The organism is Yersinia intermedia, from assembly GCF_900635455.1.
Taxonomy (GTDB): domain Bacteria; phylum Pseudomonadota; class Gammaproteobacteria; order Enterobacterales; family Enterobacteriaceae; genus Yersinia; species Yersinia intermedia.
On sequence record NZ_LR134116.1, the window covers coordinates 3,575,502 to 3,633,172 of the forward strand.

The window sequence follows — 57,671 nt, forward strand, 5'->3', positions numbered from 1 at the left end:
ACCTCCGGTTTATCTAATCTGCCAGCAATAATACGAACGATGACAACACCGTCACGGATAGCTTGTGGTGGCAATATTGCCTGAGTGGCAACAAATCCTTGTTGTCGATAAAAGCGAGTTACCGCTAATGTCATGGCTTGTAAATCATTAAAGGTTAATTGCTGCCCCAACCAAGGCGTAATTACGGCACGTAGTGCTTTATTATTTCCGTTACTGTGCCGCAATAACTGGGTATCCCCCTCGAATCTAACCTCACGCAACATGATACTTCCCGCCGAGTTAGAACCGCCGAACGATGCAGGAGGGAGCAAAGGTGGAAGCTTGATTTCAGCTTCCTGTGGCGCACGCAATGGCACCGGTGTTGTTTGCCGTATTTCGTTACTAATTACACCTGCATTCGGTACATTTATGACCTGAGGAGCAGCAACGACCTGTGAGCAAAAAAAAAGGATAAACATTAGTGCGTTGGAACTCAATTTAGTCTGAAACCGTGATTTTTCTGGATAATAAAAATATCGCATAAAATACGCCTGCTTAGCATTATGATAACACCAGTTTAAATAATAAAACCCTCCGTTATTTAATACTGGCCCGCATGATTATTTTTTAATTATCAAGTTAATTATTTCATTAAACCCAATATAGGATAAAATTAGAATGGTGTGGAAATTGAATAAATACAAACACCAAAAAGAGTAATCTCTGTTGTTTCAGACTAATAGCCAGTTCATATTTATAACAAATAGTTATTTATGGTAGATATACCATTATTGACATGAAATAATAATAATCTGCCCTTACCTATACAACCTTAAATTGATTTTATTTTATATAGATAGGGTGGTAACAATACAACCAAATGAAAACACACTTTATAATTAACACTCATCAACCTAATTACACTAATTGCAACTAAATAAAGTAAAATAATAAGCCATAAAGAACGCCAATAATGACAACAAAAAAATCAATATTTTTTAATCTAGCCTAAACAGAAGCAACTTACTTAAATATGAATAATGCTATTCCACATATTTATAATCACAGCAAGTGATAGTGATTTAAATAATAAAAAAACCCCGTATTTCTTAACGGGGTTACTATATTTATCATCTCGCTGTAGCATAATGATTATTGCTATCCATTCTGGCGAATACGAGCAATCAAATCATTTATATTACTTATGGATGGTGCCGCCAATATCAAGGTTCGCCCTAAACTCAGAGCATGGCGCTGGCATGCTTGGCGCATCTCTTCATCAGCGATACTATCCAGATCAGCAACATGTGCCAGACCAATAGTGCGCCGAATTAACTCAGTGCCGCAATACCCTATCGCGTCCTGCCAAACCTGTTGCAGGAACTGCTGTACATATCCTTCGGTCGCTAAAGCCAAATCCTGCGCCTTTTGCTGGCTTAATGCCACGAAGCGGCTGGCAAATGTTTGCCAGAGAATATGCACATCTTTCAGCCGTTGTTCACGGCCGGCTGCGGCATCGCGCGGGCCTGCCAAACCGGGCAATCCACAGTAATTGAGCAGTAAATTTCCCAGCGCGGTACCCACATCAAAGCCGATTGGGCCATAAAAACCAAATTCGGCATCAATAGCTTTCAAACGCCCCTCAGCAACGAAAATTGAACCGCTATGAATATCCCCGTGCAACAATGCCTCGGCTTTACTCAAGAAGCGATGTTTGAGCGAGGCCACTGCCACCTTGAGCGTATTATCCTGGCGCAAGGCCAGCACATCAGCTAAGAGTGCCGGATCAAAATTATTACGTTCGTGGTCAATATAAGGGTCAGTAAAGAATAAATCCTCAGTAATCTGGCACAACTCTGGGTTGGTATAGCAGCTCACCGCTGCTTTTTTGGCTTGTGCCGACTGATAAAAATCTGAGGTATGGAATAAGGTTTGCGCCAAATACTCTGCCAGTTGTCCTGCCGCCTGCGGATAGTGTTTACCGGCCAGCAGTTCACTGCGCCAGATATGGTGATCAGATAAGTCCTCTTGCACCATAACCGCCAATTCAGCATCGTGATGCAGTACATTGACCGTGTGTTGCGGGCAAAATTGGCTGTGTGTCAGCAGGGTTTGCGCTTCAATTCTGGCGCGATCCAAGGTCAACGGCCAAGACTCCCCGACACAGCGCACATAAGGCAGTGCTTGTTTGACAATCACCCGGCTGATGCCGGCCGCATCACGGATTTTAAACACCAGATTGAGATTGCCATCCCCAATTTCATCGGCCGTCACTAAAGTCAGTGGATCAGCAACCTGACCAAATTGGCGAGCATATTCAACAGCATCCGCAGCAGTAAATGTATAGTAGCGCGACATCTTCAACCTCTTTGTTCTTTACCTGATTCTAATTCACTCACCGCCAACCATTTGCTTAGCCGTGAAATTATTCCCTGTAGAGCAAAAAAATCCGCATTTAGGCGTAAAACCATATAGACGTCTACACATCCGTAAGATATGTTGGCAGAATAAGAAACCAGATGCAATAACGCAACATGGATTTAACTCACTATGCAGACGCTTAACAGGCTCGATTTACAGACCACCAGCTTAAGAATTATCGATAACCAGCTCTGGATACTCGATCAGCAGGCATTACCACAGCGTCAGGAGTGGCTATTAGCTGATACGGTAGAGTTACTGATTGGTCATATCCAAACATTGCGAGTCCGTGGTGCACCGCTCATTGGACTGTCAGCAAGTTTATTATTGGCTTTACTGGCAGAACGTGGTTTGCCGCAAGCTCAACTTGAGCAGGCATTGATTGCGCTGCGTGAATCCCGCCCGACGGCGGTTAATTTGATGAACAATCTGGCACGGATGCAGCAAGCTTTACTACAAGCGAACTGGGTCGATACGTTGGTCCGCGAAGCGCTACACTTGGTGGATGAAGACCGCGAATTGTGCGAGCGCATTGCCCGGCATGGGGCGGCACTGGTTAAACCGGGTAGTAACTTGCTAACCCACTGCAATACCGGTGGCCTCGCTACGGCAGGCATTGGTACGGCTATCGGCGTATTATTGAAAGCCCATCAGCAAGGTAATATTCAGCAGGTGTGGGTCGATGAAACCCGTCCTTTACTGCAAGGCGGCCGCTTAACTGCCTGGGAGTTAGGTGAGTTAGGTATTCCATATCAATTGATTTGTGATTCGATGGCTGCCAGCCTGATGGCTCAGGGCAAAGTGGATGCTATCTGGGTTGGCGCAGATCGCATTGCCGCCAACGGCGATGTGGCAAATAAAATAGGCACCTACAGTTTGGCGGTGTTGGCCCACTATCACCATATTCCGTTCTATGTTGCCGCCCCACACACCACCCATGATCCAAACTGCCCGAATGGTGCAGCGATCCCAATCGAGCAGCGTGCCGCCAGTGAAGTGACCGGTGTCTCAGGCAGCTTTGGCAGTTGCCATTGGGCACCACAAGATGCCGCGGTGTATAATCCGGCATTTGATGTCACACCGGCGGCATTGATCAGTGGTTGGGTATTAGACAGCGGCGTCATTAGCCCAGAACAAGTGGCGGCAGGCTTCTTCCAACCAAAGAATTAGCAATGTTTGCAATTTTATCCCCAAAGTAATTGGAGTCGCAGATAAGCAAGCCTGGCTAACACCGCTGCGGCTTCAAGTGCGAAGGGGCTCAATCCAAACGTGGATAAGCATCGGCTATCTTATCGCCAGTAAAATGCGCCACCCACCCCTCAGGATTATCAAATACCCGAATAGCCGTGAAATTCGGTGCAGACCCCATATCAAACCAGTGGCGAGTATTGGCAGGCACAGAGAGTAAATCATTCTTTTCGCACAAAATTTGATAAATTTTACCGTTCAGATGCAAACAGAACAGCCCTGACCCTGCAACGAAAAAGCGCACTTCATCTTCACCGTGAGTATGTTCCGATAAAAACTTCTCGCGTAACACGTCTCGCTGGGCGTTATCGGGCCGCATGCTGATCACATCCCAGCTCTGATAACCCTTCTCTGCCACCAGCCGGTCAATCTCATGTTGATAAGCTGCAATCACCGCCTCTGGTTGTGGGTTTTCACCCAGTTCACGATCTGCCTGCCAGCGCTCAAAGCGCACACCAATGGCGGTCAGTTGCTGTTGAATTTCTTCAGCATCACGGCTTTGCCACAGCGCTTGTTCCGGCTGCTTATCACTAAAAATCGTTAATCCGCTCATGCTGTAAAATCCTCTAAAATGATTTGATCAAAACGACTCACCTGTGGGTGGTGGCTTTCGTTATCAGGTAAGTCGCGAATCAGTTGGCAAGTATGCCAGCCCGCCAGTTGAGCGGCGTCCAGCTCTTGACGGATATCAGATAAAAACAGCAGTGCTGGCGGTGCGATAGCTAATTGATGCGCAATATTCTGATAAGAACTCACCTCACGTTTCCCACCGACATGGGTATCAAAATAGCCGCTGAATAACGGGCGTAAATCCCCTGCATCGCTGTAACCAAACAGCAATTTCTGCGCAGCAACCGAGCCAGAAGAGTAGACATATAACCCCACCCCCTGTTGCTGCCAGTCAGCCAATTGCTGGGCCACTTCTGGGTAAAGATGGCCGAGAAAATCCCCTTGCAGATAACCGGTGCGCCAGATAATGCCCTGAATCGCTTTCAATGCTGTGGATTTACGATCTTCATCCATAAAACCATGTAACGCGGTAATCAAGGTTTCTATATCAGCATCCGGCAGTGCAAGTTCATGGCGCAAACTGGCTAGCGCAGTGGCAATCTCTTCATCCTGCTGGTGTGCGTGTAAATAAGGCGTCAGTCGCTCGCGGGCATAGGGGAACAGCACCTGATGGACAAAGCGAATGTCACTGGTGGTGCCTTCAATATCGGTAACAATAGCCTGGATCATTTAGCCCCCACATTAAAATTTACGTCAACTAATCGACGTTGCAGTTCACACTGGAACAAGAATTCCAGCCCTTCCAGATGACGACGGGCTTGTGCCACGCTATTTCCCCAGCAATACAGGCCATGACCGCGCACCAAAAATCCGTAGCGAAGCGGGTTATTATCTGCCAGTGCGGCAACCCGTTGGGCCAGCGCGGAAATATCCTGATCATTGTCAAAAATAGGGATGACAACCGCATCTAAATGGCTGTGCTGACCTGATAGCGATTTCTGCATTTCATAGCCTTGCAAGACTAATTCATGGCTACGCTCAACCCGCGATAACACAGTGGCATTCACTGAATGAGTATGTAACACCGCATTGATCTCTGGATACCGACGATAAAGCAAGGTATGCAAGCCGGTCTCCGCTGACGGTGTACGCCCACTGGGAACATGGTTGTTGGCAGTTTCTACCAGTAGAAAATCGTCAGCGGTGAGGCTGCCTTTATCTTTACCTGATTCGGTAACCAGACAGTGAGCCGAGTCCAGCCGCAGGGACATATTACCACCGGTCGCCGGGCACCAGCCCTTCTCTCCGATCCAATGGCAGGCGGCTAACAGTGCCTCCAGTTGTACATTTTCTGTCATTGCATATCCCTGTTGTGGTGTAGGTGTGTCATCACATTTGGCAACCGCTATCTGCCCGACGATTACCCTTAGTACATTTTTATCTATGCTTAGCAAATTACGTCATTTAGCCGTTTAAACATCTAAGCGTCTTGATTGCCAAATCTTAACATCGTGTTATATTGACGGCAACATACCGCGCCAGGAGTATTCATCTGCATGAGCACTTTATCCTTTATTCCAGACAGTAAATTGCCGGCACAAGGCACCACAATCTTTACGCAAATGAGTGCATTGGCGCAAAAATACCAAGCGATAAACTTATCGCAAGGGTTCCCCGATTTTGATGGCCCAGACTATTTGAAACAGCAATTGGCCTATCACGTCAGCCAAGGTGCGAACCAATATGCCCCAATGACCGGCGTGGCACCGCTGCGAAAGGCAATTGCGGAGAAAACGGCTAAAATCTACGGTTGGCAGCCCGATGCCGATGGCGAAGTCACTATCACTACCGGTGCCAGCGAAGCCTTGTTCGCCGCCATTACCGCTTTGGTACGCCCAGGCGACGAAGTTATTTGCTTTGACCCCAGCTACGACAGCTATGCACCGGTGGTTAAATTGGCGGGCGGTATACTCAAGCGCGTGGCACTAAAACCCCCAACATTCGCCACCGACTGGTCTGAATTCGCTGATCTGGTTTCTGAACGCACCCGTCTGGTTATCGTCAATACGCCGCATAACCCTTCAGCGACCGTTTGGCGGGCGGCAGACTTTGAACAACTGTGGCAAGTGATTGCTGAACGTAATATCTATGTGCTGAGCGATGAGGTGTACGAACACATCTGCTTTAGCGCCGCAGGCCATGCCAGTGTGCTGGCTCATCCGCAACTGCGCCAGCGCGCCATTGCCGTGTCCTCTTTCGGCAAAACCTTTCATATGACTGGCTGGAAAGTGGGCTATTGCATCGCCCCTGCCGCTATCAGTGCCGAAGTGCGAAAAATTCATCAATATCTGACCTTTTCGGTTTGCACGCCGGTTCAGCTCGCATTGGCGGATATGCTCAATGCTGAACCTGAGCACTGGCAGCAACTGTCAGAATTTTATCGTGCTCGTCGCGATCGCTTCGTCAATGCTCTGTCCACCAGCCGCCTGAAAATCCTACCGAGCGCAGGCACCTATTTCCTGTTGGCTGATTACAGTGCGGTTTCTGATCTTGATGATGTTGAATTTTGCCAATGGTTAACCGAACATATCGGCGTGGCCGCAATACCGTTATCGGTATTCTGTGAAGGCCCGTTCCCCCATAAACTGATCCGGTTGTGCTTCGCCAAGCAGGATGCCACGCTGGACGCCGCTGCGGAGCGATTGTGTCAACTTTAAAACTGACCCTGCTGCAACAGCCATTGGTATGGTTGGATGCACAGGCTAATCTGCGCCATTTTGACATGCTGTTGGAGCCACTCCGGCAGCGTGATGTAATTGTGTTGCCAGAGATGTTTACCACCGGCTTTGCCATGAATGCGGCTGAAAATGCCTTGCCAGAGCAAGAGGTCATTAACTGGTTGCGCCATTGGGCCACCGTTACTGACGCTCTGATTGGCGGCAGTGTGGCGCTGAAAACCGCGCAGGGTGCCGTGAACCGCTTCCTGCTGGTTGAACCGAGTGGGCGGGTTCATCACTACGATAAACGCCACTTATTCCGCATGGCCGGTGAGCACCATCACTATCAAGCGGGCAAAGAGCGCAAGGTGGTGGAATGGCGTGGCTGGCGAATCTTGATGCAAGTTTGCTATGACCTGCGTTTTCCGGTGTGGTCACGTAATTTGCAAGATTATGATTTGGCTCTGTATGTGGCTAACTGGCCTGCTCCCCGTGCCAAACACTGGCAAAGTTTACTGACAGCGCGCGCGATAGAAAATCAGGCTTACGTCGCCGGATGTAACCGGGTCGGCGATGATGATAACGGCCATCACTATCAGGGCGACAGTGTGATTCTGGATGCTCAAGGCGAGGTGTTGGCGCAAGCAGAACCGGGACTGGCTGCGCAACTGGATGCTGAGTTGTCTTTAGACGCATTGCAGCACTATCGCGCAGCGTTTCCGGCGTGGCGCGATGTTGATGATTTTTTATTATTGTAAAGGTAAAACGAGGGGGAGCATGGCGCAAAAGTGCCCCCCAAGGGTGTTAAACCCGCCGCCAAGCTAGCACTGTTTCCAGATAAGCCTGAATAGCCATCGCAATATCACGGCGCGTGACGGATTCATCAGGATGATGACTGACTCCCCCTTTGCAGCGCACAAACAACATCCCTACCGGCCAGCACTCGGCAACGGCAGTGGCATCATGCCCCGCACCGCTGGGTAGTGCTAACGAGCTACCCTGCACCCGATCAATACTGGCGTTGATTCGCTGGCGCAAAACCGCATCACATTCGGTAGCACTGATACGGTAAAACTCTTCCGATGAAAAAATCAGGCCGCGGCGTGCGGCAATGACTTGCGCCTGCGCCAACAAACTGACCAGTAACTGGTCCACGTGACTGTCCTGCGGGCCACGAATATCCAGCGTCAGAACCACCTCTCCGGCAATCACATTCACAGCACCTGGCGAACAACTGAGTGTTCCAACTGTCGCCACTAAATGTTCACCATAGCAAGTGGTCAACCGTTCAACGGCACCAATCCATTGTGCCGCGCCGGCTAATGCATCTTGCCGCTGCCCCATCGGCACCGTACCGGCATGGCCCGCAGAGCCGATGAATCGGCAATTCAGGCGGCGTGCACCATTAATTGCCGTCACCACGCCCAATGCCAAATCGGCCTTTTCTAAACACGGCCCCTGTTCAATATGCAGCTCCAGATAAGCGCAAAAATCACTCACCTCACGCCGCGCACTGGCTATCGCCGTGGGGTCAAAATCAAGGTTTTCCATTGCCTGCGCCACACTGATACCTTCAGTATCGGTTTTACTCAGCCAATCGGCTGACCAGCGCCCAGTGATCCCCTTACTCCCCAGCAGCGTAATACCAAAGCGCGTTCCCTCTTCATCGGCAAAACCAATCACCTCAATGGCCACCGGCAACCGCTGTTGCTGACGGTGCAAATACCCCACCACTTCTAATGCACTTAATACGCCTAACATGCCATCGTAACGGCCTGCGTTACGCACCGTATCAAGATGAGAGCCTAACAATATGGCTGGCGCATCGGATTGCAGCCCTTCATAACGGCCACAAATATTACCAACTGCATCTTGCCAGACGCGCATCCCGACCGCCTGCATCCATTCGCCCACCTGCTGATTTGCCCGCAAATGTTCAGGAGATAGATACACCCGCGTCAACGCATCCGCTGATTCACTGATGGTCGCCAGCACATCACAACGGGCCAATACCCGTAATGCAGCTTGCTCTGCCTCGGCATCCGGCAGGGTAACGGCCATTATTTCGCTCCGTTTACTGTATCAATAGCCTGTTTGTCACTCTCAGCCTGATAAACATTCCACGCGCTTTGCAAGCCGTTGCCCTGAACCGTGGCAAAACCTAAACGGTTTAATACCGCCTCCAATGCCACCAGTGTTTGCAGCACACAATCTTTGCGCGCGTTGTAGCCCATGGTGCCGATACGCCAAATCTTGCCATTTAACGGCCCGAATGAGGTACCAATCTCGATACCAAAATCATTTAACATCAGTTGCCGTACTTGTTCACCGTGAATACCTGCCGGGATAACCACCCCCAACACATTGTTCATCCGGTGCCCTATATCACCAAAGACTGCCAGCCCCATACCTTGAATACCAGCCAACAACGCCGAACCATGCAAAGCATGACGGGCAATCCCGTTGTCCAATCCCTCTTCCAGCATTACTCGTGCGCATTCTCGGGCCGCAAACAACATACTGGTGGCTTCGGTATGATGATTCAGGCGCTCCGGCCCCCAATAATCCATGATCATGCCCAAATCAAAGTAATTGGAATAGATCATCTCTTCGTCACCATCAGCATGATCCTGAGTACGGATCCCCTGCTCAATACACTTGCGCCGCCGTACTTGCTCAGCGAATTGTGGGCTAAGGGTTACCGGAGCACTGCCTGATGGCCCGCCAAGGCACTTTTGCAACCCGGCCGATACCGCGTCCAGCCCCCAGGCATCGGTTTCTAATACGTTTCCGCCCAGTGATGCAGTCGCATCGGTATAAAACAGCACGTGATGGCGGCGACAGATCTCGCCCAACTCAGCCAGCGGCTGCAACATGGTGGTTGACGTATCACCCTGCACCGTCAATAACAGTCGTGGGCGCACTTTCTTGATAGCATCTTCAATCCTCTGCGGGCTGAAGACCTCGCCCCACGGCACTTCGATGGTGTGCACTTCAGCCCGGCAACGGCGCGCTATTTCACACAATAAATGACCAAAACGGCCAAAAACTGGCACCAGAACTTTATCTCCAGGGCGGATAGCCGACAGTAAAACCGCCTCGATACCCGCACGAGAGGTGCCATCGATCAACATAGTCCAGCGGTTCTCGGTACGGAAAACCCCGCGATACAGCGCCATCACCTGATTCATATACTCCGTCATCACCGGATCGTACTGCCCGATCAACTGACTGGCCATCGCCCGCAATACTCGGGGATCGGCATTGATCGGCCCCGGTCCCATAAGTAACCGCGCCGGTGGATTAATTTGACAAAACAGTGGGTTAGGGTTCATTGCCGACATAGAAAATCTCCGTCCTTAAAAAATCAGTAACATGCAAGAGCAACATCCGCTTTTTTCATGTTCATAGCATATATCCGATAGTTCAATAATGAAACGATAGATTCTTAAAATCATAAAAATGAAACTATAGTTGCAAATATCATGCCAATGATGATTTATGCAAATAGCCCATCTTTAGGTCATTTAAACGCAATGTGGGGCATAAACTGGGGAGATAGTCTCACAACGAGAGTGCGGAAAAACAGTTAGAGCGCACCATAAAGGTGCGTAAATTGATGAAAATAACAACAAAGCGCTAATGGGAAGCGAATACGGCGTAAGCCGCTGGGACTAAACAAAACCATCGCCTTTTCACCGACTGAACGAGCGAACAACCTACCGCTGTTCCAGTTCGCCCAAAGAATCATACAAATCAGCAATTTGATGAATTCGCTGGCGGCCCTGCGCTAGCGTCTCATGCAACAAGGCATTACTCAGTAGACTCGCCAAACTCATGGCCGAAGAGTAGCTATCAAAGGCCGATACACTGTCGAGCGGTGTAGTTAACCGCCAACGCGCTAACGGCAGTATTGACTGGGCCTGTGGCTCACAAATCAACAGTGTCGGCACGCCTTGTATCTGCATTTGTAGCAGGATCTCACGGATAACCTTCGGGCGGCGACGAAATGCCACCACAATAACTAAATCGCGCTGCGTGACATCTACTAGCTCCTCCGCTAACGTCTGCCCCGTTTGCGGCACCAACTGCACTTGCTGGCGCACCTGCAACAACTGTTGACGTAAATGCAGCGCGACCGGGTAACTGTTTCGTAGCCCCAACAACAAAATACGCGGTGCACGCACCATCGCATTGATAACCTCGCCTAACTGAAGGCTATCCAACTGACTCACCCAATGCGTCAAATTCGCCATTTCTTGCTTGTAGTGGCGAGACAATAAAGTGTTCCCTTGCACCGCATCACGGTTATCGGTCAATGGCATACCGCTTTGACGCAAGGTGCGGACCTCTTCACGCATCTCCCGATAACTGGCGTACCCCAGGCGCTTAAACAGTCTACTAACCGTGGCCTTAGATACCCCACTCAAACGCGCCAACTCGGCACTGTTATAACTAATCAGGTCATCAAAATGATCAAAAATAAAATCGGTAACGCGCTGTTCCTGCGGGGTTAATTGCGCGTAATGCGCCCGCAAACGCTCATCAATCTGTTTCATACCCTTCTCCGGCCAATGAAACTATCGTTTCAGCATAGGCATTTTTGCGGAACATAGCATACAAGCCCACCGCAGTAATAAGAGAATTTTCATGCTGAGTGCTAACTCTGTCATTCGGGAGCCAGCCGGCCCCGGTTCGATTAGCCTGCTCGGTTGAAGAAACTGAAGCCAAGTGCTCACCAAGCGAAGATCAACTTGATCCAAACTGAACTAACAGCGAGATTCATCAGATAAAATTTATCCCTTGGTTTATCATTCCTAATTATCTAATACTGTTCTTCTTCGCCAATAAGAATCATTCCTCCCATGAAACAAAAAGCTGAAAACTCCGGTTTAAGTCCAGCATTAATCGTGTTGATGTCGGTCGCCACCGGACTGGCTGTTGCCAGCAACTACTATGCCCAACCACTGCTGGAAACCATCGCGCAAGCCTTTAATCTCTCGGTCAATCAGGCTGGGTTTATTGTCACCGCCGCCCAGTTAGGTTATGCCGTCGGCTTAATGTTCCTGGTCCCGCTAGGGGATATGTTTGAACGCCGTGGGTTGATTGTAGGTATGACGTTGCTGGCTGCTGGCGGTATGCTAATTACCGCGATGTCACAAAACCTCACCATGATGATTGTCGGCACCGCGCTCACTGGCCTGTTCTCGGTCGTGGCACAATTACTGGTGCCGCTGGCGGCCACACTGGCTGCGCCAGAAAAACGCGGCAAAGTGGTCGGCATTATTATGAGCGGGCTGCTATTGGGGATTTTGCTGGCACGAACTGTGGCCGGAGCACTGGCCTCCATTGGCGGTTGGCGGACTATTTATTGGGTTGCCAGTGCACTGATGTTCGTCATGGCATTGGTGTTGTGGCGCTACCTACCGCGCTATAAACAACATACCGGTTTAAATTACGGTCAACTGCTCGGATCGATATTCTCACTGTTTATTCACACGCCGGTGCTGCGCACCCGTGCCTTGCTCGGCGCGCTATCGTTTGCCAACTTTAGTGTGTTGTGGACGTCAATGGCCTTCTTACTGGCGTCCCCGCCGTTCGGTTACTCCGAAGCCACCATCGGGTTATTTGGTTTAGTCGGTGCCGCAGGTGCGCTGATGGCAACCAAAGCAGGCCAATTGGCGGATAAAGGTAAAGCCCGCATCACCACCAGCGTCGGTTTGGGATTACTGCTGTTGTCATGGATACCTATCGCTCTGGGGCAACATTCAATCATCGCCCTGATTATCGGTATTGTCGTGTTGGATCTGGCGGTACAAGGGGTGCATGTTACCAATCAGAGCGTGATATATCGCATGATGCCGGAAGCCAGAAATCGCTTAACCGCCGGTTATATGACTACTTACTTTATCGGTGGTGCATTAGGCTCGCTGATTTCAGCGGCAGCATATCAACATGCAGGCTGGTATGGCGTGGCAGCCGCCGGGTTGGTGCTGTGTATCCTAAATATTACTACGTGGCTGGCCGGTAAACGTTTCGATCCTCCTGCAAATCAACCTGTTGAGTGATCCCAGTTGATTAGCTAACTAATAATCAATATAGCTATAAATTTGGGTTATAGGGTATTAAGACCATTACCTCTCTGGTAATGTTATCTAACATATTATTTTGCCCTGTAACCCAACGATCTTATGCAAAGCCAAATTACCGAGTCTCCGCCAGCTACCCGGCCAATAGCCACCTTTATCGAGGGCATTACCGATAGCTTGCCTATCGTTATCGGCTATTTACCGGTGGCTTTCGCCTTTGGTCTGAGTTCGGTAAAACTGGGTTTTACGCCGCTGGAAGCTATCTTCTTTTCTTGCATTATTTATGCCGGTGCCAGCCAATTCGTTATCACCGCCCTGCTCAGCGCGGGGATGTCGCTATGGGTTTCCGCCTTGACCGTGATGGCAATGGATATCCGCCATATCTTGTATGGCCCAGCACTTAAACACCGTATTTTGACCAAACTATCAGGTAACAAAACTGCCCTGTGGGCATTTGGTTTGACCGATGAAGTGTTTGCTGCCGCTACCGCCAAGTTAATGAAAGATCAGCGGCGTTGGAGCGAAAACTGGATGCTGGGTATCGCGTTTACCTCTTGGTTATCTTGGGTGTCGGGTACCGCTATCGGCGCAATGTTTGGCAATGGCCCGCTGGAGAATTACCCCGCTATTGAGGCCTCCCTCTCCTTTATGCTACCGGCGTTGTTCTTAAGTTTTCTGCTGGCCTCATTTAAACGCCAATACAGCCTAACTGTTATCGCCTCGCTGAGTGGCGCATTGCTTGGCGCTGTGTTGTTCTCTATTCCGGTGGCGATTTTGGCTGGAATTAGCGCTGGATGCCTGGCCGCCCTGCTGCAACCCACCCCCGCAGTGGTGACTGAACACAGTGAAAATAACGAGCAGGAGCCGACACCATGAATTCGGATGTCCTGGTTATTGGTTTAGTGGTGGGGATGGTAAATTACCTGTTTCGTTATTTACCATTGCGCCTTGGGCCAGCACGTAAACAAACCAGTCTGCAACGGAGCAGAGTGTCACTGCTGTTGGACAGCATTGGGATTGCTTCTATCTGTGCATTATTGGTGGTTTCCAGCACACCAGAAATTATGCATAACCCACAGAAGCTCATCCCTACATTGGTTGGCTTTTTGGTTATCTGCGGCGGCTTTTATAAAACCAACAGTATTATCTTCGCCACATTATTCGGCGCACTCAGCTACGGACTGACATTCAAATTACTTATGATTTTGGGGTGAATGATTGCCTAAATTGTGAGCTAAAACACAATACCCTTACAATTAATGACACTCATTATTCACATATAGTGACTGAATAACACGAATTGCTAAATTTTTCTCGAATTATACCGTTTACATTATTAATCACTATCGTTACTGTACCATTTGAAATTAATGAGGCTCCTTATAATGGAAAGTTCGTTTAGTCCTATAGAACAGATGCTTAATTTTCGTGCCAAACGCCAGAAGGATTTCCCTTATCAGGAGATTTTGCTGACGCGCTTGTGTATGCATATGCACAGTAAATTGCTAGAAAATCGCAACAAAATGCTGAAAGCGCAAGGGATTAACGAAACCTTGTTTATGGCGTTAATTACCCTGGATGCACAAGAAAGTCATAGCATCCAACCGTCTGAACTGAGTGCTGCACTGGGGTCTTCGCGCACTAATGCCACCCGCATTGCTGACGAGTTGGAAAAGAAAGGCTGGATTGAGCGCCGCGAAAGCCACAATGACCGCCGTTGTTTGCATTTGCATCTGACCGAAGCGGGTGTTGAGTTTTTAAATCAACTTCTGCCCCCACAGCATAAGTGCCTGCATTTTCTTTGGTCAACCCTCGACGCCGACGAACAGCAACAGCTTGAAACGCTGACGCGCAAGTTACTGACTCGTTTAGATCAAATGGAAGTACCGGAGCCGTAATTCCAACATATCTACCCAGGTGCATGACTTGATCCAGCTAAACAACTATGCGATCCCCACATAGCTGGAGACTGACGCCTTTGTGCGCCGCATTTTTCCGGCGGGCTGCGCCTCAAGCGATAACATTGCGCCTCAGTCTCAAGTACTGGATAACCAACAAAACGCCAATTAGCACAGCCTAAAGTCAGTTCGTTAGCACTCAGTCATCAGTGGTGGCGGGTTCTGGAAGATCCCCAACTTGATGCGTTGATGCCGCGCGGGTACGAGAGGCTCAAAGCCAGGATTATTGGTGGCGATAAATTGTTAGCAAGCGAATCATAATATCTACAACAGCAACAATCAGCACTTACCGCCAGCAACTATTGATTGCAGGCCAAGATTAATTTGATCCGTTCATTGAGTGGTGGCTATCAGGCACCGGTCAGTGGTGGTTCACAAAATAAAACAATATAAAATGTGGGGAAGACCATGAGTACAAGCGCGGAAGCTCAAATCCCGCAACAACCGCAGAACAACAAAAAGAAGCAACGTAAGCATGTGCTTCTTCTTCTGACGGTTATTTTTATCATCATTGGCGTGGCCTATCTTATTTATTGGTTCTTGGTGCTGCGTCATCACCAAGAGACTGATAATGCCTATATTTCAGGCAATCAGGTACAGATCATGTCGCAAGTTTCTGGCAGCGTGATCAGTGTTAATGTCGAAAATACCGATTTGGTTAAAAGCGGTGATGTGCTGCTGGCCCTTGACCCAACTGATGCTGAACAGGCGTTTGAGCAGGCAAAAACCGCACTGGCTAACAGTGTGCGTCAAACCCACCAACTCATGATTAACAGTAAGCAGTATCAGGCAAATATTGCCCTGAAAAAAACGGAGCTAAGTAAATCACAAAATGACTTAAGCCGTCGTGTGGTACTGGGTTCTGCTAATGCAATTGGTCGTGAAGAAGTGCAACACGCCCGTGATGCTGTCGATGCAGCACAAGCTTCACTGGATGTTGCGATTGCACAATATAATGCCAATCAGGCGCTGGTTTTGAATACCCCACTGGAAAAACAACCGGCGGTTGAGCAGGCTGCGGCCAAGCTGCGTGATGCCTGGCTCTCTGTGCAACGGACCAAAGTTGTCAGCCCGGTAGACGGTTTTGTTTCACGCCGCAGTGTGCAAGTGGGTGCTGAAATTGCCAATGGCGCGCCATTGATGGCAGTTATCCCAGCGAACCAAATGTGGGTTGACGCTAACTTTAAAGAGACACAGTTAGCGAATATGCGCATTGGCCAAAGTGCCACCGTTATCACTGATTTCTATGGTGACAACGTGGTTTATCAGGGGAAAGTGGTTGGCCTGGATATGGGTACGGGTAGCGCCTTCTCATTGTTACCTGCGCAGAATGCCACCGGTAACTGGATTAAAGTGGTTCAGCGCCTACCGGTCCGTATCGAATTGGATAACAAACAACTGGCTGAACATCCGCTGCGTATTGGCCTGTCAACAACGGTTAAAGTGGACACCACCAATACCGACGGCCAAGTGCTGGCACAAAATGTGCGGAAAGAACCGGCATTTGTAACTAACGCGTTGTCACTGGATTTAGCACCGGTTAATCAAATGATCAGCGACATTGTTCATGCGAATGCGGGTTAATGTTGATGCAAATGCAAGTTAAGCGCGCCGGAGGCCTCTGTGGCACAAAAACCGCTTGAGGGTGCCCAACTCGCCTGGATGACGGTCGCGCTATCATTAGCGACTTTCATGCAGGTGTTGGACTCCACCATTGCAAACGTGGCTATTCCTACTATTGCCGGTGATTTAGGTTCATCCAACTCGCAAGGCACTTGGGTGATTACTTCGTTCGGGGTGGCGAATGCCATTTCAATCCCCATCACCGGCTGGCTGGCAAAGCGCATTGGTGAAGTGCGTCTGTTCCTGTGGGCGACGGGGTTATTTGCTCTGGCCTCATGGTTGTGTGGTATTTCCAACAGCCTGGGGATGCTTATCTTCTTCCGGGTGATTCAGGGATTGGTCGCAGGGCCATTGATTCCGCTGTCACAAAGCCTGTTACTCAATAACTATCCGCCAGCGAAGCGAAGTATGGCCCTGGCATTGTGGTCGATGACAATTGTCGTGGCCCCGATATTTGGGCCGATCCTCGGCGGTTATATCAGCGATAACTATCACTGGGGCTGGATCTTCTTTATCAACATCCCTATCGGGCTGGTGGTTATTCTGGTCGCAGGCAGTACCTTAAAAGGGCGCGAGACCAAAACTGAAATCAAACCCATTGATACGGTGGGGCTGGTGCTATTGGTGGTGGGGATCGGTGCCTTACAAATCATGCTCGACCAAGGCAAGGAGCTGGATTGGTTTAACTCGACCGAAATTATCGTCCTGACGGTTATTGCCGTGATTGCCATTACCTTCTTGATAGTTTGGGAGCTAACTGACGACCATCCAGTGATTGATCTCTCGTTATTTAAATCGAGAAACTTTACCATTGGTTGCTTGTGTATCAGCCTGGCCTATATGTTGTACTTTGGCGCGATTGTCTTGCTGCCACAGCTACTACAGGAGGTATATGGCTACACCGCCACCTGGGCCGGTTTGGCATCTGCGCCGGTAGGCATATTGCCAGTGCTGCTATCGCCTATTATTGGCCGCTTCTCCCATCGAATTGATATGCGGCAGTTAGTCACATTCAGCTTCATTATGTATGCGGTATGTTTCTACTGGCGGGCTTACACATTCGAACCGGGCATGGATTTTGGGGCGTCGGCGTGGCCGCAGTTTGTGCAAGGTTTTGCGATTGCCTGCTTCTTTATGCCACTGACCGCGATTACGTTATCCGGTTTACCACCGGAGCGAATAGCCGCAGCATCCAGTTTGTCTAACTTCCTGCGAACACTGGCAGGGTCGATTGGTACGTCCATCACCACCACGCTGTGGACGCAAAGAGAATCGATGCATCATTCGCAACTGACTGAGTTTGTTAACCCGTACAATCCGAATGCGACACTGATGTATCAGGAGTTGGAAAAACTGGGGATGAACAAGCAACAAGCCTCGGCTTATCTGGCACGGGAGATTACCAATCAGGGGCTGATTATCTCAGCAAATGAGATCTTCTGGCTTTCGGCGGGGGTGTTCCTGGTACTGCTGGCATTGGTGTGGTTTGCTAAGCCACCCTTTACCTCCGGTGGCGGCGGTGGCGCGCACTAACGGCTAACACCGAGCAACAAAAAGGGCGCTGACTTATCATCAGCGCCCTTTTTACTTTATAGCTCAGTCATATAGACCCAACGTCATTGGCGTTGCAGGTAGGCAGCAAGCAACGCTGCTCACCCTGCAGTTTCAACGATACAGGGTATTATTGGGCGCTATTCTGACGCCACCATTCTGCTAGCAGAATACCGGTTGCCACTGATACGTTCAGGCTTTCTACCCGGCCAGTACCGCCGATAGACACACTCATATCGCCCTGCTGCCAAGCGCTATCGGTCAGGCCGTCACTCTCTTGCCCTAATACCAGCACCATTTTGGCAGGCAGTTCAGCTTTTGACAGACTGACACCTTTATGGCTCGATGTGGTCACAATGGTGTAACCGGCTTTACGGAAGGTATCCAACACTGAGAGGAAATCGTCTGCATTGATAGCCTTGATATGTTCCGCACCACCTTCAGCCGTACGCACCGCCGCACCCGACTCCAGCATCGCCGGATCTTGCAACAATACGCCGTTAATACCGAAATGCGCGCAGGTCCGCATAATGCCGCCGAGGTTATGTGGGTTACCCACATCTTCCAGCGCCAGTACACAATCTTTAGCCTGAGTCTGCTGTTGCAGATAGGTTTCTGCATCCAGTCCCTGGCGTTTCTTGATAAGGAAGCACACGCCACCATGGTGTTCAGTGCCAGAAGCCTTCGCCAGCTCTTCTTCCTCAACCACATGATAAGCCTTGCGGTTAGCCGCCATCCATTTCAGCGCTTCGCGAAAACGTGGGGTAACAGATTGCACAAACCAGGCACGGACGATAGCGTCCGGGCGGCTTTCAAATAACGCCTTACAAGCGTTCTCGCCATAAACACGCGTTTCTTCAGCCCGCTGACGGCGCAATTGTGCCGGATCTACATGACTTTTACCGCTGATACCACCATGATCAAACTCTGGCTCTTCTGATGGCGCACGAGATACTGTTTTCCACGGTGAATCGTAAGGTCCATTGCCTTCAGAACGTGCCGGGCGGCTAGGACTCACGCGTTCATTACGGCCGGAATCGTTACGACGTGAATCATTACTACGCGGTGAGCTGCCCCGACCTGCATTATCACCTGGACGACCTTTGCTTGCCGGACGCTGGTTTTTACTACGGTTATTGTTGTTACGGTCGTCGCTGCTGCTTTCGTCACTGCGGACGTACATCACTTTGACTTTGCCGTTTTTGCCACTAAATGAATCGTTCATTGTCTTCTCCACCAACGCGCAGGGCGCGAAGATTACCTGATGTCCGCCCGGTTAGCCATAACCAAGCGCTAAAAGCTAGCAACTATCGTATTCATCGAATAAACCTTTTTGGCACTTATCTCATTTATCTCCATAATAGATAACAACAAGGAAACAAGTCAGCGATGTTTTCTCTTCTATCTATTGAGACACTAAATAAAGGCTAATCTATGAATACGGTATGTGCAGCTTGTATGGCGACTAACCGCCTACCGGAAGAACGTATTGATGACGGCGCTAAATGTGGGCGCTGCGGCCACTCTTTATTTGATGGCGAGGTGATTAACGCCACCACTGAAACGCTGGATAAATTGCTGCAAGATGACTTGCCGGTGGTCATCGACTTCTGGGCTCCGTGGTGCGGCCCTTGCCGCAGCTTCGCGCCTATCTTTGAAGACGTGGCCGCAGAACGTGCCGGAAAAGTCCGCTTCGTCAAAGTTAACACCGAAGCCGAACCTGAACTCAGTACCCGTTTCCGTATCCGCAGCATTCCAACTATTATGCTGTATCGCAACGGTAAAATGATCGACATGCTCAGCGGCGCATTGCCAAAAGCACCTTTTGATCATTGGTTAGATGAGCAATTATCAGTAGCGTCAGCCGCCCGATAAGCTAGTTTAACCCATTTATCGCGTTTCGGCGCAACGTAGTCACCCGGTGAAATTGATGCCCTGACAGTTTTTTGTCGGGGCATTGTTTTTTTGTTTTATGGTATGACTAAGCACAAGGGTTGATTAGAATAGCGCTATTTCATCAGGAGTCCGTCGTGACTGAAATATTCATCACCGACCATGCGTTAAGTTTAGATACGGTCCTCACGACGGAAAATGCCGTACTGCGTTTACGCCAGCAGCGTTTAGCGGCATCCACGCGCGCCTATCGTGCCCGTGGTTGTCGGGCAATACGTTGTCAGGGCTGCCTGTTGGCAGAGCGTTTTTGTTTGTGCGATACCATAAAACCGCAGCCAGCCGCCAGCCGCTTTTGCCTGATTATGTTTGATACCGAACCTCTAAAACCCAGCAATACCGGTCGCTTAATCGCTGATATTCTACCCGATACCCAGGCCTTTCTCTGGGCACGCACTGAGGTTGCCCCTGAGTTGCTCGCAGCCATTAGCGACCCGACGCGCCAGCCATATGTCGTATTCCCAGAAAAATACGCTGAACCGCCACGGCAGATACTCAATCACTTGCCCATCAGCGATAAGCCTCCGCTATTTATACTGCTGGACGGCACCTGGAACGAAGCCAAAAAGATGTTCCGCAAAAGTCCCTATCTGGCTGACCTGCCGATGCTGTCACTCAATGTCACTAATAGCTCGGATTATCTGTTACGTGAAGCCCCGCGCCCAGAGCAACACTGCACGGTCGAAGTCGCCGCCGCCCTGCTACAACAAGCAGGTGATATCCGGGCCGCAGACCAATTAACGGCCCATTTCCACTATTTCCGCCAGCAATATTTAGCGGGAAAACCTCACCACCCAGTGGGGCGAGTCACAGCAACTGTCGAAGAAAGCACATAAAATCAGATAAGCTGTCTTTAATTTATACCCAATAGATTTCAGGGGCAGGAAGGCAGCGAATCGTTCTGGAACCAGTTTGAACAGTATTGATGCGAGCCCGCAGGCTGAGTAAGCGCAGCCAACACACCTGTAATGTCAAAGATGACGGGGATAAACGATGAGCCAACGTGGATTAGAAGCATTACTACGCCCGAAGTCTATTGCGGTTATCGGCGCTTCTGAAAAGCCGGAGCGCGCCGGTTTTCTGATGATGCGTAATTTGCTGGATGGTGGCTTCAATGGCCCTATTCTACCGGTGACCCCAACCCATAAAGCAGTATGTGGCGTGTTGGCTTACGCAAATATCGCTAACCTGCCGATCACGCCCGATCTGGCGATTCTGTGTACTCATGACAGCCGCAATCTGGCACTGTTGGAAGATCTCGGTATCCGTGGCTGCAAAGCGGTCATCATTTTGTCTGCCGCAACTGAACAGTTCCCAGAGCTGAAAGCCTGCGCGCAACGCCATCATATGCGCCTACTTGGCCCCAACAGTCTGGGTTTGCTGGCCCCATGGCAAGGGTTAAATGCCAGTTTCTCACCCGTTCCCATCAAGAAAGGGCGCCTGGCATTTATCTCTCAATCTGCCGCGGTAGCCAACACCATTCTCGATTGGGCGCAGCAGCGGGAAGTTGGTTTCTCGTATTTTATTGCGCTAGGTGACAGTCTGGATATTGATGTCGATGACTTACTCGATTTCCTGGCCAGAGATGGCAAAACCAGTGCCATTATGCTGTATATCGAACACATCAGTGATGCGCGCCGGTTTTTATCCGCCTCACGTAGTGCTTCGCGCAATAAACCGATTCTGGTGGTCAAAAGTGGCCGCACACAACGTGCTCAACAGTTGCTCAATGGTCAGCAAGGGCTGGACGCGGCTTATGATGCCGCGATTCAGCGGGCTGGCTTGCTGCGGGTGCAGGATACTCACGAGCTATTCTCCGCCGTTGAAACACTCAGCCATATGCACCCGCTACGGGGTGAGCGGTTATTGATTGTCAGCAATGGTTCCGCCCCGGCGGCCATGGCGTTGGATGAGTTGATCAGCCGTAATGGCAAGTTGGCGACCCTGTCTGATACCACCCAATCCGCGTTGAGTGCCGTACTGCCCTCTTTTGTCTCCTTACGTAACCCCATAGACTTGCGCGATGATGCCAGCGCTGAGCGCTATCTGGCGGCGCTTAAACCGCTACTGGACAGTACCGACTACGATGCACTATTGCTGATTCATTCTCCGAGCGCTGCTGCGCCAGGAAGCAAAACGGCGGAATTACTGATTTCAGCTATCCGCCAGCACCCACGCGGCAAGCGCCTTACCCTGCTCACTAACTGGTGCGGTGAATATTCATCGCAAGATGCACGCCGACTGTTCACCGAAGCCGGGATCCCAACCTATCGTACCCCGGAGGGGGCGATTACTGCCTTTATGCATATGGTGGAATATCGCCGTAACCAGAAGCAATTGAAAGAAACACCTGCGCTGCCTGTCGGCCTCACCGCCAACACCGCCCATGTGCATCAGTTGATCCGCCAGGCGCTGGCAGAAGGTGCTACCCAGCTTGATACCCATGAAGTACAGCCGATACTTGAAGCTTATGGTCTCAGGACCCTGCCAACCTGGATTGCCAGTGATAGCGTAGAAGCGGTACATATCGCAGAGCGATTAGGTTATCCAGTGGCCATTAAACTGCGCTCGCCGGATATCCCGCACAAGTCAGAAGTTCAGGGCGTAATGCTGTATCTTCGCACCGCAATTGAAGTGCAGCGGGCTGCTGATGATATTCTTGACCGGGTAAAACGCACCTATCCGCAAGCCCGTATCCACGGTTTGCTAGTGCAAAGTATGGCGAATCGTGCGGGCGCCCAAGAGTTGCGAATTGCGGTAGAGCAGGATGCGATTTTTGGTCCGTTGATCATGTTGGGTGAAGGTGGCATCGAGTGGCATCATGAAACTCAGGCCGCAGTGGCACTGCCGCCGCTCAATATGGCGCTGGCCCGCTACCTCATTATACAAGCAGTCAAAGGCGGCAAAATTCGCAGCCGTGGATCATTACAACCCTTGGATATCCCTGGGCTGAGCCGTTTACTGGTACAAGTCTCCAATCTTATTCTCGATTGCCCCGAAATCAGCCGGTTAGATATTCACCCGGTACTTGCTTCAGGCAGTGAATTCACGCTGTTGGATGTTTCGATGCAACTGGCACCTGTCAGTGGCGATCCGCAGGCACGGTTGGCGATTCGCCCCTATCCACACGAGTTGGAACAGACGGTAGAGCTTAAAGATGGCTCTCAGTGCCTGTTCCGCCCAATCTTGCCTGAAGATGAACCACTACTAAAATTGTTTATTGACCAAGTCACTAAAGAAGATCTCTACTATCGCTACTTCAGTGAAATAAATGAATTCAGCCACGATGATTTGGCGAATATGACACAGATTGACTATGATCGAGAAATGGCCTTTGTCGCGGTGCGCCAAAAAAATGATGGTCCTGAAATTATTGGAGTCACTCGCGCGTTGTCTGACCCTGACAATATTGACGCCGAGTTTGCCGTGTTGGTGCGCTCAGATCTTAAAGGGCTGGGATTGGGGAGTGAACTGTTAGAAAAGATGATTCAGTATACTCGCAGCCATGGGTTAACGCGGTTAACAGCGGTCACCATGCCCAACAACCGTGGCATGATCGGTTTAGCTAAAAAACTCGGTTTTAGTATTGATGTACAGATGGAAGATGGGATCGTTAATCTGGAGCTGACACTTTGATTTCAGTTACATGAATCACCGTGATATATACCACAACCCCAAACGATTCGGTCTTTGGCAGGCAAAACTTGCGCACAATCCGCGAAAGTAGTGGTATTATCGCCCAACTCAATGGATTAGTGTTTTTTAGGATATGGCGGTTCTGCCATCAAATAACAAGAGAAGAAGCGCACTGTGATGTTGTCAAAATTCAAACGTAGTAAACATCAACAACACCTTGCACAACTGCCCAAACTCCCCCAGTCAGTTGATGATGTCCAAACGCTTTATTGCCCCAAGGTTTTCCGCTCTACTCTGTTGGATCTAATAGGCCTGGCGACCAAGCGTATTTATCTGGTGGCGCTTTACTTAGAGCAGGATGATGCAGGCCGGGACGTAATGAATGCCCTCTATCAGGCTAAGCTTCAGCGCCCAGAACTGGAGATTTGCGTGCTGGTAGACTGGCACCGCGCACAACGTGGGCGTATCGGAGCCGCTGCGGTCAATACCAATGCTGATTGGTATTGTGAAATGGCAGCCAGTCATCCGAATGTTTGTGTTCCGATTTACGGTGTTCCAGTCAATACGCGCGAAGCACTCGGCGTGTTGCATCTGAAAGGTTTTATCATTGATGATACGGTGATTTACAGTGGTGCCAGTATCAATGATGTCTACCTCTATCAAAACGATAAGTATCGTTATGACCGCTACCAATTAATCACGAATCCATCATTGACCGAAATTATGGTCGATTACGTGAAACAACGGGTGCTAAGTGCAGGCGCAGTGCAACGCCTTGATCGTTCTGACCGGCCAACCAATCCTGAGATTAAAAATGAGACCCGGCAATTTCGTTCATCACTGCGTGACATCGGCTATCAATTCCCAGCACAAGCGAGTAATGATGAATTAGCCGTCACCCCGTTGGTTGGGTTAGGCAAAAAGAGTCAGCTTAATAAAACGATTCATCATTTAATGGCTTCTGCTGACGAACGTCTCACTATTTGTACACCTTACTTTAACCTGCCGGCACTGTTAGTCCGCAATATCATTTATCTATTGCGTGAAGGTAAACAGGTCGAAATTATTGTTGGTGACAAAACAGCAAATGACTTTTATATTCCAGAAGATCAACCATTTAAGATTATTGGTGCGTTACCTTACTTATACGAAATCAACCTGCGCCGCTTTCTGAGCCGCTTACAGCGCTTTGTCGATAGCGGGCAATTAATTGTGCGCCTGTGGAAAGATGGCGATAACACCTACCATCTGAAAGGAATGTGGGTAGATAATAATTGGCAATTGATTACTGGCAATAATCTGAATCCGCGCGCCTGGCGCTTGGATCTGGAAAATGCCATTTTGATCCACGACCCTAAGCATGAGATGCACGAGCAGCGCGCTAAAGAGCTTGAATGTATCCGTACTCATACTAAAGTTGTCTCACATTACCTTGAGCTTGAAAATATTCAGCAATATCCAGTCAAGGTTCGCAAACTGATCCGTCGTTTGCGTAGGATCCGTATCGATCGGTTGATTAGCCGCATTCTTTAAATATGAAAGCCCGGTTATCTGCCGGGTTTTTTGTATCTCGCCAGAGGAGAGACGGCATGTGGTGCCCACCTTATCTTCGCCTGTTACTTATCGCTCCACTGTTTTTTCTCAGTTCTGCATGTACCCACATGGCTAATGATAGCTGGACCGGGAAAGATAAGGCACAACATTTTCTTGCTTCCGCCGCCTTAGCCGCCGCTGGCACTGCCTATGGTGAACATCAGAACTGGTCCGATGCCAAGAGCCGTAATTTTGGCCTGTTGTTTTCTATCGGGATCGGGGCAGGTAAGGAGTTATATGATAGTCGTCAAGGTGGGAGTGGCTGGAGCTGGAAGGATTTTGCCTGGGACGTCGCTGGGGCGATAACAGGTTACAGTCTTTATCAAACAGTTAACTGATACCGTTGCAGCGATAAGCATGTTATTTCCTGCCTTACGGTAAACAACTACTGCGGCTCAAACCTTACTTGCCATGTTCAAATCCCCCACGGCTACACCCATAAACAAAAAATTCCCATCAGGGCAGTCTTTTCCATTCTATTTGTCACGTTAACTGTTGAGCTTTACCCTCTGGCCTCTGCCACATTAATCTTCTGATCTGAGCATGGTTTTCTGATTTGAAATTATAAAGTGTCAATATTTGCAGATATCTCCATATTCTGCCTATAGCAAAAACCCCACGCTTTTGGCATAGGTTTTTGCTTGATTTGATGCCTGGCAGTGTGCGAATAGCCGTTGCAAGCAACGTTAAAAATCATTCCTGACAATGTTTTCCTACCATATTCGTCTCATCTTAAGGATGAGTCTCCCCCCTAAAGGGGCCAGCGCAGGCGCTGTTCAAACTGCATTCGCAGTAGTATTCGTCTCATCTTGAGGATGAGTCTCACCCCTAAAGGGGCCAGCGCAGGCGCTGTTCAAACTGCATTCGCAGTTTGTCTGCATATCATCTTCGAGTTAAACCTACTCTCGAGACAAACAAAAAAGGCCACCCGTTAGGGTAGCCTCTTTTGCTTATTTGATGCCTGGCAGTGTCCTACTCTCGCATGGGGAGACCCCACACTACCATCGGCGCTACGGCGTTTCACTTCTGAGTTCGGCATGGGATCAGGTGGGACCACCGCGCTAAGGCCGCCAGGCAAATTCTGTCTAAACTAACCCGCTATATGTCTCCATACAGCCAGCCAGCCCAATCTCGGAACGTCGCTGAAAATATCATTCTCTCTCAAACACAAAACACCTTTGGTGTTGTAAGGTTAAGCCTCACGGATCATTAGTACTGGTTAGCTCAATACATCGCTGCACTTACACACCCAGCCTATCAACGTCATAGTCTTTAACGTTCCTTCAGGGGGCTTAAAGCCCCAGGGAAGACTCATCTCGAGGCAAGTTTCCCGCTTAGATGCTTTCAGCGGTTATCTCTTCCGAATTTAGCTACCGGGCAATGCCATTGGCATGACAACCCGAACACCAGTGATTCGTCCACTCCGGTCCTCTCGTACTAGGAGCAGCCCCTCTCAATCTTCCAACGCCCACGGCAGATAGGGACCGAACTGTCTCACGACGTTCTAAACCCAGCTCGCGTACCACTTTAAATGGCGAACAGCCATACCCTTGGGACCTACTTCAGCCCCAGGATGTGATGAGCCGACATCGAGGTGCCAAACACCGCCGTCGATATGAACTCTTGGGCGGTATCAGCCTGTTATCCCCGGAGTACCTTTTATCCGTTGAGCGATGGCCCTTCCATTCAGAACCACCGGATCACTAAGACCTACTTTCGTACCTGCTCGAGCCGTCACTCTCGCAGTCAAGCTAGCTTATGCCTTTGCACTAACCTCACGATGTCCGACCGTGATTAGCTAACCTTCGTGCTCCTCCGTTACTCTTTGGGAGGAGACCGCCCCAGTCAAACTACCCACCAGACACTGTCCTCACCCCGGATTACGGGGCCGAGTTAGAACATCAAACATTAAAGGGTGGTATTTCAAGGTTGGCTCCATGCAGACTGGCGTCCACACTTCGATGCCTCCCACCTATCCTACACATCAAGGCTCAATGTTCAGTGTCAAGCTATAGTAAAGGTTCACGGGGTCTTTCCGTCTTGCCGCGGGTACACTGCATCTTCACAGCGAGTTCAATTTCACTGAGTCTCGGGTGGAGACAGCCTGGCCATCATTACGCCATTCGTGCAGGTCGGAACTTACCCGACAAGGAATTTCGCTACCTTAGGACCGTTATAGTTACGGCCGCCGTTTACTGGGGCTTCGATCAAGAGCTTCGCCTTGCGGCTGACCCCATCAATTAACCTTCCAGCACCGGGCAGGCGTCACACCGTATACGTCCACTTTCGTGTTTGCACAGTGCTGTGTTTTTATTAAACAGTTGCAGCCAGCTGGTATCTGCGACTGGCTTCGGCGCCGAGAGCAAGTCTCTTTACCTAATGCCAGCGTGCCTTCTCCCGAAGTTACGGCACCATTTTGCCTAGTTCCTTCACCCGAGTTCTCTCAAGCGCCTGAGTATTCTCTACCTGACCACCTGTGTCGGTTTGGGGTACGATTTAATGTTACCTGATGCTTAGAGGCTTTTCCTGGAAGCTTGGCATCAACTACTTCACCACCGTAGTGGCTCGTCATCACACCTCAGCGTTAATAAGCAACCGGATTTACCAAGTCACTCCGCCTACATGCTTAAACCGGGACAACCGTCGCCCGGCTAGCCTAGCCTTCTCCGTCCCCCCTTCGCAGTAACACCAAGTACAGGAATATTAACCTGTTTCCCATCGACTACGCTTTTCAGCCTCGCCTTAGGGGTCGACTCACCCTGCCCCGATTAACGTTGGACAGGAACCCTTGGTCTTCCGGCGTGCGGGCTTTTCACCCGCATTATCGTTACTTATGTCAGCATTCGCACTTCTGATACCTCCAGCAACCCTCACAGGTCACCTTCAACGGCTTACAGAACGCTCCCCTACCCAACAACACCTAAGTGTCGCTGCCGCAGCTTCGGTGCATGGTTTAGCCCCGTTACATCTTCCGCGCAGGCCGACTCGACCAGTGAGCTATTACGCTTTCTTTAAATGATGGCTGCTTCTAAGCCAACATCCTGGCTGTCTATGCCTTCCCACATCGTTTCCCACTTAACCATGACTTTGGGACCTTAGCTGGCGGTCTGGGTTGTTTCCCTCTTCACGACGGACGTTAGCACCCGCCGTGTGTCTCCCGTGATAACATTCTTCGGTATTCGGAGTTTGCATCGGTTTGGTAAGCCGGGGTGGCCCCCTAGCCGAAACAGTGCTCTACCCCCGAAGATGAGTTCACGAGGCGCTACCTAAATAGCTTTCGGGGAGAACCAGCTATCTCCCGGTTTGATTGGCCTTTCACCCCCAGCCACAAGTCATCCGCTAATTTTTCAACATTAGTCGGTTCGGTCCTCCAGTTAGTGTTACCCAACCTTCAACCTGCCCATGGCTAGATCACCGGGTTTCGGGTCTATACCTTGCAACTAGACGCCCAGTTAAGACTCGGTTTCCCTACGGCTCCCCTATTCGGTTAACCTTGCTACAAAATATAAGTCGCTGACCCATTATACAAAAGGTACGCAGTCACACCACGAAGGTGCTCCCACTGCTTGTACGTACACGGTTTCAGGTTCTATTTCACTCCCCTCGCCGGGGTTCTTTTCGCCTTTCCCTCACGGTACTGGTTCACTATCGGTCAGTCAGGAGTATTTAGCCTTGGAGGATGGTCCCCCCATATTCAGACAGGATGTCACGTGTCCCGCCCTACTCATCGAGTTCACAGCAAGTGTGCTTTTGTGTACGGGACTATCACCCTGTACCGTGCGACTTTCCAGACGCTTCCACTAGCACACAAACTGATTCAGACTCTGGGCTCTTCCCCGTTCGCTCGCCGCTACTGGGGGAATCTCGGTTGATTTCTTTTCCTCGGGGTACTTAGATGTTTCAGTTCCCCCGGTTCGCCTTGCATGGCTATGTATTCACCATGCAATAGTGCAACGAATTGCACTGGGTTTCCCCATTCGGGTATCGTCGGTTGTAACGCTTCATATCAGCTTACCGACGCTTTTCGCAGATTAGCACGCCCTTCATCGCCTCTGACTGCCTAGGCATCCACCGTGTACGCTTAGTCGCTTAACCTCACAACCCGAAGGTGTTTCTTGCCTAAAGTGGTTGCGCGTTCACAAATGCTGCGTTGTTCCGTGCGCGCAATCCTCATGAACGTTGAGTTCACTCCGGTTGCTGTGCGCGGTACGCCTTGCCTTTGCGCCGCTCACTCACTTTTGACAGTAAAGACCTGTCGCATTGCGATTATTTGAGAGACTCTAATACAGGTTAATCCTTATCTCAGTCATTCTACGGAGAGATAAGTTTCGGCTGTATTGTTTCAATTTTCAGCTTGTTCCAGATTGTTAAAGAGCAATATTTCACAACACACTGTGCCTTGCGACCGCAGTACGTTTTGAAATAGTTTTTTTATATGGTGGAGCTAAGCGGGATCGAACCGCTGACCTCCTGCGTGCAAGGCAGGCGCTCTCCCAGCTGAGCTATAGCCCCATATAAAAAGCAAAATACCTTATCGGCATAACTCATTCTCAGACAAGGCGCAGTCACGCGACGTTTATGGGGATAAACGAATGTGTCTGTAACTCAGTATGAGGATGAGTTGGTGGGTCTGAGTGGACTTGAACCACCGACCTCACCCTTATCAGGGGTGCGCTCTAACCACCTGAGCTACAGACCCAACAAGGTACTAAAGCCCGACTAATCTCTCAGCCCGGCCTTATTTGCTCGTTACTTTCTATCAGACAATCTGTGTGGACACTGCGCAATGCGTATCGTTAGGTAAGGAGGTGATCCAACCGCAGGTTCCCCTACGGTTACCTTGTTACGACTTCACCCCAGTCATGAATCACAAAGTGGTAAGCGCCCTCCCGAAGGTTAAGCTACCTACTTCTTTTGCAACCCACTCCCATGGTGTGACGGGCGGTGTGTACAAGGCCCGGGAACGTATTCACCGTAGCATTCTGATCTACGATTACTAGCGATTCCGACTTCATGGAGTCGAGTTGCAGACTCCAATCCGGACTACGACAGACTTTATGTGGTCCGCTTGCTCTCGCGAGTTCGCTTCACTTTGTATCTGCCATTGTAGCACGTGTGTAGCCCTACTCGTAAGGGCCATGATGACTTGACGTCATCCCCACCTTCCTCCGGTTTGTCACCGGCAGTCTCCCTTGAGTTCCCACCATTACGTGCTGGCAACAAAGGATAAGGGTTGCGCTCGTTGCGGGACTTAACCCAACATTTCACAACACGAGCTGACGACAGCCATGCAGCACCTGTCTCACGGTTCCCGAAGGCACTAAAGCATCTCTGCTAAATTCCGTGGATGTCAAGAGTAGGTAAGGTTCTTCGCGTTGCATCGAATTAAACCACATGCTCCACCGCTTGTGCGGGCCCCCGTCAATTCATTTGAGTTTTAACCTTGCGGCCGTACTCCCCAGGCGGTCGACTTAACGCGTTAGCTCCGGAAGCCACGCCTCAAGGGCACAACCTCCAAGTCGACATCGTTTACAGCGTGGACTACCAGGGTATCTAATCCTGTTTGCTCCCCACGCTTTCGCACCTGAGCGTCAGTCTTTGTCCAGGGGGCCGCCTTCGCCACCGGTATTCCTCCAGATCTCTACGCATTTCACCGCTACACCTGGAATTCTACCCCCCTCTACAAGACTCTAGCTTGCCAGTTTCAAATGCAGTTCCCACGTTAAGCGCGGGGATTTCACATCTGACTTAACAAACCGCCTGCGTGCGCTTTACGCCCAGTAATTCCGATTAACGCTTGCACCCTCCGTATTACCGCGGCTGCTGGCACGGAGTTAGCCGGTGCTTCTTCTGCGAGTAACGTCAATCAATCGTGCTATTAACACGACTGCCTTCCTCCTCGCTGAAAGTGCTTTACAACCCGAAGGCCTTCTTCACACACGCGGCATGGCTGCATCAGGCTTGCGCCCATTGTGCAATATTCCCCACTGCTGCCTCCCGTAGGAGTCTGGACCGTGTCTCAGTTCCAGTGTGGCTGGTCATCCTCTCAGACCAGCTAGGGATCGTCGCCTAGGTGAGCCATTACCCCACCTACTAGCTAATCCCATCTGGGCACATCCGATGGCGTGAGGCCCGAAGGTCCCCCACTTTGCTCTTACGAGGTCATGCGGTATTAGCTACCGTTTCCAGTAGTTATCCCCCTCCATCAGGCAGTTTCCCAGACATTACTCACCCGTCCGCCGCTCGCCGGCAAAGTAGTAAACTACTTCCCGCTGCCGCTCGACTTGCATGTGTTAGGCCTGCCGCCAGCGTTCAATCTGAGCCATGATCAAACTCTTCAATTTAAGATTTGTTTGATTTGCTGCTAATAAAAGCAGCGATGCTCAAAGATTACTTTCTGCAAATAAGCATTCGAACCGAAGTTCAAATGTGTACTGCTTTGGTCACTCTTCAAGACTTTGATATTTCTTCTGCCTGCCGAAACAGGCTTCGATATCGTCTTGCGAGTGCCCACACAGATTGTCTGATAAATTGTTAAAGAGCGTTCGTTACCCGTTTGCCTTTCGGCGAATCTTACGGTAACGCGGGAGGCAGATAATACGCTTTCCCGCTGAAGAGTCAAGAGTTTCTTTCGTTTCTTTCGAAGTCAAAGTCATTCTTTTCGCTTCCTGACCCGGCGAAGTGTGTTTCGTTGTTCCCGGTCAGTGGAGGCGCATTATAGGGAGTTCCTGACAGCCTGCAACCCCTAATTTGAAAAAACTTTTCAACCGCTCATTAATACGGCAAAAAATGCAGATGTGGCGAAAAAGGAAACAAAAAGGGGGCGATTTCTCGCCCCCTCGAGGATTAACAATTACTGTTTGGCAATGATATGCCCGTTTTCCACGTCCAAAATAACGGGTACCCCCGGAATTAATTTGCCGGAAAGTATCTGCTGCGCCAGCGGGTTCTCGATTTCCTGCTGAATTGCGCGTTTTAATGGCCGTGCACCATAAACCGGGTCAAAACCAGTTTCCCCCAGGAACTCCAACGCAGGTTGAGTAATAGTGACTTGATAGCCACGCTCTTCCAGACGTTTATACAGCCGCTCCAGTTGAATACTGGCAATTGAGGCCAGATGCGCTCGACCAAGCGGATGGAAGACAACCACCTCATCTATACGGTTAATGAATTCAGGACGGAAGTGATGGCTAACAACCTCCATCACCATATTCTTCATTTCGGTATAACTTCTTTCACCGAAACGTTCCTGGATCAAATCTGAACCGAGGTTAGAGGTCATGATGACAACCGTATTACGGAAATCAACCGTTCTCCCCTGCCCGTCAGTCAAGCGGCCGTCATCTAATACCTGCAAGAGGATGTTGAACACATCAGGATGTGCTTTTTCCACTTCATCCAACAAGATTACAGAATATGGACGACGGCGCACCGCTTCCGTCAGATAACCACCTTCCTCATAGCCAACGTAACCCGGAGGTGCACCAACCAGCCGAGATACGGAGTGTTTCTCCATAAACTCTGACATATCAATACGCACCATGGCATCGTCGCTGTCGAACAAGAACGTGGCCAATGCTTTACATAGCTCAGTTTTACCTACACCCGTTGGGCCTAAGAATAAGAAGGAACCAATTGGCCGGTTCGGGTCTGATAACCCCGCACGACTACGGCGGATAGCATTGGATACTGCTTCGACGGCTTCATCCTGGCCAATAACACGTTTATGCAGGTCCTGTTCCATGCGCAGCAACTTATCGCGCTCACTTTCCAGCATGCGTGATACCGGAATACCCGTCCAACGCGCCAGGACATCGGCAATCTCAACCTCAGTGACACGATTGCGCAGCAACTTCATGGTTTTCCCTTCAAGCGCATTGGCTGCCGCGAGCTGTTTTTCCAGCTCAGGGATTTTACCGTACTGAAGTTCTGACATCCGAGCCAAGTCACCCACACGCCGAGCCTGCTCTAAGGTGATTTTGGCTTGTTCCAACTCAGTTTTAATATTCTGAGTCCCGGTTAGTGAGGCTTTTTCAGCTTTCCACTCTTCTTCCAACTCAGAGTACTCACGCTCTTTCTGCTCTAATTCGGTATTGAGCATTTCCAGCCGTTTTTTACTGGCGTCATCAGACTCTTTATTCAACGCTTGTTGTTCCAGTTTCAATTGAATAATTCGGCGCTCTAGCCGATCCAATGATTCTGGTTTTGAATCCATTTGCATACGGATACTGGAACCGGCCTCATCAATAAGGTCGATGGCTTTATCCGGTAGCTGGCGATCCGAAATATAGCGGTGCGACAGTGTTGCCGCTGCAACAATTGCCGGGTCGGTGATCTGCACATGATGATGCAGTTCATATCGCTCTTTCAGCCCGCGCAAAATGGCAATGGTGTCTTCTACTGTCGGTTCCGCAACATAGACTTTCTGGAAACGCCGCTCCAGCGCCGCATCCTTCTCTATATACTGGCGATACTCGTCAAGAGTGGTCGCACCGACACAATGCAGTTCACCGCGCGCTAACGCAGGTTTCAGCATGTTACCGGCGTCCATCGCCCCATCACCTTTCCCTGCGCCGACCATGGTATGCAATTCATCAATGAACAAGATCACACTACCTTCTTGTTTTGATAAATCGTTCAACACGCCTTTTAGACGCTCTTCAAATTCACCACGATACTTAGCACCGGCAATCAGTGAGCCCATATCTAATGACAGCACACGTTTATGTTTCAGGCCTTCAGGTACTTCGCCGTTCACAATACGTTGCGCCAACCCCTCTACGATGGCGGTTTTACCGACACCGGGTTCACCAATTAATACTGGGTTATTTTTGGTACGGCGTTGTAACACCTGAATAGTACGGCGGATTTCTTCATCACGGCCAATCACCGGATCAAGTTTTCCCTGCTCCGCACGCTCAGTCAGGTCGATAGTGAATTTTTTCAACGCCTGACGCTGATCTTCAGCGCCCGGATCATCGACTTTGTCACCACCACGCATATTTTCAATTGCCTTATCTATTTTGTCGGTTGTTGCACCGGCTGCCTTTAACATATCAGTCAAGGTGCCGCGGTCTTCAAGCACTGCCAGTACGAACAGTTCTGAAGAAATAAACTTATCCGCACGCTTTTGCGCTAATTTGTCACAAAGATTCAATATACGTACCAGCTCGTTTGATGGTTGAACATCACCGCCAGTACCTTCAACTTGTGGAAGACGACCTAAAGCCTGCTCAATGTCGCTGCGCAAACTGGCAACATTAATACCCGCCGAGGTCAACAATGGGCGAACCGTCCCCCCATCCTGATTGAGCAGTGCGCTCATCAAATGTAACGGTTCAATAAACTGGTTGTCGCGCCCAAGCGCTAAAGACTGGGCATCGGCGAGGGCAAGCTGGAATTTGCTAGTAAGACGATCCAGACGCATAACACCTCCGATATTGGTCAAAATTGCTACTGGAGATTAGATGAGGTCATCCCTCAAATTTTCAAGGTTATTTCGACACTATATTTAAAGTAATTCGTTATGCGTCAGCGGATCGTCCTAATTTAGTAGGTTATATCAGCCAGACTAAACTTGCCATACGTCCGGTGATTCCATCGCGCCGATATGAGAAAAATTGTTGTTTTTCACTCACAGTACAGCGATCACCACCATAAATGGCATGAATACCCGCAGCCTGTAGCCGCAAGTGAGCCAATAAATAGATATCTGCGAGATACTTGGTGCCTGAGGGAACAAAAGCTGAGGCGGATATTGGGTCGATGTTGATAAAAGCCTGCTTTACCTCTTCACCCACTTCAAACTGCTGTGGACCAATGGCTGGGCCTAACCAGGCAATAATAGAAGCAGGGGCCGCGTTAAACTGTGCCAGCGTCTGTTCAAGGACGCCAGCACATAAACCACGCCAACCGGCATGTGCGGCAGCAACTTCATCGCCCGCTAATGAACAAAACAGCACCGGTAGGCAATCTGCGGTCATTACAGCACAAACTTGCCCGGCAACCCGGCTGTAAACCGCATCAGCCTGTACATCAGCTACCGCCTTGCCATCCAGATGCAGGACACGAGTGCCGTGTACCTGCTCCAACCAGACAGGCATTTGCGGCAAGCCTGCCTGTTCAACTAATCGCTGGCGATTAATTGCCACACGGGTTGCAACATCACCAACATGGGTACCAAGGTTTAATGAATCATACGGCGATTCACTGATACCACCATGACGGGTGGTGCTACATGCCTTAACACCGGCAGGCATCGGCCAATCTGGGAGTATCAGTTGGGTACTCATTACCAATCCATCTGGTCTTTGAATTCTTCAGTATCAGCCTTCAGCGCATTTATCAGCTCAACCATATCTTCTGGTAATGCTGCATGCCATTCCATTTGTATACCACTGATAGGGTGATACAAACGCAACATGGTTGCATGCAATGCCTGACGATCAAAACCACGCAGAATAGAAATAAAGGAATCAGATGCGCCTCTCGGTGGGCGCGGACGGCCACCATAAAGCTGATCACCCACCAGCGGATGGTTAATATGAGACATATGCACGCGGATCTGATGGGTACGGCCCGTTTCTAAACGCAAACGCAGGCGGGTATGGGCGCGGAAATGCTCCATAATCCGGTAATGGGTGGTTGCTGGTTTACCCATTGGGTGCACAGCCATGTGAGTACGCTTGGTGGAGTGACGCGAAATTGGCTCATCGACTCGACCGCCCGCTGTCATATTGCCAATGGCGACAGCTTCATATTCACGGGTAATTTCACGCGCTTGCAGCGCTTCAACCAAACGCGTTTGTGCCGGAACAGTTTTTGCCACCACCATCAAACCCGTCGTATCTTTATCCAGGCGATGAACGATACCCGCGCGCGGGACATCCATGATTTCAGGATAATAATAGAGCAGCGCATTCAGGATCGTACCATCTGGGTTGCCGGCTCCGGGATGTACGACTAAACCACGGGGTTTATTAATGACCAAAATATCGTTATCTTCATAGACGATATCAAGTGGGATGTCTTGAGGCGCCCAGCGGGCATCTTCCTCAATTTGCGCGTCAATGGCGACGAGCTCACCACCCAACACTTTTTCTTTAGGCTTATTAATTGTTTTACCGTCGACTGTGACCCTGTCTTCCAAAATCCACTCTTTTATGCGAGATCTTGAATAATCAGGGAACAATTCGGCCAAAGCCTGATCTAACCGTTGACCGAGTTGAGATTCGGCCACCGTTGCGCTGAGTTGTACTTGTTGTGCCATATGCAGCTTCTTGTTCGTTAACGTTGGGTTTTGACGGCGATGCCGTTTAATATAATGTGCTATTGTATCTAGATCTTTGTCGGGAGCTTAACGGACAGTCTCCCGGAATAACACTTCGAGGATAATCAAAACGTCATGACGCGTATGAAATATCTGGTGGCTGCCGCCACGTTGAGCCTGGTGCTGACCGGTTGCTCCAGTAACAAGGACGTGGTTCCCGATAACCCGCCTTCTGAGCTCTATGCTACCGCTCAGCAAAAACTGCAGGACGGTAACTTTAAGGGAGCTATTACGCAACTAGAAGCGTTAGATAACCGCTATCCTTTCGGGCCTTACTCCCAACAGGTTCAGCTTGATTTGATTTATGCGTATTATAAATCTGCTGATCTGCCGTTGGCGCAAGCCTCAATCGATCGCTTTATGCGCCTTAATCCAACACATCCTAACATCGATTACGTATTATATATGCGTGGTTTGACTGACATGGCTCTGGATGACAGTGCATTGCAAGGTTTCTTCGGGATTGATCGTTCAGACCGCGACCCGCAACATGCTAAGGCCGCATTCCGCGATTTTAACCAGTTGATTCAAAACTATCCGAACAGCCAGTACGCAACTGATGCGCAAAAACGCCTGACGTTCTTGAAAAATCGTCTGGCCAAGCATGAACTGGCCGTGGCGCAATATTACACTAAACGAGGCGCTTACGTCGCGGTAGTTAACCGTGTAGAACAAATGTTGAGAGATTATCCTGATACTCAAGCAACCCGTGATGCGTTGCCGTTGATGGAAAATGCTTATAAACAGCTGCAACTCAATGCCGAGGCAGACAAAGTTGCCAAGATAATTGCAGCGAATCCAGCCTGAGATTATCTGGCTCGATAAAATAACAAACGGCAGCTTAGGCTGCCGTTTTCAATTCTGCCCTTTCGGCAAATTTTCACTTTACTGGTGTGGGCTGATGAAACTCACCGCATCAGACTATCGCGCTAATATCCTATCTAAAACAGAAAAATAACGCCGTTTTTAACTGAATGCATACAATATAACTTATCGATAATGCGGCATTATAATCAATGATTCAAGCCCCCAGCCACTATTCCTGACGTTGAATCACAGTTCCCATGACCTTTGCAAAAAGTGACAAAAAAAAGTGATCTTGGTCATACATTTTGTGGGAAAGAGAGGTATGCTGAAGTTATCCAAGACGGAGCAGACAGAGAGGTAAGTCATATGACAGTCAACATTACCAGTAAGCAAATGGATATTACCCCAGCAATTCGCAAGCATGTTGAAGACCGTCTCACCAAACTGGATAAATGGCAGGCCCAGTTAATAAACCCGCATATTGTACTGTCTAAAGATCCACAAGGATTTGTTGCCGATGCAACTATCAGTACGCCAATGGGGCCATTGGTTGCCAGTGCCAAACATGATGATATGTATGCTGCAATTAATGAGCTTATCGCCAAACTAGAACGCCAATTAAATAAAGTGCAGCACAAAGGTGAAGCTCGCCGCGCAGCAAGTAGTGTTAAAGAAGCCAATCTGGAGTCAGTAGATGTAGAGGAAGAAGAATCCGAGCAAGAACAATAGCCGGGACCATCCATCTCATTTCGGATCTAACGCGCCTTTGGGCGCGTTTTTTATTGACAGCAATTCAGGCTGGCGGTTAATTTAGAACCTGGTGGTTTTTTAGAACTGACTTTCTTTATTATTTTCGTGGTAGCACGCTCACTGTGACTTACGCGTAAAACAGGTAACCAGTAACGATGATCAATAAAGTGTTTTTCTTCGCATTCTTTTTTACCTTCCCCTGATTGGGAGGCGTTTCGTCGTGTGATAAAGAATGCGAAGACGAACAACAAAGCCTCCCAAGCGGGAGGCTTTTTTTATGTGTATATCCTCGTCATACTTCAAGCTGCATGTGCGTTGGCTATCTTCCTGCTGCTCGAATTATTTAGGGTATAATCATTCAGAAAAATAAGGCAAATCCCTATGACCGATAATCCATTACTGGTGCTACGTGAACGCATCAGCGCACTAGACTTAAAACTGCTCGCCTTGCTGGCAGAGCGGCGTGAATTAGCAGTGGATGTCGCTAAAGCTAAGCAGCTTCATCATCGCCCTATTCGCGATAAAGAACGTGAACGTGATTTACTGGATGCACTGATAACTGCCGCTAAGCCCTATGACCTTGATGGATTCTATGTCACCCGTCTGTTCCAACTTATTATCGAAGACTCGGTCTTAACTCAACAGGCACTGTTACAACATCAGCTTAATCAAACTGCCCTGCATTCTGCCCGTATCGCTTTCCTTGGCCCGAAAGGTTCTTATTCACATCTGGCTGCACGTCAATATGCCGCTCGTCATTTTGAGCAACTGATTGAATGTGGTTGTCAGAAATTCCAAGATATTTTCACTCAGGTAGAAACCGGGCAAGCGGATTACGCAGTCTTACCGATAGAGAACACCAGTTCCGGCTCTATTAATGATGTTTATGATTTACTGCAACACACCAGTTTATTCATCGTAGGAGAAATAACTAACCCTATTGACCATTGTGTTCTGGTGGCAACTGAAACCGACCTGAGCAAAATCGAAACCGTATACAGTCATCCACAACCTTTCCAGCAGTGCAGCCAGTTCATTAACCGTTTCCCTCATTGGAAAATTGAGTATTGCGAAAGCACTGCTGCAGCGATGGAAAAAGTGGCACAAATAAACTCGCCGACAGCCGCCGCCTTGGGCAGTGAAGCCGGTGGTGCGCTGTATAATTTGCAGGTGCTGGAACATAATCTGGCGAATCAGCAACAAAATATCACTCGCTTCATTGTTCTTGCCCGCAAGTCGATTGAAGTTTCTGAGCAAATACCGGCTAAAACCACCTTAATTATGGCGACAGGTCAGCAATCAGGGGCACTGGTTGAAGCACTATTAGTGCTGCGAGATCACGGCATCATTATGACGAAACTGGAATCCCGGCCGATTAATGGCAATCCGTGGGAAGAGATGTTTTATATTGATGTGCAGGCTAATTTACGTTCCGATTCGATGCAAAAAGCACTGGCAGACTTAGCCCCCATTACCCGCTCGTTGAAAATACTGGGTTGCTACCCAAGCGAGAACGTGGTCCCGGTCAATCCAAGTTAACGCAGTTTTTGAGGTTCACACCGCCTAGGATTTACAAGGCCCAAGGATGGGCCTTGTAACAAGTGCAGAAATGGCGGGTATAATTACAGGCGGCTGTCGTTCGCCTGGCGCAGCAATGAACGGCTTTCCACCAGAAAACGCTCTGCATAATCGCCAAACCAGTGCTCGACTTTCTGAAAACTTTGGACAAAGGCTTGTTTATCACTCTGCTCGAGCAAGGTAATCGCTTCACCAAAGCGTTTATAATAACGTTTAATCAGCGCCAGATTATCTTCTGAAGACATAATAATATCGGCGTAGAGCTGTGGGTCTTGCGCAAACAACCGCCCAACCATCGCCAGTTCCAGGCGATAAATTGGTGAAGACAGTGCCAACAATTGCTCCAGTTGCACGTTTTCCTCAGCCAGATGTAGCCCATAGGCAAACGTCGCAAAGTGCCGTAATGCCTGAATAAACGCCATGTTCTGATCGTGTTCAACAGCACTGATGCGGTGCAATCTTGCCCCCCATACCTGTAACTGCTCTAACAGCCACTGATATGCTTGTGGGTCGCGACCATCACAATACACCACCACTTGCTTTGCCAGACTGCCCACATCAGGGCCAAACATCGGATGCAGACCCACAACTGGCCCGTCATGAGCAGCCAGCATGGCTTGCAGCGGTTTGTTTTTCACTGAAGCGAGATCCAATAAAATGCAATCTGGCGGTAATTTTGGCAATCGCCCAATCACTTCTTCAGTGACATGAATAGGTACGCTAACAATCACCATACCGGCATCCGCCAGAATGGACTCGGCCTGTGGCCAGTCCTCTTGCTCCAGCGTTTTCACCTGATAACCAGACAAGCCCAGCATGCGGCTAAATAAACGCCCCATCTGCCCTTGCCCACCGATAATGACTACGGGCCGCAACTGTGGGCACAAGGTTTTAAAACCTTTGTCATTCTCGCTGGTATAAGACTCTCGCATTACCCGACGCAATACATCTTCAATCAAATCCGGTGGTACGCCTAAAGTCTCAGCTTCCTGTCGGCGTGAGGCCAGCATCAAAGCCTCACGATCTGGAACATAAATAGGCAAACCATAACGGCTTTTAACTTCACCTACTTCTGCTACTAAATGCAGGCGTTTAGCCAACAAATCCAACAGTGCTTTATCGACTTCATCAATTTGATCGCGTAAAGCGGTCAGTTCAGCCACCATACTTACTCTTCCTCTACAGTCCGTGCCGCCAGCACTGAACGCAATTCTTGGTGCATGCCACGTAACAGGGTTTCGGTACTTTCCCAGTTAATACAGGCATCGGTCACTGAAACACCGTAGTGCATATCTGCACGGGGTTGTTCAGATGATTGATTCCCTTCGTGGATGTGGCTTTCCAGCATCACACCGGTGATAGAACGATTACCCGCCTTGATCTGTTCAACCACAGATTCAGCGACGGCAGTCTGGCGACGGTAGTCTTTATTCGAATTACCATGACTGCAATCTATCATTAAGGATGGAGTGAGTCCCGCATCCTGCATCTGTTTTTCACACTGAGCGACATCTTGTGCACTGTAGTTAGGGGTTTTACCACCACGTAAAATCACATGACCGTGTGGATTGCCTTGGGTTTGCAACAAACAAACCTGACCGGATTGATTAATCCCCATAAAGCGATGGGGCATAGCCGCCGCACGCATGGCATTGATTGCTGTGCCCAGGCTGCCATCAGTGCCGTTCTTGAATCCAACTGGCATGGATAAACCAGATGCCATCTCACGGTGAGTTTGTGATTCGGTAGTACGCGCACCAATTGCTGACCAGCTGAACAAATCACCCAGGTATTGCGGGCTGTTCGGATCCAGTGCCTCAGTTGCCAGCGGCAACCCCATACCCACTAAATCCAGCAGTAATCGACGGGCAATATGCAAGCCTGCTTCCACATCGAAAGAACCATCCATTGCTGGGTCGTTGATAAGGCCTTTCCAACCGACGGTGGTTCTTGGTTTTTCAAAATAGACACGCATAACGATATATAGGCTATCACTCAACTCCGCTGAGAGTGATTTCAAACGACGCGCATAATCCAGAGCAGCATCCACATCGTGGATCGAACATGGGCCACAAACGACTAATAACCGTGGATCTCGTCCTTGAACAATGTCAGCAATAGTTTTGCGAGCAGATTCAATCGCATACTGATCATTGCCGCTCAAAGGAAACTGGGCTTTCAGTTCTTCCGGGGTTATCAGTATTTGCTCGGCACTGATATGGACATTATTGAGCGCATCTTTTTGCATGATCATATTCTTTACCCTATCTCTGTTTAGCGGATGTCGTTTAGCGTATTTATCGTTTGATGGGGTACACAATACCATGACGTGTAAAGTTTTCAATCCATATGTGTAAATAAATAATTACCACATCTTTATTACCCTATTTCAGTCTGACTTTTGCGGTAAGTCGCAGTTTCTGCACATGGTCCCAACCGCCCTCAGAGGTCATGATAGAATGCGGAAAATTTGTGGAGGCTGTATGTTAAGAGTCATCATCGTCGACGATGAACAACCTGCGCGTGAAGATTTACGCGAAAGACTGAGTGAAGAACACGATATTGAGATCGTCGCCGAATGCAGCAATGCACTGGAAGCAATCCCTGCAATCCAGCGCCTACAGCCCGACGTGGTGTTTCTCGACATCCAAATGCCAAGAATTAATGGCTTGGAATTGGCATCAATGTTGAATCCAGAAAACATGCCACACATCGTGTTTGTTACCGCTTACGATGAATATGCCATCCGCGCATTTGAAGAGCACGCCTTTGACTATCTGTTAAAACCACTCGATCATCAACGGTTGGTAAAAACACTAATACGCTTAAGACGCGGCCTGAGTGTAAATAATAATTTACAAAAAATCACCGAACCTATGCTGCGGCATATCCCCTGCTCTGGTCATAACCGTATTTTTTTGCTGAAAATTGAGGAAGTAGAATACCTAAGCTCCGAACTTAGCGGGGTGCATGTCGTAGGGACAGTACAATCGGGCTATACCCAGTTGTCACTCAAAACACTCGAAGAAAAAACACCATTTATCCGCTGCCACCGGCAATATATGGTAAACACAGAGCAGTTGAGAGAGATTCAACTGATGGATAATGGGTCAGCCGAAGTAATTACTCGAAGCGGCAGGCATATCCCGGTGAGTCGCCGCTACTTAAAATCACTGAAGGAGAAATTAGGGATTAGTTGAAGGATGTGGCTGTTGAAAATCGCAGAGGATCCCACGACGGGTTATACCCTTTCTCAATGCATGCCAATCATTAACAGTACGGCGGGGCCAACTCAAAAGGAAAACCGACCACAGGTTGTGATCCAATTGATAAAATTAATGAGTTAAAACGCAGAAAAATAAGTGGCATTAGAAAATTAATACATTAATTTAATACAAAAATAACACATTACTTTCACAACTAGACTGTATATCTCATACTTTCCTCTTTACGCCACTTTAATTAATTATAAAAGTCCAGACTGATATAAAAATAGAGACAGATCTCAGATTTAATTAATTACATAACTAAACAATACTCCCTTGATATTAGCCAAGTTTTAATCAATGCAATCTGTGCTCTGATAGAGAAAGTCGAGTAAGAGCCATGCTCATTGCTTAAAACCAGCGAATATCTAACCGAATTTCATTCATGTTGGAAGCAAGGGAACGTTATGATAACACTACAATTTATAATTATAATTATATGTCTACTACTGGGGACACGTTACGGAGGTATGGGGCTGGGGTTAATAAGTGGTATTGGCTTATTTATTCTGACCTTTATCTTCGGACTAGAACCAGGTAAACCACCAGTAGATGTAATGCTCACCATATTAGCTGTTATTGGTTGTGCATCTGTATTACAAACTGCCGGTGGATTAAATGTAATGATGCAATTTGCCGAGCGCTTATTACGCCGGCATCCTCAGCATATTACACTACTGGCTCCATTCACAACGTGGTCATTAACCTTTTTATGCGGCACCGGGCATGTTGTTTATACTATGTTCCCGATTATTTCTGATATAGCTATTAAGAAAGGTATTCGCCCGGAACGACCAATGGCCGTTGCATCCGTGGCATCTCAAATGGCGATTACCGCCTCACCTGTATCAGTAGCTGTCGTATCATTAGTATCAATTATTGGTGCCAATCACGGTATCGGCCATGCTTACAGCATTTTGGAAATTCTGGCCGTATCAGTCCCAGCCTCTTTAGTTGGGGTACTAATGGCAGCCTTGTGGAGTCTGCGCCGGGGTAAAGACCTGGATAAAGACCCAGATTTTCAAGAAAGAATTAAAGATCCAGAGCAGCGCTCCTTTATTTATGGTTCAACAGATACATTATTGAATCAGGTTTTCCCGAAACAAGCCTATTGGTCTACCTGGATATTCTTCGCCGCTATCGCAATAGTAGTATTACTGGGTGCTTTTGCTGAGCTGCGCCCAGCCTTTGAAGTGAAGGGCAAATTACAGTCACTGTCGATGAACCTGGTTATTCAGATGATGATGCTGATAGCCGGTGCAGTTATCTTGATGGGCTGTAAAGTTAAACCTAGTGATATCTCTAACGGTGCCGTATTTAAAGCTGGCATGGTTGCTATCTTCTCGGTATTCGGTGTTGCCTGGATGAGTGATACCTTCTTCCAAGCCCATATGGGTGATTTGAAACTGGTATTGGAAGATGTCGTGAAAAGTAAGCCTTGGACTTATGCCATTGTTCTGTTCTTGGTTTCCAAGCTGGTTAACAGCCAAGCGGCAGCATTAGCCGCAATAGCACCAATGGGCCTGCAACTTGGTGTTGATCCTAAAATGTTGATTGCCTTCTTCCCTGCTGCTTATGGCTACTTTGTTCTGCCAACCTATCCAAGCGATCTTGCTTGCATCGGTTTTGACCGTTCAGGTACCACCAAGATTGGTAAGTTTATCATTAACCACAGTTTTATCATTCCAGGACTTATCGGTGTTATTAGTTCATGTATCACCGGTTACTTACTGGTAACGACCTTTATGTAATAACCCGGTTTATAGATGATATGCAAAGAGGCCAGCTCACAATGAACTGGCCTCTTTAATTTTGTGGCATAAGAATTTCATTCTGTGAACAGAATATCTGTTTTTATTACTTTATTACTCACAGTAAAAAGTTGATACACTCTTTTTATTACATTTTAAGAATTAACTCATCGGAAAAACCTTCTTATTATAATTAATTATTCAATCTGAAATATCTTCTGATTTAGTTGGATCACAACTGCTACAATGCGGGCCGCAGCACAAAAATCATTTTTTTCACCATGGGCCTATTATGTTTTCTTTGCGTCATACCAAGGCGTTGCCGTTTTATATCAGCGCAATCGCTTTATCCCTCATCAGCACTTCAGTTCTTGCTGATGCGGCTGTTTTTACTGCCTTAGATGATCCAGCTACAGCCAAGAAGAGCTTTGATGGTACTGTCGAGGCTGGTTATACCGCACAATCAGGAAATACCACTAACTCAACGTTGACAGCTAACTCAACGTTAACTTGGTTCCAACCTAACACCGCCTATAGTTTGTGGGGAGCCGCGCGCAATACCAGCGCTAACAATCAACGCTCTTCTGAACGTTATCAGCTAGGCGGGCGTACCCGCTATAATCTGACTGATAGTAACTACCTGTTCGGGCAAGCCAGTTGGCTGAATGATCGCTACAACGGTTTTGACTCCCGGTCGGTGTTAACTACCGGTTATGGTCGCCAGATTATGACTACTCCGTTGCACAACCTGCGGGTGGAATTTGGTCCGGGTGTTCGTCACGATGAATTCTATGGTGGTGGTCGAGCCACTAAAGCATTGGCTTATGGCGGTGCAAACTATACCTATCAACTGACTGATAACACGGTGTTTAGTGAAGGGGTTTCTGCATTAGCGAACGAAGAAACTACGTTGAACTCTGAAACTGCGTTAAACGTTGCAATCAATAAAAGCTTCGCTCTGCGCTTAGCTTATGTTGTGACTTATAACACTAAGCCACCTGCCAGCGCGCCTAAAAATACTGATACCACAACATCAGTCACTCTGGTTTACGGCCTGTAATCATCTGTTAGTTTCTTTAGCGTGGTGTGATGCCACGCTAATTACCCCAGTTCTCCCTCCCATTCCCCCCACTTATCGCGCTAAATCTCTGTCGCCATTTTGTAGTCATTGAAATAAAAAAAGGGGTCAGCCAATGGCTAACCCCTTCATAACTATTAACTTTTGGATGCAGCGCTAGCTGTATCTTAGTTAAGACGCTCTTTAATACGAGCAGACTTACCAGTACGCTCACGCAGATAGTACAGTTTCGCTTGACGAACGGCACCACGACGTTTCACAGTAATGCTGTCGATTACTGGGGAGTGAGTTTGGAATACACGCTCAACACCTTCGCCGTTGGAAATTTTACGAACGGTGAACGCAGAATGCAGACCGCGGTTACGAATAGCGATAACCACGCCCTCGAATGCCTGCAGACGCTTTTTAGAACCTTCAACAACCCATACCTTCACTTCCACGGAATCACCCGGACGGAATGCAGGTACATCTTGCTTCATCTGCTCTTGTTCGATTTGCTTGATAATATTGCTCATAATAAGTCTCTTACCCTAGGTAAACTGATATATCAGGAAGTTGGCACGCGGCACAACACTCCTTTCATAGTTCTGTTGCTTCAGGGCTTGTGTTCCCGTTGGAACTCAGCCAGCAACACCATTTGCTCGTCAGTCAGAGCTAGGCTTTCTAGAAGTTCAGGTCTTCTAAGCCAGGTACGGCCCAGCGACTGCTTTAAGCGCCAGCGACGAATCTCGGCATGGTTACCCGACAGTAATACTGGCGGAACTTCCATCCCTTCTAACACCTCAGGACGAGTGTAGTGTGGACAATCCAGCAATCCATCAACAAAGGAATCTTCCTCTGCTGAAGCCTGATGACCTAGCACTCCCGGGATAAAGCGGGATACTGAATCTATCAGAGCCATTGCTGGCAACTCGCCACCGCTGAGAACGTAATCACCAATTGACCATTCTTCATCAATTTCGGTTTTCAGTACGCGCTCATCAACACCTTCGTACCGACCACACACCAGAATCATCTTCTGATTGGTAGCCAGTTCGCAAACACCCTGTTGGTCCAGTTTGCGCCCTTGAGGTGACAGATAAATCACCTTTGCTCCCTCGCCTGCCGCTGCTTTTGCTGCATGAATGGCTTCCCTTAGCGGTTGCACCATCATCAACATTCCCGGGCCACCGCCATATGGGCGGTCATCCACGGTACGATGCCGATCGTAGGTAAAGTCACGAGGACTCCAACACTGCACGCTCAGCAGGCCATTTTTTACTGCCCGGCCAGTTACCCCGTAATCGGTTATTGCGCGGAACATCTCGGGAAACAGGCTAATAACACCGATCCACATCGCTTTGTTCCACTCACTTTTGCCGTTTAATTCGGAGGTCAAAAACCAGGATCCCAATCTACCTCAACACGTTGAGCAGTGAGATCGACTTTCTTGATAACCTGCCCATGAAGAAACGGGACCAACCGCTCCTTCATACCGAATGCATCTTTCAGGTTTGCCTTCACTACCATCACATCGTTAGAACCGGTTTCCATCATATCGATGATTTTACCCAATTCGTAACCCGTGGTTGTTACTACCTGACAGCCCATAAGGTCTTTCCAGTAGTAATCATCCTCTTCTAGTGCGGGTAGTTGCTTGGAGTCTACGATAATTTCGCAATTAGTCAGTAAATTCGCGGCATCCCGATCGTCAACACCTTTAACTTTGATGATCAGATCTTGACTGTGGCGCTTCCAGTCTTCCAACTCGACATGCTGCCACTTACCGGCCTGCTGGATAAACCACGGCTGGTAATCAAAAATGCTTTCGGCGTTTTCGGTGGATGAAAATACTCTGAGCCAACCGCGAATGCCGTAAGTTGAACCCATTTTACCGAGTACAATCGGCTGATCGGGAACCACTGGATTGAGTTGCTTGCTCATAATAACCACCACCGCGACAGATTAAGCTGCTTTCTTAGCGTCTTTGATCAGCGCAGATACGCGATCAGAAACTGTTGCACCCAGGCCAACCCAATGTTCGATACGGTCCAGGTCCAAACGCAGAGCTTCAGCCTGACCAGCTGCGATCGGGTTAAAGAAGCCTACACGTTCGATAAAACGACCGTCACGAGCATTACGGCTGTCGGTCACTACTACTTGATAGAACGGACGCTTTTTAGCGCCGCCACGAGCCAAACGAATTGTTACCATAACATCCTCTTTAGTTAATAAAACAACTGGACCCCATCGGGGAACGGGGTCCAGTTGCAATATAAAAAGCCCGAAAATTTTACTCATTTTGGCGCAAAAAGCAATCTAAAGCGTAGATTCCTATGCGCTAGTTTTGGAATGAGTGCAATCTTCTTCGTTTACCGCCGTTTTCAGCGGGAAATCTTTACTCACCTCACACCGGTTTACCTCACAGTGTGAAATATCCCCTTCGTACTTGAAACCGCAGGGTTGTTAGCTGCGCGCACTAACCCGAATCACTTACTTGAGTAAGTTCATCGGGATTCGTTTACTGGCCGCCTACCTGCAACTCCAATTACTTTAGGTATAACATTTAGCGACCTGGGAAACCCGGTGGCATCATACCCTTCATGCCACGCATCATTTTAGCCAAGCCACCATTTTTCATTTTCTTCATCATGCGCTGCATTTCATCAAACTGCTTAAGTAAGCGGTTAACATCCTGCACCTGCACGCCAGAACCGGTAGCAATACGGCGCTTACGCGAGCCTTTGATGATCTCTGGTTTAGCACGTTCTTTCAGCGTCATCGAATTGATGATGGCCTCCATACGAACCGTCACCTTATCGTCCATCTGTGATTTCACGTTTTCTGGCAACTGACCAGCACCCGGCATTTTACTCAACATGCTGGCCATACCGCCCATATTGCGCATTTGCTTCAACTGATCAAGGAAGTCGTTGAGATCGAAACCATCACCTTTTTTCAGCTTGGTGGCCAGTTTCTCCGCTTGTGCACGGTCAACTTTACTTTCGATATCTTCAATCAGCGACAGCACGTCGCCCATCCCCAGAATGCGTGAAGCCACGCGATCCGGGTGGAACGGCTCCAGGGCATCAGACTTTTCGCCCACGCCCAAGAATTTGATCGGCTTGCCGGTAATATGGCGGATAGACAGAGCCGCACCACCACGGGCATCACCATCAACTTTAGTCAGCACCACACCGGTGAGCGGCAACGCTTCGTTGAATGCTTTCGCCGTGTTAGCAGCATCCTGCCCGGTCATTGCATCGACAACAAACAAGGTTTCAACCGGATTAATCGCGGCATGAATCTGTTTGATCTCGTCCATCATCGCTTCATCGACGTGCAAGCGACCGGCGGTATCGACAATCAGAACATCATAAAACTTGAGTTTTGCCTGTTGCAGAGCACGATTAACAATATCAATCGGCTTTTCTTGTACATCAGACGGGAAGAAATCAATATCAACACCCTGTGCCAGCGTCTCCAACTGTTTGATCGCCGCAGGGCGATACACGTCGGCAGACACAACCAGCACTTTTTTCTTCTGTTTTTCTTTAAGGAACTTACCCAGTTTGGCCACACTGGTGGTTTTACCCGCCCCTTGCAGACCCGCCATTAACACCACTGCTGGCGGTTGAGCGGCCAGATTCAGTTCGTTATTGACCTCGCCCATGGCGGCGATAAGTTCATTTTTAACTATTTTGACGAATTCTTGGCCTGGCGTGAGGCTTTTATTCACCTCATGCCCGACAGCGCGCTCTTTTACCCGGTTGATAAAGTCACGAACCACCGGCAGGGCTACGTCAGCTTCCAGTAACGCCATGCGAACTTCACGCAGCGTTTCTTTAATATTTTCTTCTGTCAGCCGGCCACGGCCGCTGATATTGCGCAATGTGCGCGACAATCGATCAGTTAAGTTCTCAAACATTGTCTCATACTCAACGTGGAAACAGGCCGCTCTGGCGACACAATGGGGGGATTATAACACGAAGCTTAAACGATCTCTGCCCTCACGTCGGAGAACGGTTGGAGAGGGACGCGCTCAACGCTATACTGGCTATCTAATTCACTTAGCCGATGCCCATATACCGCTATGCCCGTGTTCTCCATTTTGGCTTTGATCGCTTATTCGCTCAGCCTGGGCCTGATTGTCCCAAGCCTGGTGCAGAAAAATAGTGCTTACCGTCGGTTAGCGCTGGTTTCTGCCGTCGTGGCTCTAGTGTGCCATGCAATTGCCCTGAAGCATCAGATTTTTGATGTCGGTGGAGGCCAAAACCTCACTTTATTAAATATTGGTTCCATCGTGGGGCTGATGATCTGCACTATCATGACTATCGTCGCCTCCCAGGGGCGCGGTTGGTTCTTACTGCCGATTGTCTATAGCTTTGCCATGATCAACCTGGCCCTTGCCAGCTTGCTACCGGGCGAATTTATTACGCATTTGGAAGCTAGCCCTACCATATTCGTTCATATTGGGTTAGCGCTTTTTGCCTACGCAACACTGATTATCGCGGCGTTGTATGCATTACAACTGGCTTGGCTCGACTATCAGTTAAAAAATAAAAAACTGACATTTAATGCAGACATGCCCCCATTGATGAGCATTGAACGTAAAATGTTCCATATCACCCAGATTGGGGTGGTATTACTGACGCTGACGCTATGTACTGGTTTACTTTATATGGACAACATATTTAGTAAAGAAAACATCCATAAAGCGGTGTTATCGATCATGGCTTGGTTTGTCTATATTGTTCTATTATGGGGCCATTACCATGAGGGCTGGCGCGGGCGTAGAGTGATTTGGTTCAGCTTTGCTGGCGCATTTCTGCTTACGCTGGCTTATTTCGGCAGCCGCTTGGTGCAAGAAGTTCTGGTTTCCTAATCATTTTCTAAGCCATCCGCAGATGGCCCAGTTGCACTGACAGAACCATCATCGCAATTAAGGAACACAGTGTTGGATCACGTATCAACTAGCACGCTGATCATTATTCTGGTCATTATGGTCGTGGTCTCGGCTTATTTTTCCGCCTCCGAAACCGGTATGATGACCCTTAATCGCTACCGTTTACGCCATTTATCCAAACAGGGTAATCGCGCCGCACGGCGGGTTGAGAAACTATTACGACGCCCCGACCGTCTGATAAGCCTGGTGTTAATCGGCAATAATCTGGTTAATATTTTGGCATCCGCCCTAGCAACGATTGTCGGTATCCGCTTATACGGGAGTGCCGGGGTTGCAATAGCAACTGGGGTACTGACTTTTGTGGTGTTGATTTTTGCTGAAGTGATGCCGAAAACTATCGCGGCACTTTATCCTGAGCGTATCGCTTTCCCCAGCAGTGTATTACTGGCACCGTTGCAAAAAATCATGCTGCCGCTGGTGTGGTTACTCAATACCATCACCCGTGGGCTAATGCGGTTGTGCGGTATCAGAGGGAATGTGCACAGTAGCGATGCAGTTAGCAAAGATGAATTGCGCAGTATCGTAAATGAATCTCACTCCCAAATATCCCGCCGTAATCAAGATATGTTGATATCTGTACTGGACTTGGAAAAAGTGACAGTTAGCGACATCATGGTGCCACGCAATGAAGTCGTCGGTATTGATATCAATGATGACTGGAAGTCAATCATGCGCCAGCTAACCCACTCGCCACATGGTCGCATCGTGCTGTATCGCCAGTCATTGGATGATTCCATCGGCATGTTACGTGTGCGGGAAGCCTATCGGTTAATGACTGAGAAAAAAGAGTTCAATAAAGAGAATTTGCTGCGCGCAGCCGATGAAATCTACTTTATTCCAGAAGGCACACCACTGAATGTGCAACTGGTGAAGTTCCAGCGAAATAAAGAGAAAGTCGGCATGATTGTCGATGAATATGGGGATATTCAGGGGTTGGTGACTGTTGAAGATATTTTGGAAGAGATCGTCGGTGACTTTACTACATCAATGTCCCCAACACTGGCAGAAGAGGTCAATCCGCAAAGTGACGGTTCAGTACTCATTGATGGTAGTGCCAGCGTTCGCGAACTGAACAAAGCGTTCAACTGGTCACTTCCTATCGATGCCCGTACGATCAATGGCATGCTGCTAGAAGAGCTACAAGAGATCCCACAGGTAGATGCTCAGGTCCGTATCGGCAATTATCTAATTGATGTCCTGGATGTGCAAGAGAACATGATTAAACAGGTGCGCGTCACCCCGATTGTGTCTCAAGGCAGCGCCACATAACTGCTTAATCAATGCGGTTAGTTAACATAAAAAAGACGCCTTATCAGCGTCTTTTTTGCGTTCGCCCGCTGAAAACTAAATATGTAATTCAGACAGTTTTTCTTTTGGCAGTGCCAGTTCTTCGTTGTGGTTAATTCGCACATCACGTTCAAGAATACCTTTGGCAATCTCCTGCGCTTCTTCCAACGAGTGCATGTGATAAGTCCCACACTGATATTCATTCAACTCAGGAATTTTCCGTTGGTCGGTTACCTTCAACACATCTGCCATTGCCGCTTTCCAGGCATCAGCAACACGTTGCTCATCCGGTGTGCCAATCAGGCTCATATAGAAACCTGTACGGCACCCCATTGGTGAGATATCGATAATCTCAACACCGTTACCATTGAGGTGGTTACGCATAAAACCAGCAAAGAGATGCTCCAGTGTATGAATCCCGCGCTCCGGCATCACTTCTTTATTTGGCACACAGAAGCGCAAATCAAATACAGTTATCTCGTCGCCATGAGGGGTTTTCATCGTCTTAGCAACACGCACAGCCGGTGCTTTCATAATGGTATGGTCTACGGTAAAGCTATCCAATAATGGCATTTGGTCACCTCCTCATAAAAAAATAATTTTTTATCTGATCTTTTTTCGCAATCCGTGAAACTTTTTCGAATCCCGCGCGTCTTAATATGTGAAAGACGCGCATTTGTTATCATCATCCCTGTTATAGAGATGTTAATTTGGCCACAGTAATGTGGCCTTTTCTTTTTACTGGCCACCATGAAGTAGCAAATACTCTTCAAAGCTTAGCTGATCTTTGAGTTCAAGATCACGCTGGCGTTGCCATGAAGCATCTCGCTCTGCACTCAATTGCTCTTCAGTTAGCAACTCCAATGGCTCACTTTGCAGCATCTCCTTGTAGCGCTCCGCTAATTCAAGGCCAACACCACCAATACCACCTTCTTTCATCGCGTGCAAAATACGCGCAGAGAACGTCAGACTCGGGTCGTCAAACGACGCGACAAGTTCATCGCACACTTGCTGATATGCAGTGCTATCTTTACCATCCAACACTTCTGCTACACGACGCAGATCGGCAAACAGATCCTTGCCCACCTTTTCCAACGGCGCACGAGTATCATTACACCCCATGCCGATAGTCTGCCCCGGTTTACGCCCTTCTAAAATAACGCGATTCCAGTTTTTGCGTGTGCATAGCAATTCGTCACTGCTCATTTCTGGCGCATCAGCTAATACACACCAAATCAGGAATAGATCGAGGAACCGTGCTTGCACAGCATCAACACCAATCGGTGAGAATGGGTTAATGTCCAGAGAACGCACTTCGATATATTCAATACCACCACGTAGCAAAGCATCTGATGGTGATTCGCCAGCCCGGGTAACCCGTTTTGGCCGAATCGGGGCATACAGTTCATTTTCAATCTGCAATACATTGCTATTTAATTGCAGATGACGATCGCCCTCTTTTAGCCCCAGAGCTGCGTACTCTTCTGATGGCGTTTGGATTGCACGTTTTAGCCCTGCCACATAGGTGTGCAAGTCATTAAACGTAATACCCAAATTGCTTTGTGATTTATTGGTATAACCTAAGTCACTCAGGCGCAAAGAGGTGGCATATGGCAAATAACACATCCCTTTATCATTACGCTCAAATGGCAATGCCGTCTCACGCCCTTGCAGGAACGATGAACAAATAGCCGGTGAAGCACCAAACAGATACGGGATAACCCAACCAAAGCGGTAGTAGTTACGAATCAGTCGGAAGTAACCTGCTGAAATCTCCTCCTTACCACTTTTTTCATCGGTAACACCTGCCCACGCCTGCCAAAACTCCAACGGCAAAGAGAAGTTATAGTGCACACCAGAGATGGTTTGCATCAACGCTCCGTAACGGTTTTTTAAACCTTCACGGTAAAGTGTTTTGAAACGGCCAATATTTGAAGAGCCATACTTAGCCAATTCAATATCTTGCTCAGCCCCAATAAAGCAAGGCATGCTGAGCGGCCACATACGCTCATCACCCAGTTTACGTGCGGTATAACGGTGGATATCACGCAAAAAAGTCAACAGATGGTCAATATCACCATCTACGGGAGTAATGAACTCCAGCAATGCCTCAGCAAAATCAGTGGTAATCCATTGATGTGTCAGGGCTGCACCCAATGACTCTGGATGACCCGTCGAGGCTAATTGGCCATCGGCAGTCACTCTCAATGTTTCCCGCTCGATACCGCGACGGATCCCTTTCAGGGCTTTAGGGTGCGCTTCCAGCCAAGTTAGCGCGTGTGATACATCCGGGATCAAATCGACCTCCCGCTCTTGAAAACCATAACTCGTCAGCATACTGAAACTGCATAGAGGTGACTACGTAAGTTTGTCACATTCTTTACTGCCACCAGGCGATTCCTTGTAACGTAATTACCGTTAACACGATATAACGCAATGCTTTTCCCAAACACAGGAAAAAAACCACAAGACCCCAGGGCATACGCAACCAGCCTGCTAACACACACATCAAATCGCCCACTATCGGTAGCCAGCTCAATAACAAAGCTGCTGGGCCAAAACGTTGGAGCCAGCCTAATGCTGTACTCATCCCCCGCTGTGGCTTTAGCTCCGGTAATAAACGCCCTATAACAACATTAGTTAGCCCCCCAAGGGTATTCCCGACAGTGGCAGATAACACCAGCATCATTGCCGGCGCACTACCTGCCGTTAATAGGGTGACTAACAGAATTTCAGAATTTCCGGGTAAGAGCGTCGCACTGAGGAAGCTACTCCCGAATAAAGAAGCAATAGCGAGCGTACTACTCACAACAGGCGCACATCAACTATTGCCATGTTGGCCCTTTTAGCCGCTTCAACACCAAAGTCAGCATCTTCGAAGACTATGCATCTTTCGGGCCGCACGCCGAGTAACTGTGCACAGCGTAAGAATGTTTCAGGCTCTGGTTTATGTTTGGTGACATCATCTGCACCGACAACAACCTCGAAATACCCCCGCAGGCCCAGATGACACAAGAGCATCTCTGCCATAGCATGCTCGCTTCCTGTCCCTACAGCCATAGGTTTACGCCCATGATAGGCTTTAACCACGTCTATGAGCGGCAGAGGCTTCACATTATCCAACAGCATCGTCTTCACTAATGCCGTTTTCTCAGCAGCCAATAAATGAGGATCCACATCCGATTGATGATTAGCAATAATCACCTGGGCAATTTTCCAGGTCGGTGCGCCATTCAAAGCCACCATCGCTTGTTCGTCGAAATGCATACCATAAGGTCTTAGCACCTGACGCCAGGCCTGACGATGTGTGGACTCAGTGTCCAGAATGGTGCCATCCATATCAAAAATCAGGCCTTCGTAGCGATCGTACATCGTGACTCCGCGACTAGGGATAAAATGAAAAGCTACTTTATCGCAAACTAACTAAATTGTCGCTCACTGTATAATCATATGAAATTGCTTGATAAATAATAAATTCAGCTTAATAAAGTTGCTATTTGATATAGAGGAAACCGATGAGTTGAAGCGTTGACTACGAGATAAGAGAATTCAAGTATTTTGTTTTGCGGGGCAATAGGGAACAAGAAGCAAGCCCAGAAAGCAGAAAACCCCGCCGTAGCGAGGTTTCTTAATATGGTGCACCCAGGAAGATGACTCGGCTTGCGCCTCGCCCTGCGGGCCGTTGCTAACGCAACGTTGTCTCGCTACGCTCGGCTCGAACTTCCGACCGCTCGCTTCTACAAATTCTCTGCTGCTAAAAAGCAGAAAACCCCACCGTAGCGAGGTTTCTTAATAGGGTGCACCCAGGAAGATGACTCGGCTTGCGCCTCGCCCTGCGGGCCGTTGCTAACGCAACGTTGTCTCGCTACGCTCGGCTCGAACTTCCGACCGCTCGCTTCTACAAATTCTCTGCTACTAAAAAGCAGAAAACCCCGCCGTAGCGAGGTTTCTTAATATGGTGCACCCAGGAAGATTCGAACTTCCGACCGCTCGGTTCGTAGCCGAGTACTCTATCCAGCTGAGCTATGGGTGCGATTTTTATTTCTAATTTTACGGAGGCGTTTCAGCAAGTGAAACTTAACAACAAGATGTATGACCTAGAAGATGGTGCACCCAGGAAGATTCGAACTTCCGACCGCTCGGTTCGTAGCCGAGTACTCTATCCAGCTGAGCTATGGGTGCAATTAATTCTTTGACACTACCTGATGTTCATTTGACTATTTCACCATACTGCAAAATATGGTGCACCCAGGAAGATTCGAACTTCCGACCGCTCGGTTCGTAGCCGAGTACTCTATCCAGCTGAGCTATGGGTGCATAGTAAATGGCGGTGAGGGAGGGATTCGAACCCTCGATACAGCTTTTGACCGTATACTCCCTTAGCAGGGGAGCGCCTTCAGCCTCTCGGCCACCTCACCATACGCTTCTTTCGAATTGTGCCTGACTTGCTTTTTAAGAAAGCTCATCGGCACTGCGTGGCGCACATATTACTTTCCCGCACTTATAAGTCAAACAATTTTTCCCAACTCACGTTCATTTGCACAATTCACACACAACATGACCAGTTTGACGTCAAAAAGAGTGTTTTATCAACAGGCAAGATAGTGTTTATCGCCACATAATCCGATAGAAGAAAAATCAAATTCTCACAACCGCCCGATTAAACAGGCCGAAAACAGAAAATTATTACGGCAAGAGAAGGTAAAAAGGAAATAAAACAGTAGAACTGAGGAGAATAGACAGCAGTAGCGCCTCGTGTAACACGAGACGCTGCTTCAAAATCAGTAAGTCGTAGGTTGAGACTTTTCTGCTTGGATGCGTTGGTAGATTTCTTCACGGTGAACAGAAACTTCTTTCGGAGCATTTACACCAATTCGAACCTGGTTGCCTTTAACCCCTAATACAGTAACCGTAACCTCATCGCCAATCATGAGTGTTTCACCAACTCGACGAGTCAGAATAAGCATTCTTTGCTCCTTGAAAAATTAAAAGAGTCGGGTCTCTCAGTTTCCCCGCCATTATCCATCATACACCGTGAAAACGTAAGCCATCACATTCACATAAAATGTAAGTAGCTTGGTCGAGTCTCTAACTAATACAAGTTTAGCTGAAGCAAACAACTTTGCGTTTAACTTTGTTTTCGAACTATGACATGAAAATTGAAAAACGCCATACCCAGCATAGAGATATGGCGTATTGATTTAATAGATCATTACTTACTTATAATCGGGATGCTACCCAAGCTTCCACGCCTGCCAATGCTGATGGCAATGCCTGAACGTCGGTACCACCCGCTTGAGCCATATCAGGCCGCCCACCGCCCTTACCGCCTACTTGCTGGGCAATATCTGCGATTAACTCACCCGCTTTTACTTTACCGGTAAGATCTTTGGTTACACCCACAATCAGGCTGACTTTATCATCTGCTGTCGTTGCCAACACAATAATGGCCGACCCCAGTTGATTTTTAAGATCATCAACCATAGTCCGCAGCATTTTTGGTTCAACATTGTCTAACTGGCTGACGAGCAATTTCACGCCATTGATCAGCTTCGCATTGGATGACAATGAAGCACTTTCCTGAGCAGCTTGTTGATCTTTCAGT

At 48.6% G+C, this 57,671-nt stretch carries 47 protein-coding genes, 6 tRNA genes, 3 rRNA genes, 2 other RNA genes, 1 pseudogene and 1 other annotated feature (2 of these 60 cut by a window edge); of the genes and pseudogenes, 23 read left to right on the forward strand and 36 right to left on the reverse strand.

Annotated features, from left to right (window positions below; genetic code table 11):
- Positions 1-521, reverse strand: the 5' portion of a protein-coding gene (locus EL015_RS16405) for a ShlB/FhaC/HecB family hemolysin secretion/activation protein (protein WP_080547921.1). The gene continues 1,273 nt to the left of window position 1, outside the view; only the first 521 of its 1,794 coding nucleotides appear in the window; it begins with the start codon at positions 519-521; its stop codon lies off the left edge, out of view.
- Positions 522-1,137: 616 nt separating this feature from the next.
- Positions 1,138-2,337: an S-methyl-5-thioribose kinase gene (mtnK, locus tag EL015_RS16410; RefSeq protein WP_005189121.1), complete on the reverse strand. Its 1,200-nt coding sequence runs from the start codon at positions 2,335-2,337 to the stop codon at positions 1,138-1,140.
- A gap of 192 nt (positions 2,338-2,529) precedes the next feature.
- On the opposite strand from mtnK, the gene mtnA reads away from it, so the two are divergent.
- A complete protein-coding gene (mtnA, locus tag EL015_RS16415; protein ID WP_005189119.1) occupies positions 2,530-3,570 on the forward strand; it encodes an S-methyl-5-thioribose-1-phosphate isomerase in 1,041 nt (346 codons plus the stop codon).
- Positions 3,571-3,658: 88 nt separating this feature from the next.
- On the opposite strand, the gene EL015_RS16420 is transcribed toward mtnA, so the two are convergent.
- From EL015_RS16420 to EL015_RS16430, 3 genes are read right to left on the reverse strand one after another with little or no spacing between them, the layout of a single operon-like run.
- Positions 3,659-4,201, reverse strand: a complete 543-nt coding sequence (locus EL015_RS16420) for a 1,2-dihydroxy-3-keto-5-methylthiopentene dioxygenase (protein ID WP_032907101.1) — start codon at positions 4,199-4,201, stop codon at positions 3,659-3,661.
- On the reverse strand, positions 4,198-4,887 hold the full coding sequence (gene mtnC / locus EL015_RS16425) for an acireductone synthase (RefSeq protein ID WP_032907099.1): 690 nt from the start codon (positions 4,885-4,887) through the stop codon (positions 4,198-4,200). The genes EL015_RS16420 and mtnC overlap by 4 nt, the downstream gene beginning before the upstream one ends.
- Positions 4,884-5,516, reverse strand: a complete 633-nt coding sequence (locus EL015_RS16430) for a methylthioribulose 1-phosphate dehydratase (RefSeq protein WP_032907097.1) — start codon at positions 5,514-5,516, stop codon at positions 4,884-4,886. The genes mtnC and EL015_RS16430 overlap by 4 nt, the downstream gene beginning before the upstream one ends.
- Positions 5,517-5,714: 198 nt before the next feature.
- Between EL015_RS16430 and EL015_RS16435 the strand changes: the two genes are divergently transcribed.
- Positions 5,715-6,875: a pyridoxal phosphate-dependent aminotransferase gene (locus tag EL015_RS16435; RefSeq protein ID WP_005189103.1), complete on the forward strand. Its 1,161-nt coding sequence runs from the start codon at positions 5,715-5,717 to the stop codon at positions 6,873-6,875.
- Positions 6,863-7,633 (forward strand): amidohydrolase, encoded by a 771-nt coding sequence (locus tag EL015_RS16440; protein ID WP_032907094.1) that lies wholly within the window; start codon positions 6,863-6,865, stop codon positions 7,631-7,633. The genes EL015_RS16435 and EL015_RS16440 overlap by 13 nt, the downstream gene beginning before the upstream one ends.
- A 46-nt stretch (positions 7,634-7,679) precedes the next feature.
- On the opposite strand, the gene hpxK is transcribed toward EL015_RS16440, so the two are convergent.
- The 3 genes from hpxK to EL015_RS16455 all read right to left on the reverse strand — a co-directional run bounded on the left by hpxK (position 7,680) and on the right by EL015_RS16455 (position 11,434).
- Entirely contained in the window at positions 7,680-8,936 is a 1,257-nt protein-coding gene (gene hpxK, locus EL015_RS16445) for an allantoate amidohydrolase (RefSeq protein WP_032907092.1), read from the reverse strand.
- Positions 8,936-10,219: a pyridoxal-phosphate-dependent aminotransferase family protein gene (locus tag EL015_RS16450; protein WP_032907090.1), complete on the reverse strand. Its 1,284-nt coding sequence runs from the start codon at positions 10,217-10,219 to the stop codon at positions 8,936-8,938. The genes hpxK and EL015_RS16450 overlap by 1 nt, the downstream gene beginning before the upstream one ends.
- A gap of 375 nt (positions 10,220-10,594) precedes the next feature.
- Positions 10,595-11,434 carry a MurR/RpiR family transcriptional regulator gene (locus tag EL015_RS16455; RefSeq protein WP_005189094.1) on the reverse strand — a complete coding sequence of 280 codons (840 nt, stop codon included), beginning with the start codon at positions 11,432-11,434 and terminating at the stop codon, positions 10,595-10,597.
- Positions 11,435-11,740: 306 nt separating this feature from the next.
- Between EL015_RS16455 and EL015_RS16460 the strand changes: the two genes are divergently transcribed.
- The 7 genes and pseudogenes from EL015_RS16460 (at position 11,741) to emrB (ending at position 18,078) form a co-directional block, all read left to right on the forward strand.
- The gene (locus EL015_RS16460) at positions 11,741-12,943 is read left to right on the forward strand and encodes an MFS transporter (protein WP_005189091.1); all 1,203 of its coding nucleotides are present in this window, start codon (positions 11,741-11,743) and stop codon (positions 12,941-12,943) included.
- Positions 12,944-13,066: 123 nt separating this feature from the next.
- Positions 13,067-13,840 carry an AzlC family ABC transporter permease gene (locus EL015_RS16465; RefSeq protein WP_005189088.1) on the forward strand — a complete coding sequence of 258 codons (774 nt, stop codon included), beginning with the start codon at positions 13,067-13,069 and terminating at the stop codon, positions 13,838-13,840.
- The gene (ygaH, locus tag EL015_RS16470) at positions 13,837-14,178 is read left to right on the forward strand and encodes an L-valine transporter subunit YgaH (protein ID WP_032907086.1); all 342 of its coding nucleotides are present in this window, start codon (positions 13,837-13,839) and stop codon (positions 14,176-14,178) included. Before EL015_RS16465 ends, ygaH begins: the two co-directional genes overlap by 4 nt.
- A gap of 171 nt (positions 14,179-14,349) precedes the next feature.
- Entirely contained in the window at positions 14,350-14,862 is a 513-nt protein-coding gene (gene mprA / locus EL015_RS16475; protein ID WP_032907085.1) for a transcriptional repressor MprA, read from the forward strand.
- A 47-nt stretch (positions 14,863-14,909) separates the two neighbouring features.
- Positions 14,910-15,120 (forward strand): annotated as a pseudogene (locus EL015_RS21970) (efflux transporter outer membrane subunit); the annotation flags it as partial.
- A 210-nt stretch (positions 15,121-15,330) separates the two neighbouring features.
- On the forward strand, positions 15,331-16,506 hold the full coding sequence (gene emrA, locus EL015_RS16490; protein WP_005189080.1) for a multidrug efflux MFS transporter periplasmic adaptor subunit EmrA: 1,176 nt from the start codon (positions 15,331-15,333) through the stop codon (positions 16,504-16,506).
- 39 nt (positions 16,507-16,545) lie between these two features.
- Positions 16,546-18,078: a multidrug efflux MFS transporter permease subunit EmrB gene (gene emrB, locus EL015_RS16495; RefSeq protein ID WP_005189079.1), complete on the forward strand. Its 1,533-nt coding sequence runs from the start codon at positions 16,546-16,548 to the stop codon at positions 18,076-18,078.
- Positions 18,079-18,226: 148 nt separating this feature from the next.
- Here emrB and EL015_RS16500 read toward each other — a convergent pair whose 3' ends face one another.
- Complete coding sequence (locus EL015_RS16500) at positions 18,227-19,321, reverse strand: tRNA/rRNA methyltransferase (RefSeq protein ID WP_005189077.1); 1,095 nt, start codon at positions 19,319-19,321, stop codon at positions 18,227-18,229.
- Positions 19,322-19,530: 209 nt separating this feature from the next.
- Between EL015_RS16500 and trxC the strand changes: the two genes are divergently transcribed.
- From trxC to EL015_RS16525, 5 genes are all read left to right on the forward strand, one after another.
- Positions 19,531-19,971 carry a thioredoxin TrxC gene (trxC, locus tag EL015_RS16505; protein ID WP_005189074.1) on the forward strand — a complete coding sequence of 147 codons (441 nt, stop codon included), beginning with the start codon at positions 19,531-19,533 and terminating at the stop codon, positions 19,969-19,971.
- 155 nt (positions 19,972-20,126) lie between these two features.
- Complete coding sequence (locus EL015_RS16510; protein ID WP_005189071.1) at positions 20,127-20,882, forward strand: tRNA-uridine aminocarboxypropyltransferase; 756 nt, start codon at positions 20,127-20,129, stop codon at positions 20,880-20,882.
- A 157-nt stretch (positions 20,883-21,039) separates the two neighbouring features.
- Positions 21,040-23,682 (forward strand): bifunctional acetate--CoA ligase family protein/GNAT family N-acetyltransferase, encoded by a 2,643-nt coding sequence (locus EL015_RS16515; RefSeq protein ID WP_005189068.1) that lies wholly within the window; start codon positions 21,040-21,042, stop codon positions 23,680-23,682.
- A gap of 180 nt (positions 23,683-23,862) precedes the next feature.
- Positions 23,863-25,215, forward strand: coding sequence for a CDP-diacylglycerol--serine O-phosphatidyltransferase (gene pssA / locus EL015_RS16520; protein WP_408068444.1), 1,353 nt, complete (start codon positions 23,863-23,865; stop codon positions 25,213-25,215).
- 56 nt (positions 25,216-25,271) lie between these two features.
- A complete protein-coding gene (locus EL015_RS16525; RefSeq protein ID WP_032907082.1) occupies positions 25,272-25,613 on the forward strand; it encodes a YfiM family lipoprotein in 342 nt (113 codons plus the stop codon).
- A gap of 621 nt (positions 25,614-26,234) precedes the next feature.
- Here EL015_RS16525 and rrf read toward each other — a convergent pair.
- The 8 genes from rrf to rluD all read right to left on the reverse strand — a co-directional run bounded on the left by rrf (position 26,235) and on the right by rluD (position 36,544).
- Positions 26,235-26,350: ribosomal RNA gene (gene rrf, locus EL015_RS16530) — 5S ribosomal RNA — on the reverse strand.
- Between the two features lie 113 nt (positions 26,351-26,463).
- Positions 26,464-29,370 (reverse strand): 23S ribosomal RNA (locus EL015_RS16535).
- A 341-nt stretch (positions 29,371-29,711) separates the two neighbouring features.
- Positions 29,712-29,787, reverse strand: a tRNA-Ala gene (locus EL015_RS16540).
- 110 nt (positions 29,788-29,897) lie between these two features.
- Positions 29,898-29,974 (reverse strand) — tRNA-Ile (locus EL015_RS16545).
- Positions 29,975-30,076: 102 nt separating this feature from the next.
- Positions 30,077-31,619: ribosomal RNA gene (locus EL015_RS16550) — 16S ribosomal RNA — on the reverse strand.
- Together the 16S, 23S and 5S rRNA genes with 2 tRNA genes alongside form the textbook arrangement of a ribosomal RNA operon.
- 509 nt (positions 31,620-32,128) lie before the next feature.
- On the reverse strand, positions 32,129-34,702 hold the full coding sequence (clpB, locus tag EL015_RS16560) for an ATP-dependent chaperone ClpB (RefSeq protein WP_005182068.1): 2,574 nt from the start codon (positions 34,700-34,702) through the stop codon (positions 32,129-32,131).
- Positions 34,703-34,832: 130 nt separating this feature from the next.
- The gene (yfiH, locus tag EL015_RS16565; protein ID WP_032905546.1) at positions 34,833-35,567 is read right to left on the reverse strand and encodes a purine nucleoside phosphorylase YfiH; all 735 of its coding nucleotides are present in this window, start codon (positions 35,565-35,567) and stop codon (positions 34,833-34,835) included.
- Positions 35,567-36,544 carry a 23S rRNA pseudouridine(1911/1915/1917) synthase RluD gene (gene rluD / locus EL015_RS16570; RefSeq protein WP_005182065.1) on the reverse strand — a complete coding sequence of 326 codons (978 nt, stop codon included), beginning with the start codon at positions 36,542-36,544 and terminating at the stop codon, positions 35,567-35,569. The genes yfiH and rluD overlap by 1 nt, the downstream gene beginning before the upstream one ends.
- A gap of 135 nt (positions 36,545-36,679) precedes the next feature.
- Here rluD and bamD point away from each other — a divergent pair, with 135 nt between their 5' ends.
- From bamD to pheA, 3 genes are all read left to right on the forward strand, one after another.
- The gene (gene bamD / locus EL015_RS16580; RefSeq protein WP_032905545.1) at positions 36,680-37,411 is read left to right on the forward strand and encodes an outer membrane protein assembly factor BamD; all 732 of its coding nucleotides are present in this window, start codon (positions 36,680-36,682) and stop codon (positions 37,409-37,411) included.
- 366 nt (positions 37,412-37,777) lie between these two features.
- Positions 37,778-38,140: a ribosome-associated translation inhibitor RaiA gene (raiA, locus tag EL015_RS16585; protein WP_005182060.1), complete on the forward strand. Its 363-nt coding sequence runs from the start codon at positions 37,778-37,780 to the stop codon at positions 38,138-38,140.
- 175 nt (positions 38,141-38,315) lie between these two features.
- Positions 38,316-38,440 (forward strand) — a sequence feature (Phe leader region).
- A 102-nt stretch (positions 38,441-38,542) separates the two neighbouring features.
- Positions 38,543-39,700, forward strand: coding sequence for a bifunctional chorismate mutase/prephenate dehydratase (pheA, locus tag EL015_RS16590; RefSeq protein ID WP_005182057.1), 1,158 nt, complete (start codon positions 38,543-38,545; stop codon positions 39,698-39,700).
- 83 nt (positions 39,701-39,783) lie between these two features.
- On the opposite strand, the gene tyrA is transcribed toward pheA, so the two are convergent.
- Together tyrA and EL015_RS16600 are read right to left on the reverse strand one after the other, a co-directional pair.
- Complete coding sequence (gene tyrA, locus EL015_RS16595) at positions 39,784-40,905, reverse strand: bifunctional chorismate mutase/prephenate dehydrogenase (RefSeq protein WP_005182054.1); 1,122 nt, start codon at positions 40,903-40,905, stop codon at positions 39,784-39,786.
- Between the two features lie 2 nt (positions 40,906-40,907).
- The gene (locus EL015_RS16600; protein WP_032905573.1) at positions 40,908-41,987 is read right to left on the reverse strand and encodes a 3-deoxy-7-phosphoheptulonate synthase; all 1,080 of its coding nucleotides are present in this window, start codon (positions 41,985-41,987) and stop codon (positions 40,908-40,910) included.
- A 235-nt stretch (positions 41,988-42,222) separates the two neighbouring features.
- Between EL015_RS16600 and btsR the strand changes: the two genes are divergently transcribed.
- The 3 genes from btsR to EL015_RS16615 all read left to right on the forward strand — a co-directional run bounded on the left by btsR (position 42,223) and on the right by EL015_RS16615 (position 45,816).
- A complete protein-coding gene (gene btsR, locus EL015_RS16605) occupies positions 42,223-42,939 on the forward strand; it encodes a two-component system response regulator BtsR (RefSeq protein ID WP_005182048.1) in 717 nt (238 codons plus the stop codon).
- Between the two features lie 473 nt (positions 42,940-43,412).
- Positions 43,413-44,756 (forward strand): anaerobic C4-dicarboxylate transporter, encoded by a 1,344-nt coding sequence (locus EL015_RS16610; protein ID WP_032905544.1) that lies wholly within the window; start codon positions 43,413-43,415, stop codon positions 44,754-44,756.
- A gap of 292 nt (positions 44,757-45,048) precedes the next feature.
- Entirely contained in the window at positions 45,049-45,816 is a 768-nt protein-coding gene (locus EL015_RS16615; RefSeq protein WP_005182041.1) for a DUF481 domain-containing protein, read from the forward strand.
- A gap of 185 nt (positions 45,817-46,001) precedes the next feature.
- Here EL015_RS16615 and rplS read toward each other — a convergent pair whose 3' ends face one another.
- The 5 genes from rplS to ffh all read right to left on the reverse strand — a co-directional run bounded on the left by rplS (position 46,002) and on the right by ffh (position 49,741).
- Entirely contained in the window at positions 46,002-46,349 is a 348-nt protein-coding gene (gene rplS, locus EL015_RS16620; protein WP_005182038.1) for a 50S ribosomal protein L19, read from the reverse strand.
- Between the two features lie 80 nt (positions 46,350-46,429).
- Entirely contained in the window at positions 46,430-47,170 is a 741-nt protein-coding gene (gene trmD / locus EL015_RS16625) for a tRNA (guanosine(37)-N1)-methyltransferase TrmD (protein ID WP_005182033.1), read from the reverse strand.
- A 38-nt stretch (positions 47,171-47,208) separates the two neighbouring features.
- On the reverse strand, positions 47,209-47,757 hold the full coding sequence (gene rimM / locus EL015_RS16630; RefSeq protein WP_032905542.1) for a ribosome maturation factor RimM: 549 nt from the start codon (positions 47,755-47,757) through the stop codon (positions 47,209-47,211).
- Positions 47,758-47,778: 21 nt separating this feature from the next.
- Positions 47,779-48,027 carry a 30S ribosomal protein S16 gene (gene rpsP / locus EL015_RS16635; RefSeq protein ID WP_005182026.1) on the reverse strand — a complete coding sequence of 83 codons (249 nt, stop codon included), beginning with the start codon at positions 48,025-48,027 and terminating at the stop codon, positions 47,779-47,781.
- Between the two features lie 352 nt (positions 48,028-48,379).
- Positions 48,380-49,741: a signal recognition particle protein gene (gene ffh, locus EL015_RS16640; RefSeq protein ID WP_005182022.1), complete on the reverse strand. Its 1,362-nt coding sequence runs from the start codon at positions 49,739-49,741 to the stop codon at positions 48,380-48,382.
- 165 nt (positions 49,742-49,906) lie between these two features.
- Here ffh and EL015_RS16645 point away from each other — a divergent pair, with 165 nt between their 5' ends.
- Positions 49,907-50,698, forward strand: a complete 792-nt coding sequence (locus EL015_RS16645; RefSeq protein WP_005182020.1) for a cytochrome C assembly family protein — start codon at positions 49,907-49,909, stop codon at positions 50,696-50,698.
- A gap of 72 nt (positions 50,699-50,770) precedes the next feature.
- On the forward strand, positions 50,771-52,048 hold the full coding sequence (locus EL015_RS16650; protein WP_161597800.1) for an HlyC/CorC family transporter: 1,278 nt from the start codon (positions 50,771-50,773) through the stop codon (positions 52,046-52,048).
- Positions 52,049-52,123: 75 nt separating this feature from the next.
- On the opposite strand, the gene luxS is transcribed toward EL015_RS16650, so the two are convergent.
- From luxS to alaS, 12 genes are all read right to left on the reverse strand, one after another.
- On the reverse strand, positions 52,124-52,639 hold the full coding sequence (gene luxS, locus EL015_RS16655) for an S-ribosylhomocysteine lyase (RefSeq protein WP_005182014.1): 516 nt from the start codon (positions 52,637-52,639) through the stop codon (positions 52,124-52,126).
- Between the two features lie 165 nt (positions 52,640-52,804).
- Positions 52,805-54,403, reverse strand: a complete 1,599-nt coding sequence (gene gshA, locus EL015_RS16660; RefSeq protein ID WP_005182010.1) for a glutamate--cysteine ligase — start codon at positions 54,401-54,403, stop codon at positions 52,805-52,807.
- Between the two features lie 43 nt (positions 54,404-54,446).
- On the reverse strand, positions 54,447-54,875 hold the full coding sequence (locus tag EL015_RS16665) for a YqaA family protein (RefSeq protein WP_032905541.1): 429 nt from the start codon (positions 54,873-54,875) through the stop codon (positions 54,447-54,449).
- Complete coding sequence (yqaB, locus tag EL015_RS16670; protein WP_005182003.1) at positions 54,872-55,438, reverse strand: fructose-1-phosphate/6-phosphogluconate phosphatase; 567 nt, start codon at positions 55,436-55,438, stop codon at positions 54,872-54,874. The genes EL015_RS16665 and yqaB overlap by 4 nt, the downstream gene beginning before the upstream one ends.
- Positions 55,439-55,700: 262 nt before the next feature.
- A non-coding RNA gene (locus EL015_RS16675) (RtT sRNA) lies at positions 55,701-55,831 on the reverse strand.
- 30 nt (positions 55,832-55,861) lie between these two features.
- Positions 55,862-55,992: non-coding RNA, RtT sRNA (locus EL015_RS16680), on the reverse strand.
- Positions 55,993-56,022: 30 nt separating this feature from the next.
- A tRNA-Arg gene (locus EL015_RS16685) sits at positions 56,023-56,099 on the reverse strand.
- A gap of 72 nt (positions 56,100-56,171) precedes the next feature.
- A tRNA-Arg gene (locus tag EL015_RS16690) sits at positions 56,172-56,248 on the reverse strand.
- A 58-nt stretch (positions 56,249-56,306) separates the two neighbouring features.
- Positions 56,307-56,383, reverse strand: a tRNA-Arg gene (locus EL015_RS16695).
- Positions 56,384-56,391: 8 nt separating this feature from the next.
- Positions 56,392-56,484, reverse strand: a tRNA-Ser gene (locus EL015_RS16700).
- A 363-nt stretch (positions 56,485-56,847) separates the two neighbouring features.
- Complete coding sequence (csrA, locus tag EL015_RS16705) at positions 56,848-57,033, reverse strand: carbon storage regulator CsrA (RefSeq protein ID WP_002209449.1); 186 nt, start codon at positions 57,031-57,033, stop codon at positions 56,848-56,850.
- Between the two features lie 253 nt (positions 57,034-57,286).
- Positions 57,287-57,671, reverse strand: the 3' portion of a protein-coding gene (gene alaS / locus EL015_RS16710; protein ID WP_005181993.1) for an alanine--tRNA ligase. Its footprint extends 2,243 nt past the window's final position; 385 of the gene's 2,628 nt are visible here — the last part of the coding sequence; its start codon lies beyond the right edge, outside the window; it ends in the stop codon at positions 57,287-57,289.

What these genes read in the sequence shown, in the direction of transcription:
- mtnK (WP_005189121.1), bottom strand. Translation starts at nt 2,337, where the DNA reads ATGTCGCGCTACTATACATTTACTGCTGCGGATGCTGTTGAATATGCT.
- mtnA (WP_005189119.1), top strand. Translation starts at nt 2,530, where the DNA reads ATGCAGACGCTTAACAGGCTCGATTTACAGACCACCAGCTTAAGAATT.
- EL015_RS16420 (WP_032907101.1), bottom strand. Translation starts at nt 4,201, where the DNA reads ATGAGCGGATTAACGATTTTTAGTGATAAGCAGCCGGAACAAGCGCTG.
- mtnC (WP_032907099.1), bottom strand. Translation starts at nt 4,887, where the DNA reads ATGATCCAGGCTATTGTTACCGATATTGAAGGCACCACCAGTGACATT.
- EL015_RS16430 (WP_032907097.1), bottom strand. Translation starts at nt 5,516, where the DNA reads ATGACAGAAAATGTACAACTGGAGGCACTGTTAGCCGCCTGCCATTGG.
- EL015_RS16435 (WP_005189103.1), top strand. Translation starts at nt 5,715, where the DNA reads ATGAGCACTTTATCCTTTATTCCAGACAGTAAATTGCCGGCACAAGGC.
- hpxK (WP_032907092.1), bottom strand. Translation starts at nt 8,936, where the DNA reads ATGGCCGTTACCCTGCCGGATGCCGAGGCAGAGCAAGCTGCATTACGG.
- EL015_RS16450 (WP_032907090.1), bottom strand. Translation starts at nt 10,219, where the DNA reads ATGTCGGCAATGAACCCTAACCCACTGTTTTGTCAAATTAATCCACCG.
- EL015_RS16455 (WP_005189094.1), bottom strand. Translation starts at nt 11,434, where the DNA reads ATGAAACAGATTGATGAGCGTTTGCGGGCGCATTACGCGCAATTAACC.
- EL015_RS16460 (WP_005189091.1), top strand. Translation starts at nt 11,741, where the DNA reads ATGAAACAAAAAGCTGAAAACTCCGGTTTAAGTCCAGCATTAATCGTG.
- EL015_RS16465 (WP_005189088.1), top strand. Translation starts at nt 13,067, where the DNA reads ATGCAAAGCCAAATTACCGAGTCTCCGCCAGCTACCCGGCCAATAGCC.
- ygaH (WP_032907086.1), top strand. Translation starts at nt 13,837, where the DNA reads ATGAATTCGGATGTCCTGGTTATTGGTTTAGTGGTGGGGATGGTAAAT.
- mprA (WP_032907085.1), top strand. Translation starts at nt 14,350, where the DNA reads ATGGAAAGTTCGTTTAGTCCTATAGAACAGATGCTTAATTTTCGTGCC.
- emrA (WP_005189080.1), top strand. Translation starts at nt 15,331, where the DNA reads ATGAGTACAAGCGCGGAAGCTCAAATCCCGCAACAACCGCAGAACAAC.
- EL015_RS16500 (WP_005189077.1), bottom strand. Translation starts at nt 19,321, where the DNA reads ATGAACGATTCATTTAGTGGCAAAAACGGCAAAGTCAAAGTGATGTAC.
- trxC (WP_005189074.1), top strand. Translation starts at nt 19,531, where the DNA reads ATGAATACGGTATGTGCAGCTTGTATGGCGACTAACCGCCTACCGGAA.
- EL015_RS16515 (WP_005189068.1), top strand. Translation starts at nt 21,040, where the DNA reads ATGAGCCAACGTGGATTAGAAGCATTACTACGCCCGAAGTCTATTGCG.
- EL015_RS16525 (WP_032907082.1), top strand. Translation starts at nt 25,272, where the DNA reads ATGTGGTGCCCACCTTATCTTCGCCTGTTACTTATCGCTCCACTGTTT.
- clpB (WP_005182068.1), bottom strand. Translation starts at nt 34,702, where the DNA reads ATGCGTCTGGATCGTCTTACTAGCAAATTCCAGCTTGCCCTCGCCGAT.
- yfiH (WP_032905546.1), bottom strand. Translation starts at nt 35,567, where the DNA reads ATGAGTACCCAACTGATACTCCCAGATTGGCCGATGCCTGCCGGTGTT.
- rluD (WP_005182065.1), bottom strand. Translation starts at nt 36,544, where the DNA reads ATGGCACAACAAGTACAACTCAGCGCAACGGTGGCCGAATCTCAACTC.
- bamD (WP_032905545.1), top strand. Translation starts at nt 36,680, where the DNA reads ATGACGCGTATGAAATATCTGGTGGCTGCCGCCACGTTGAGCCTGGTG.
- raiA (WP_005182060.1), top strand. Translation starts at nt 37,778, where the DNA reads ATGACAGTCAACATTACCAGTAAGCAAATGGATATTACCCCAGCAATT.
- pheA (WP_005182057.1), top strand. Translation starts at nt 38,543, where the DNA reads ATGACCGATAATCCATTACTGGTGCTACGTGAACGCATCAGCGCACTA.
- tyrA (WP_005182054.1), bottom strand. Translation starts at nt 40,905, where the DNA reads ATGGTGGCTGAACTGACCGCTTTACGCGATCAAATTGATGAAGTCGAT.
- EL015_RS16600 (WP_032905573.1), bottom strand. Translation starts at nt 41,987, where the DNA reads ATGCAAAAAGATGCGCTCAATAATGTCCATATCAGTGCCGAGCAAATA.
- btsR (WP_005182048.1), top strand. Translation starts at nt 42,223, where the DNA reads ATGTTAAGAGTCATCATCGTCGACGATGAACAACCTGCGCGTGAAGAT.
- EL015_RS16610 (WP_032905544.1), top strand. Translation starts at nt 43,413, where the DNA reads ATGATAACACTACAATTTATAATTATAATTATATGTCTACTACTGGGG.
- EL015_RS16615 (WP_005182041.1), top strand. Translation starts at nt 45,049, where the DNA reads ATGTTTTCTTTGCGTCATACCAAGGCGTTGCCGTTTTATATCAGCGCA.
- rplS (WP_005182038.1), bottom strand. Translation starts at nt 46,349, where the DNA reads ATGAGCAATATTATCAAGCAAATCGAACAAGAGCAGATGAAGCAAGAT.
- trmD (WP_005182033.1), bottom strand. Translation starts at nt 47,170, where the DNA reads ATGTGGATCGGTGTTATTAGCCTGTTTCCCGAGATGTTCCGCGCAATA.
- rimM (WP_032905542.1), bottom strand. Translation starts at nt 47,757, where the DNA reads ATGAGCAAGCAACTCAATCCAGTGGTTCCCGATCAGCCGATTGTACTC.
- rpsP (WP_005182026.1), bottom strand. Translation starts at nt 48,027, where the DNA reads ATGGTAACAATTCGTTTGGCTCGTGGCGGCGCTAAAAAGCGTCCGTTC.
- ffh (WP_005182022.1), bottom strand. Translation starts at nt 49,741, where the DNA reads ATGTTTGAGAACTTAACTGATCGATTGTCGCGCACATTGCGCAATATC.
- EL015_RS16645 (WP_005182020.1), top strand. Translation starts at nt 49,907, where the DNA reads ATGCCCGTGTTCTCCATTTTGGCTTTGATCGCTTATTCGCTCAGCCTG.
- luxS (WP_005182014.1), bottom strand. Translation starts at nt 52,639, where the DNA reads ATGCCATTATTGGATAGCTTTACCGTAGACCATACCATTATGAAAGCA.
- gshA (WP_005182010.1), bottom strand. Translation starts at nt 54,403, where the DNA reads ATGCTGACGAGTTATGGTTTTCAAGAGCGGGAGGTCGATTTGATCCCG.
- yqaB (WP_005182003.1), bottom strand. Translation starts at nt 55,438, where the DNA reads ATGTACGATCGCTACGAAGGCCTGATTTTTGATATGGATGGCACCATT.
- csrA (WP_002209449.1), bottom strand. Translation starts at nt 57,033, where the DNA reads ATGCTTATTCTGACTCGTCGAGTTGGTGAAACACTCATGATTGGCGAT.